The sequence below is a fragment of the Streptomyces cylindrosporus genome (assembly GCF_022698165.1).
Taxonomy (GTDB): domain Bacteria; phylum Actinomycetota; class Actinomycetes; order Streptomycetales; family Streptomycetaceae; genus Streptomyces; species Streptomyces cylindrosporus.
Map to the genome: position 1 here is coordinate 1 of NZ_JALDAY010000014.1, position 54,655 is coordinate 54,655.

Here is a 54,655-nt window from a genome sequence, read left to right on the forward strand (position 1 = left end):
TTGATTTTTGGCACGCTGTTGAGTTCTCAAGGAACGGACGCTTCCTTTGTACTCACCCTCTCGGGCTTTCCTCCGGGCTTCCCTTCGGTGTTTCCGACTCTATCAGATCCTTTCGGGCCTGATTCCCTGTCGGCGGGGCCTTTCGACATTCACTACGTTAGCCGATTCCCCCGGCAACTCATAATCGAGTTCCGCGAGTTCGAATTCGGGCATGCGGACATGCTGAATTCGCCCCCGCTGAGGGGTGATCGTTGGTAGTGGTTTGGCCGCTTCCGGCTGCTGGCGATTGCCGTACCCGGTTCAAGCGGCTCGGGCTACATTACGCACCTTCCAAGGACGCGTCAACTTCGGCGACGCCTCGGAACATGGGCCCGATAAGGGCTCACCGTGGGGTCGTCGGCGGCCCAGAAGCGCCAGGGGTGGACGCCCCCTTCGCCGGCCACCCCGGTACGCGGACCGTTGCGTACCTGGTCGGAGCTGATCGGGGTGCCCGTCAGGATGCGCAAGGGGGTGTCCCCCGGCGCGCACGCGTCCGTGCCGTCGAGGTCGCGGGCCACGCCCAGGGCCGTGGCCAGGCGTGCCGGGCCTTTGGCCAGTTCCTTGTCATTTCGGGCCGAGAGTCGACGTTTACGGGCGAGCTCGACGCCCTCGACGATCTCCCCGGCCCTCAGCAGGACTGCGCTCGCCCGGCCTTCGGGACCGCACACCAGGTTCATGCAGAACCACATGCCGTAGGTGAAGTAGACGTAGACGTACCCAGGCGGACCGAACATCACTCCATTGCGGGCCGTGGGGCCGCGATAGGCGTGGGAGCCGGGGTCGTTCTGGCCGTCGTACGCCTCGACCTCCGTGAGGCGCACCGCGATCGGACCGTCCGGTGTCGTGCGCACGAGGACGCGGCCCAGGAGATCGGGGGCGACTTCCAGGACGGGGCGGTCGAAGAACTCCCTGGGGAGTGGCGTACGGTCCACAGGCGCGATCATGGCGCCCGAGCCTAGTCCAGGCCGGTGTGGGCCAAGGGGTGGTCAAGCTTCGGTCTGCTTGCCAGGGTGAGGGCGCGGAACCGGTCGTACCCGGATCGCGTTTGTAGGGATCAAGGGTCCAGTCGTACAGCTCGTCGTATAGGGAGAGACATGGCGTTCAAGAAGCTGCTCGCGAGCCTGGGGGCCGGCGGGGCTTCGGTCGAGACCGTGCTGACCGAGGTCAACGTCGTGCCGGGTGGCGTCGTCCAGGGTGAGGTGCGGATCCAGGGCGGGTCCGTGAACCAGGACATCGAGGGCCTGTCCGTGGGGCTGCAGGCCAAGGTCGAGGTGGAGAGCGGCGACGAGGAGTACAAGCAGAACATCGAGTTCACCAAGGTGCGGCTCGGTGGCGCCTTCGAGCTGCAGGCGGGTGCCGTGCACGCCGTGCCGTTCGGGCTCGAGATTCCGTGGGAGACGCCGATCACGATGATCGACGGGCAGGCGCTGCGCGGGATGAACATCGGGGTGACGACGGAGCTGGCGATCGCGCGTGCCATCGACTCCGGTGACCTGGACCCGATCAACGTGCACCCGCTGCCGGCGCAGAAGGCGATCCTGGACGCCTTCATCCAGCTGGGCTTCCGCTTCAAGAACGCGGACATGGAGCGCGGTCACATCCGCAACACGCGGCAGCGGCTGCCGTTCTACCAGGAGATCGAGTTCTACCCGCCGTCGCAGTACCGGGGGCTGAACCAGGTCGAGCTGAGCTTCGTCGCCGACGAGCACGCCATGGATGTGGTGCTTGAGATGGACAAGAAGCCTGGGCTGTTCAGCGAGGGCAGTGACACGTTCCGGTCCTTCCAGGTGGGGTTGCACGACTTCCACGGGACCGACTGGGCGGCGTACCTCAACCAGTGGCTGTCCGAGGTCGGCAGCAAGCGCAACTGGTTCTAGGCTCGGGAGGCACTGGTTCCAGTAATCGTTCAGGAGGTACCGAGGTGACCGAGCTCAAGCGGCGGCCGCTCCCCCATGACTTCCACCCGCCCGTGCCGTCGTTCACGGTGACGAGCGAGGACGTCCAGGAGGGCGCCACGCTCAAGGAGGCCCAGGTCTACGCGGCCGGCAACACCTCGCCGCAGCTGCGCTGGGAGGGTTTCCCGGCCGAGACCAAGAGCTTCGCCGTGACCTGCTACGACCCCGACGCGCCCACGGGCAGCGGGTTCTGGCACTGGGTCGTGTTCGACATCCCGGCCTCGGTGACCGAGTTGCCGGCGGGTGCGGGCAGCGGGAAGTTCGAGGGGCTGCCCGAGGGTGCGGTGCAGGCTCGTAACGACTATGGGAGCAAGGACTTCGGCGGTGCCGCGCCGCCGCCCGGGGACGGGCCGCACCGGTACGTGTTCACGGTGTACGCCGTGGACCAGGAGAAGCTCGGTCCGGATTCGGATGCCTCTCCCGCCTATGTCGGCTTCAACCTGCGGTTCCACGCGATCGCGCGCGCCCAGCTCATCGGCGAGTACGAGAACCCGGCGGAGGGCTGAATAAGCCGAGCGTTCATTGAACGTTTGCCCGCCTCTGGTCATGGAAGTGATCAGAGGCGGGCAGTTTTTATTGCGTTGTCCATCTCGGCGTGCCCGGCCAGAGTTGATCCAAGCCCGCCAGGGGGTGGGCCGGTGAGCATGGGAGGTGGGCTGGATGCGGGACACGCTGGTGCTGAACGCGAGCTTCGAGCCGCTGTCTACGGTGACGTTGAATCGAGCCGTCGTTCTGGTGCTCCAGGACAAGGCCGTCGTCGAGCAGGCCCACCCCGAACTGCGTATGCGCGGAGCCGCGGTCGACATACCGGCGCCGCGGGTGATCAGACTGTGCAGGTATGTGCGGGTGCCGTTCCGAAGACAAGCCCCCTGGTCGAGGCGGGGTGTGCTGATCCGGGACCGGCACCGGTGCGCGTACTGCGGACGCAGGGCGACGACCGTGGACCATGTGGTGCCGCGGGCGCAGGGTGGTCAGGACTCGTGGCTGAACACGGTGGCCTCGTGCGCGGAGGACAACCACCGCAAGGCGGACCGGACTCCGGAGCAGGCGGGGATGCCGCTGCTGAGGCAGCCGTTCGAGCCGACGCCGCAGGACGCGATGCTGCTGGCCCTGGGGACCGAGGACTTCGAGGCACTGCCTGACTGGCTGGTGGTGGACGCCGCCTAGAGGGTACGTGCGACTGGGGCCCGCCTCCTGCGAGGCGGGCCCCAGTGTCGTACAGGAGAAGTCCGGGTCAGTCGATCGACGGCTTCTCTCGGCGTTCCGGGGTCTTGTCCGTGCCTCCGCCGCCCGAACCGCTCGCCATGGGGCCGAAGTTGCCCATGGCGCCGGAGAGGCCCTTGAGGGCGTCGCCGATCTCGCTGGGGACGATCCAGAGCTTGTTGGCGTCGCCCTCGGCGATCTTCGGGAGCATCTGGAGGTACTGGTAGGAGAGGAGCTTCTGGTCCGGGTCGCCGGCGTGGATGGCCTCGAAGACCGTGCGGACGGCCTGGGCTTCGCCCTCCGCGCGCAGGGCCGCGGCCTTCGCCTCACCTTCGGCGCGCAGGATCTGGGACTGCTTCTCGCCCTCAGCGGTGAGGATGGCGGCCTGGCGCGTACCTTCGGCGGTGAGGATCGCGGCGCGCTTGTCACGGTCGGCGCGCATCTGCTTCTCCATCGAGTCCTGGATGGAGGTGGGCGGTTCGATCGCCTTGAGCTCGACGCGGTTGACGCGGATGCCCCACTTGCCGGTGGCCTCGTCGAGGACGCCGCGCAGCGCCGCGTTGATCTCCTCGCGGGAGGTCAGGGTGCGTTCGAGGTCCATGCCGCCGATGATGTTGCGGAGCGTGGTGACGGTGAGCTGCTCGATGGCCTGGATGTAGCTGGCCACTTCGTACGTCGCCGCGCGGGCGTCGGTCACCTGGTAGTAGATGACCGTGTCGATGTTGACCACCAGGTTGTCCTGGGTGATCACCGGCTGCGGCGGGAACGGTACGACCTGTTCACGCAGGTCGATGCGGTTGCGGATGGTGTCGATGAACGGGACGACGATGTTGAGGCCCGCGTTCAGCGTCCGCGTGTAGCGGCCGAAGCGCTCGACGATCGCGGCGCTGGCCTGTGGAATGACTTGGATTGTCCTGATCAGGGCGATGAAGACCAACACCACCAGAATGATCAGGACGATGATGACCGGTTCCATCGTCGTTCCCCGTACCCTTCTCCGCCTCGGCGCTCTCGGAAGATCTTATGTTGTTGAAGATCTTGCTGGTCGAGTCTGACAGACCGTCGTACAACTCGTGGGCTGTTCGGTTCAGTTGAGTCGTACGAGGTCAGATGACGATCGCGGTGGCCCCCTCGATCTCCACGACGTCCACTTCCTGACCTACTTCGTAGGCACGTCCGGTGTCGAGGGCGCGGGCGGACCAGACCTCTCCGGCCAGCTTGATCCGGCCACCGGAGGCGTCCACGCGCTCCAGTACGACGGCCTGCTTTCCCTTCAACGCGTCCACGCCGGTGGCGAGTCGGGGGCGTTGGGCGCCGTGCCTGACCGCGATGGGCCGGACGACGGCGATGAGGGCGACCGAGACGACGACGAAGGCGAGTACCTGGCCCACGGCGCCGAAGCCGAGGCCGGCGAAGCCCGCTGCGGCGACGGCGCCCACCGCGAGCATGCCGAACTCCGGCATCGCCGTCACCACGAGCGGGATTCCGAGCGCGGCCGCGCCGACGAGCCACCACACCCATGCGTCGATGTCGTTCACATGGTCATGGTATGACCGCCGGTCACGTCACCGACAGGGCGCAAAGCCCGTAACCGGCTTCTTTGCAAGGGGAGTCAAGGGGAGTCAGGACAGCGGGAGGCCCTGGGCGGTCCAGCGCTCGCCGACCTGCTCGACGACGAGGGGGAGGCCGAAGCAGAGGGAGAGGTTGCGGGAGGTGAGTTCGAGCTCCAGCGGGCCGGCGGCGAGGACCCTGCCCTGGCGGATCATGAGGACGTGGGTGAAGCCCGGGGCGATCTCCTCGACGTGGTGGGTGACCATGAGCATCGAGGGGGCGATCGGGTCGCGGGCGAGCCGGCCGAGGCGGCGGACCAGGTCCTCGCGGCCGCCGAGGTCGAGGCCGGCGGCGGGCTCGTCGAGCAGGAGCAGCTCGGGGTCGGTCATCAGGGCGCGGGCGATGAGGGTGCGCTTGCGCTCGCCCTCGGAGAGGGTGCCGAACTTCCGGTCGAGGTAGTCGCTCATGCCGAGGCGGTCGAGGAAGGCCCGGGCGCGCTGCTCGTCGATCTCGTCGTACTCCTCCTGCCAGCCGGCGGTCATGCCGTACGCGGCGGTCAGGACGGTCTGCAGGACGGTCTGGCGCTTGGGGAGCTTGTCTGCCATGGCGATGCCGGCCACGCCGATGCGCGGGCGCAGTTCGAAGACGTCGGTGCCGGGCTTGCCGAGGGTCTCGCCGAGGATGGTCGCGGTGCCCTTGCTGGGGTAGAGGTAGCTCGACGCGACGTTGAGGAGCGTGGTCTTGCCGGCACCGTTGGGGCCGAGGATGACCCAGCGCTCGCCCTCCTTGACCGACCAGGAGACCTCCTCCACCAGAGCCCGGCCCTCGCGGACCACGGATACGTCCTCAAGCTCCAGAACATCGCTCATGAGCGCGTTGTCTCCCCTTGCAGTGTGACCGGTCTCGGCGTCTCGGCAGTCGTGCGCGCGCTTTCGGGCGCAGCCCTCGATGAAATCTACGCCACCGGTCGGCCGGTCCATTCCATCGGTCCGGTCCTTAGGGTGGGGGCATGCTTTCGGAACCACGTTCAGGGCGCCTCGCGGCTTGGGGAAACGCCCTTTTGGCCGGACTTGTGTCACCGGACGACGCCGTGCTGGCGATCGTCGGGGACGATGCCCTGCACCGGATGGAGGGGCTGCCCGGCGAGTCGGGGCCGGTCGGGCTGACGTTCGCGCTGGGCCGGCTGCGGGCGCTCGGGGTGACCGGGCTGCGCGTCGCGCTGCCGGCGCCGGGCCATCCGCTGGGGCTGAGCGGACCGCCGGAGTTCAACGCGCGGGCGATGGAGGCCGAGGAGGCGGTGGTCTGTTACGGCGCCGCGCTCGGGTTGGTGCCCGAGGTGTACGAGGCCGGGCCCGACGGTGATGTGCATGTCGAGGTCGTGTGGCACTGCCTGCCGGTGCGGGAGGCGCCGCCGGCCGATGTGCCCTCGCTGGGTGAGGCCGAGCGGGAGCTGGCGGAGGCGCTGCGGGAGGCGACCGAGGTGTTGTCGCGGCTGGACGTGGCCGGGTCGGGGCCGGTGGCGGAGGCGGCGATCGACGCCTACCGGGCGCGGGCCGAGCGGGGGCGCGAGGTGCTGGCGCCGGGGTATCCGCCGCGGGCGGTGCGGGTCCTTGAGCTGGCGCAGCGGGTGGGGCTGCTGGTGTCCCTCGCTTCCGGGAACGGGCACGGGGGTGCGGTGAGTGCAGGGGAGATGGCGGCGCGGGGGGCTGCGCTGCGGCCGGTGGAGCGGACGGCTCGGCGGGCGCTGGTGGCGGCGTACAACGCGTATGTGGAGGAGCGGGAGCGGGGGTGACCGCGCGGACGCGGTGAGTTCCGCGTACGCGAGAAGGGCCCCGCCGGTCGCCGTTGACCGGTGGGGCCCTTCTCGTGTCTGCCGACGTCAGTCGTTCATGCCCTTGTTGCCGAAGGCCGGGTTCAGCAGGGCGATCAGGTTGGCGGTGTTGCCGACCACGTTGACGGGGACGTGGACCGGGACCTGGACGAGGTTGCCCGAGCCGACGCCCGGCGACTTCACGGCCGCGCCGTCGGCACTCGAGTCCGCGACAGCGGCACCGGCAGCGGCACCCGTGGCCATACCGGCGACGGTGAGGGCCACGGCGGCCTTCTTGGCGATGTTCATGAGAAGCGTTCCTCCTGCGATTGCGTGACGACCCGGCCGCGGGTCGTGCGCTGCTCAACGCGGGAGGGTGGGGCGATGGCACGGAGAACTGACGCCTACTGCCCGTTCGGATCATTCGAACGACTAGCAGACCGGCCTCCCGGGAGCGCCCGGGAGGCCGGAGGTCACTGTCCGCCGTGCGGCGGACCTCAGCGGTTGAGGCCGAGGTTGCCGAAGGCGGGGTTGAGCACGCCGATGACGTTCACGCTGTTGCCCACGGCGTTCACCGGGACGTGCACCGGGGCCTGGACGAGGTTGCCCGAGACCACGCCCGGGGAGCCCACGGCCTGGCCGTCGGCGTGCGAGCCGCCGGTGGTGGCGGAGGCCATCCCCGCTCCGGCGGCGATCAGACCGCCGGCCACCATCGTCACGGCCGCTGCCTTCTTCAGGTTCTTCACTTCTGACCCCTCCTAGCGATTGCCGCGGCAGTCGCCGCGGCACGCACTGGAGAACGGCGGAGATCCACGGAGGATGCGCCGTCCGGGGGACATTCCCACGACGGTATGAATCTCAGTCCGGAGCGGAACCTTCCGTATTGCCGTCGCCGCACCGGCGCGCACGGCGTGTTTCAGCCGGTCACGCCGTGTCGTACGGCCCAGAGCGCGGCCTGGGTGCGGTCCGCGAGGTCGAGCTTCATCAGGATGTTCGAGACGTGGGTCTTGACGGTCTTCTCGGACAGCACGAGGGCGCGGGCGATCTCGCGGTTGGAGCGGCCGTCCGCTATCAGTCCGAGCACCTCGCGCTCCCGCTCGGTGAGTGAACCGCCTCTGCCCTGGCCCGAGTTGGCCTCCTCCTGGGACAGCAGGGCACCCGCCACCTCGGGTTGGAGCAGGATGTGGCCGGCGTGCACCGAGCGGATGGCCCCGGCGAGGGCGTCCGGGTCCACGTCCTTGTAGACGTACCCGGCGGCGCCCGCGCGCAGGGCCGGGACCACCGTGCGCTGTTCGGTGAAGCTGGTGACGATCAGCACGCGCGCGGGGTTGGCGAGTTCGCGGAGCTTGCGGAGGGCGTCCACGCCGTCCATGCCCGGCATCTTGACGTCCATGAGGACGACGTCGGGCCTCAACTCCTCGGCGCGGGCCACTCCTTCGGCGCCGTCGGCGGCCTCGCCCACGACCTCGATGTCGTCCTGCACTTCGAGGAACGTGCGCAGTCCGCGGCGGACCACCTGGTGGTCGTCGACCAACAGCACCTTGATTGCGTCAGCCACCGGGGACCTCCATCTCGATCGTGGTGCCCTTGCCGGGCGCCGATTCCACGGTCAGCACACCGCCGACCCCGCTCGCGCGGTCGCGCATCGACACCAGGCCGAGGTGGCGCCCCGCCCGCCGTGTCGTGTGCGGGTCGAAGCCGCCGCCGTCGTCCGTGACCCGCAGGACGGCGGCCGTGCCGCGCCGGGTCAGGGTCACGTCCACGTGCTCCGCGCCGGAGTGCCGCAGAGCGTTGTGCAGTGCCTCCTGGGCGACCCGCAGGAGGGCCTCCTCATGGGCTGCCGGTAGGGCGCGCACGCCGTGGCTCTCGAAGGTCACGCGCGCGGTGTGGGCGCGGTCGAGGACCTGGATCTGGGTGCGCAGGGTGGCGACGAGACCGTCCTCGTCGAGGGCGGCGGGGCGCAACTCGACCACGGCGGCGCGCAGTTCGTCGACGGCCTCGGCGGCGAGCGCGGCCACCTGCTGCATCTCCCCCTTGGCGCGGGACGGGTCGCGGTCGACGAGGGCCGCGGCGGCCTGGGCGGTAAGACGCAGCGAGAAGAGCTTCTGGCTCACGGCGTCGTGCAGTTCGTGCGCGAGCCGGGAGCGCTCCTCGGCGATGGTCAGTTCGCGGCTGCGCTCGTACAGGCGGGCGTTGGTGAGGGCGATCGCGGCGTGCTGGGCGAGGATGGCGAGCAGCTCCTCGTCCTCCTCGGTGAAGCCGCAACCGCCTTGAGGCTTGGGGCAGTTCTTGTTCGCGAGGAAGAGCGCCCCGATGACCTCGTCGCCGTCCCTGATCGGCAGGCCCAGGAAGTCGGACATGTCGGGGTGAGCGGACGGCCAGCCCTCGAAGCGGGGGTCCTCGCGCACGTCGGCCAGCCGCTCGACCTTGGCCTCCTGGAGCATCGCGGCGAGGATGCCGTGCTGGCGCGGGAGCGGGCCGATGGCCTTCCACTGCGCGTCGCTGACGCCGTCGACGACGAACTGGGCGAAGCCGCCGTGGTCGTCGGGGACGCCGAGCGCGGCGTACTGCGCGCCGAGCAGCTCGCGGGCCGAGGCGACGATCGTCTTGAGGACGTCGCGCACCTCCAGATGCCTGCTCATGGCCAGCAGCGCGGCACTGACCGCTGCGAGGCCGGACCGGGGGCCTTGACTCATGACCTCAAGGTACCGGCGGGGTGTGACACCGCGGATGGGACCTCCGGCCGCAGGCGGGGGACGGTGGGCGTAGGACGGACGGCCTAGGCCGCGGGCCCGGTACCGGCGGCGTAGGCCGAAGGGCCCCGGCGCTTTGCGGCCCGCGTCCGAGGCGCGGTGGGCGGCCCGGTTCCTACGTTGGGATCACCGCCGGTCGAGGGCGGGCGAGACGAGGGGACGTGGGTCATGCCGGTAGCGATCATCACGGGTGCGTCGAAGGGGCTGGGGCGGGCGCTCGCCGAGGCCCTGGCCGCGCGCGGCTGGGATCTGGTGCTCGACGCGAGGACGGCGGCGGTCCTCCGGGAGACGGCGGCGGGGCTCGACGCGTACGGCACGCGCGTGACGGCGCTGCCCGGGGACGTCACGGACGCCGCCCACCGGTCCGAGCTGGTGGCGGCGGCCGCCGGGCTCGGCGGTGTCGACCTGCTGGTGAACAACGCGAGCGCGCTGGGCGCCGAGCCGCTCGTACGGCTGGACGGGCTGCCCCTGGAGGGGCTGCGGACGGCGCTGGAGGTGAACGTGGTGGCCGCGCTGGGCCTGGTCCAGGAGGCGCTGCCGCTGCTGCGGGCGGCGGAGCGGGGCGCGGTGATCGCGGTCAGCTCGGACGCGGCCGCCGAGGCCTACGAGACCTGGGGCGGGTACGGCGCGTCCAAGGCGGCCCTGGACCATCTCGCGGCGGTGCTCGGCGAGGAGGAGCCCGGGCTGCGGGTGTGGGCGGTCGACCCCGGGGACATGGCGACGGACCTGTACGCGGCGGCCGTACCGGACGACGAGGAACCGCGGCCGGCGCCGGCCGGTGTGGTGCCCGGGTTCCTGCGGCTGCTGGACGAGCGGCCGGCAAGCGGGCGGTACTCGGCGCCGTCGCTGCTGGTGGAGGGGCGATAACGCTGGCGGTGAGCGTGCCGGAGGAGCTCTCGGCGCGGGTCCCGGTCGAGCAGCGCGGTCCCGGGCTCGACCGGGACGCCGTACGGCTGCTGGTGTCGCGTGGGACGGAGGTGTCGCACCACGCTTTCGCGGAGCTGCCGCGGCTGCTGCGGGCCGGGGATCTGCTCGTCGTCAACACCTCACCGACGCTGGCCGCCGCGGTGGACGGTCACCTCGGGCACGCGCGCGTGGTGGTGCACTTCTCCACGCGCGGGGACGACGGCCGGTGGGCGGTGGAGCTGCGGGAGCCGGACGGGAAGGGGACCACGCGCGCGCGTACGGGCGGGCCCGCGGAAGGTGAGGTGCGGCTGCCCGGGGGTGTGCGGCTCGTGCTGGAGGAGCCGGTGAGCGCGTGCGGGGAGCGGTTGTGGTGGGCGCGGGCCGCGGGGGCGGGGGTGCTCGGGATGCTGCGGGAGCACGGGCGGCCCATTCGGTACTCCTATACGGAGCGGGACCAGCCGCTGTCCGTCTATCAGACGGTGTTCGCGCTGCCGTCCGCCGACGGGACGGGCAGCGCGGAGATGCCGAGTGCCGCCCGGCCCTTCACCGCGCGGCTGGTGGCGGAGCTGGTGAGCCGGGGCGTGCAGTTCGCGCCGATCACCCTGCACACGGGCGTGGCCTCGCAGGAGGCGCACGAGCCGCCGTATCCGGAGCGGTTCTCGGTGCCGGAGGCGTCGGCCCGGCTGATCAATGCCGTGAAGGCCGGGGACGGGCGGGTGGTGGCCGTGGGGACGACCGCGGTGCGGGCCGTGGAGTCGGCGGTGGGGCCGGACGGCGTCGTACGCGCGCGTGCCGGGTGGACGGACCTCGTGGTGACCCCGGAGCGCGGGGTGCGGGTCGTGGACGGGCTGCTGACCGGGCTGCACGAGCCGGAGGCCTCGCATCTGCTGATGCTGGAGGCGATCGCCGGGCGGGCCGCGATCGACCGCGGCTACGACGAGGCGCTGCGCGGGCTCTACCTGTGGCACGAGTTCGGGGACCTCCATCTCCTCCTCCCGGAGGAGGACCCTCACACAGAGCATTGCTCCAGCAACTGCCGGTGAGACTGTTACCCGCTCGATGTGAGCCCGCGCATAGGGCGCACGTCACGTACGAAGGTCGGTAGGAGATACGGACTGACCTCATGAGCGGGATAGACGGTCCACTCTGTCCGGTTTTGCCCCTCGCGGATCAACTACCCGGCATCGTACGTCACACCTTTGCCTCCGCATTTTGCGGCCGCTAAGAATGGCTGCCGTCGCTCAGCGCCGCGGGTCTCCCCCGCGGCGTTCGTGCGGGACGGACCCGTGTCCCCCGCCGGACGTCGAGCGACCTCCGCGCTATTCGAAGAGGTCCGTCTGCCATGCCCAAGAACTCCAGCACTCGTGGTCACAGTCGTACGCTGACCCGCCACCACAAGATCGCGATCGCCGGTGTCGCCACCCTCGGTGCCGCCGCCCTCGCATTCTCCGCGGTGCCCAGCAACGCGGAGACCACCACGAGCGAGGCGGCCTCGCCGGCGCACGTGGCCTACAGCTCCGAGCAGATCAAGGACGTCAAGGCCAGCGTCACCGACCAGCTCGCCGCCGACAGCCTGAAGACCGAGGCCGCCAAGGCCCGCGCGCAGGCGAAGGCCGCCGCCGAGGCCGCCGCGAAGAAGAAGGCGGCCGCCGCGGCCGCCGCCAAGAAGGCCGCCGCCCAGAAGAAGGCCGAGGCCGCGCGCAAGGCCAAGGCGGCCGCGAGCCGGTCCGCCAAGCGTGCCGCGCTGAAGAAGGCCGCCGCGACCAAGACCTACGCCAACAACCTCGACGGCTGGATCAAGCACAGCCTCGACATCATGAAGGCGAAGGGCATCCCGGGCAGCTACAGCGGCCTGTACCGCAACATCATGCGGGAGTCCTCGGGCAACCCGAACGCGATCAACGGCTGGGACATCAACGCGATCAACGGCGTCCCGTCGAAGGGCCTGCTGCAGGTCATCCCGCCGACCTTCAACGCGTACCACGTCTCCGGCACGTCCTGGAACATCTACGACCCGGTCGCCAACATCACGGCCGCCGCCAACTACGCGGCCGACAAGTACGGCTCGATCGACAACGTCAACAGCGCGTACTGAGGTCGGCGCGGACCTCTCCGTACGTGAACGCCGATGGGCGGCACCCCCTGACGGGTGCCGCCCATCGGCGTCGTACGCGCGTGCTTACTTGCGCATGACCTCCGGCTCGTGACGGCGCAGGAAGCGGGCCACGAAGAAGGCGCAGATCACGCCGAGGGCGACCAGGGCGAGCATGTCCATGGTCCAGGCGCCGACGGTGTGCTCCCACAGCGGGTCGTTGGCCTTGCCCTTGCCCGGCGGGCTGATGCGGTTGAAGTCCAGCGTGGCGCCCGCGGCGGCGACCGCCCAGCGCGAGGGCATCAGATACGAGACCTGGTTGACGCCGATCGCGCCGTTCAGCGCGAACAGGCAGCCGGTGAAGACGACCTGGACGATCGCGAACATGACCAGCAGCGGCATGGTCTTCTCGGAGGTCTTCACCAGCGCGGAGATGATCAGGCCGAACATCATCGAGGTGAAGCCCAGCGCCATGATCGGAATGCACAGCTCCAGGAGCGTGAGATGGCCGAGGACCAGGCCCTCCTTCGGGATCCCCCGGCTGGCGAAGCCGATCATGCCGACCATCAGGCCCTGCAGCACCGTGATGAAGCCGAGCACGAAGACCTTCGACATCAGGTACGCGGAGCGGGACAGGCCGGTCGCGCGCTCCCGCTCGTAGATCACCCGTTCCTTGATCAGCTCACGCACGGAGTTCGCGGCGCCGGCGAAGCAGGCGCCGACCGCGAGGATCAGCAGGACCGTCTGGGCGGTGCTGTTCGGGACGGGCTGGTGGGTCTGCGGGTTGATCTCCGTGTTGACCAGCAGGTCCTTGCCCGACTCGATGAGCAGGCTGACCGAACCGAGGACCAGCGGCAGGATCACCGTCAGGGCCAGGAAGCCCTTGTCGGAGGCGATGACGGCGACGTACCGGCGCACCAGGGTGCCGAGCTGGCTCATCCAGCCCTGCGGTTTCGGCGGCTTCATCGCCTGCATCGGAGGCATCTGTACGGACTGCGGCGCAACCGCGTCGATGTCCGCGGCGTACATCTGGTAGTGCTGTGAGCCCTTCCAGCGTCCGGCCCAGTCGTAGTCGCGGTAGTTCTCGAAGGCGGAGAAGACGTCGGCCCAGGTGTCGTAGCCGAAGAAGTTCAGCGCCTCCTCCGGCGGGCCGAAGTAGGCGACCGCGCCGCCCGGCGCCATCACCAGCAGCTTGTCGCACAGCGCGAGTTCGGCCACCGAGTGGGTGACGACGAGGACCGTGCGGCCGTCGTCGGCGAGGCCGCGCAGCAGCTGCATGACGTCGCGGTCCATGCCCGGGTCGAGGCCGGAGGTGGGCTCGTCCAGGAAGATCAGGGAGGGCTTGGTGAGCAGCTCCAGGGCCACGGACACGCGCTTGCGCTGGCCGCCGGAGAGGGAGGTGACCTTCTTCTCCTTGTGCACGTCGAGCTTCAGCTCGCGCAGCACCTCGTCTATGCGGTTCTCGCGCTCCTGCGCCGTGGTGTCGGCGGGGAAGCGGAGCTTGGCCGCGTACTTGAGGGCCTTCTTGACGGTCAGTTCCTTGTGCAGGATGTCGTCCTGCGGGACCAGACCGATGCGCTGGCGCAGCTCGGCGAACTGCTTGTAGAGGTTCCGGTTGTCGTAGAGGACGTCGCCCTGGTTGGCGGGCCGGTAGCCGGTCAGCGCCTTGAGCAGGGTCGACTTGCCGGAGCCGGACGGTCCGATGACCGCGATCAGCGACTTCTCCGGTACGCCGAAGGAGACGTCCTTGAGGATCTGCTTGCCGCCGTCGACGGTCACCGTCAGATGGCGGGCGGAGAAGGAGACCTCACCGGTGTCGACGAACTCTTCCAGCCGGTCGCCGACGATACGGAACGTGGAGTGACCGACGCCGACGATGTCGGCGGGGCCGAGCAGCTGCGATCCGCCCTTGGGGATCGGCTGGCCGTTGACGTACGTGCCGTTGTGCGAGCCCAGGTCGCGGATCTCCATGCGGCCGTCGGGCGTCGAGTGGAACTCGGCGTGGTGCCGGGAGACCTGCAGGTCGGAGACGACCAGCTCGTTCTCCAGGGCACGGCCGATGCGCATCACGCGGCCGATGGAGAACTGGTGGAACGTGGTCGGGCTGCGGTCGCCGTAGACCGGCGGCGCCCCCGCGCCACCACCGGGGCCGTGCTGCTGCGGGATCGGCGCGGCGGCCTGCTGGGGCTGCGGCTGCTGCCAGCCGGCCTGCGGGGCCGCGTGCTGCTGAGGTGCCTGCTGCGGCGGTGCCTGCTGCGCCCAGCCGGGGGCCGCGCCCTGGGCGGCGTACGGCTGTTGCTGCGGCTGGGCCTGCGGCGTCGACACGGCCGCGGCGGTGCCGGAGACGGTCACGCGCGGGCCGTCGCTCGCGTTGCCGAGGTGGACCGCCGAGCCGGGGCCGATCTCCATCTGATGGATCCGCTGGCCCTGCGCGAAGGTGCCGTTGGTGGAGCCGTGGTCCTCGATGACCCAACTGCGGCCGACCCAGCTGATCGTGGCGTGCCGCCAGGAGACCCTGGCGTCGTCGAGCACGATGTCGCCCTGCGGATCGCGTCCGAGGGTGTACGTCCTGGACGGATCGAGCGTCCAGGTGCGTCCATTCAATTCCAGTACGAGTTCCGGCACTCCAAGCCCCACTGAGTAGTCCCCCGAGTTACCCCCATCACAGGGAGTCTAGGGATGTCGAACATCGTCGGGAACTATTTCAGGCTCGCCCCCCTGACCGAAAGTCGGACCTTTTGAAGACCACGCAAGGACGCGTCGTCCGGTTCCGTTGACGGGGTTGAAACCGACCCGGAGAGTGGGTAATCCACGCGAGGGGGACATGCGCGGCCAAGGTGCCGCGCCGCGGATCGGGGGGTCTGCCATGAGCGCGTCGTCGGGTGTCGGGTCCGTGAGCAGGGGCTCGAGGGTGCCGTGGGGAGATGTCCTGCTGTCCGCGATCGCCTCCGTGAGCTGGGCGTTGATCGGGATGGCGGGCACGGCCGCACTCGCGCTGCATCTGCTGGAGGCGGACTCGGCGGGCTCGTTGGGCCCGATGACCGCGGCTGCGGTGGCCCTTGCGGCGGGTGGTTCGGTCACACCGTCCGGGGATGTGTCGGCATTCGGCCTGAAAGGCGCGGAGGCGCACACGGCCGTCACGATCACGCCACTGGGCGTCAGCCTGGTGGGAGCGTTGTTGCTCTCCTGGTTCTTCCTACGATCCCTGCGGGCGGCCGGAGTTGTGATCGCGCCGGCCGAACTCCTCGCCCGCGCGGGCGCGGTGGTCGCCCTGTTCGTGGCGACGCTGGGTGGGCTGGCCTGGGCCGGGCACGACGTCATCACGATCGACGGCGCGTCACTGGGCCTGGACAAGCTCCCCGGCGGCGGAGGAGGCGGTGGCGGGGTCAGCATCCCGGGTCTCGGCGACCTCGGGGACATCGGTGGCCTGCTTCCGGACAACATCGGCAACCTCATCGACGCGAAGGCGGCGGTCGGCTTCACGGTCGACACCGCGCCGACGCTCCTCGGCGGCCTCGGCTGGTCGGCCGGCATCCTGCTGATCGCCCTGCTGGCGTCACGCCGTACGCCACTGCCGCACGGCTGGGAAGCGGTCCACCGTGTCGTCCGACCGGCGGCCTCCGCCCTGGTCACGGTCCTTCTGGTGGCGGTCGCGGCGGGGCTCGCGGCGGCGGCGTACGCGGCGATCGGGGACGACCATCCCAAGCGGATCTTCGGAGCGGCGCTGCTCGGTGCCCCCAACGGCACGTGGCTGGGCATCCCGATCGGCCTCTTCGTCCCATACGACGGCAAGGCGACGGGCGCCCTCACCCAGCTCCTCCCCGCCCCTCTGGACGACCTCCTCACAGCCAAGACGAACCAGTCGGTGACGATCGGCCGCCTGGCCGACCTGGACGGCAGGGTGTGGCTGCTGGCGGTGGCGACGGCACTGATGATGCTGCTGGCGGGGGTGCTGACGGCTGTGCGGACGCCGGTGGGGGGCGGTGGGGGCTGGGGGCTCGGGGGTGCGGCAGGTGGTGGCGGTGCGGTGGCCGGGGGTACATCGGGCGGGGGGACGGGTGCCGGGAGCGGGATGCTTGCGGGGCGGGGGGAACGCGGGGGCTCGGTGGGCTGGGGGCCGGGGCCGGGAGCGGGGGGTTCTGCGGACGGCGGGTCTTGGGGAGGCGGTGCGGGGGCTGCGGGTGGCGGGGCCTGGGGAAGTGGTGGGGCGGGGGCTGTGGGTTCCCGGGGCGGCGGAGTGTGGGAAAGCGGTGGCGGTGCGGCTGCGGGGTCTGCGGGCGGCGTGCCGGGGGTGGGGGCGCTTGGGTTCGCGGGGCGTTGTGCCTTGCGGTTGGGGGTTGTTACGGCGTTGACCTTGCCCTTGCTGGCCTGGCTGACGGAGGTGTCGGTGGATGCCTCGTTGTCGGTGTTCGGGTTCGACGCGTTCGGGGCCGGGATTCAGCTGCACGGCAACCTCGGGATGGCGTTGCTTCTCGGTGCGCTGTGGGGTGCGGGGGCGGGGGGCGTCGGGGCGTTGCTGGCTTGGGCGACCGGGGCGGCGGGGCGTCGGGCGGCGCCGCTGGCACTGGGGGGCGGGGCGGCCGGGGCGGCTGGGGTGCCGACGGGTGTGGGGGCCGGGCAGCCTCAGTACGTGCGGGAGTCGGGGGTGCCTGGGGGTGGTCCGGGGGTTCGTGCGGGTGGCGCGGGGGCGCAGGGGGGTTCGGGTTCGGCGTCGGGGCCGTACGCGCCGAACACCTCGTACCGGCCGCCCAACCCTGCCACCAACCCCTACCTCCAACTGCCGGACGGAGTACGGGAGCCGGAGGATGCGAGGCCGGCGGACGGGGGCTGGGCGGGTGGGGGTGCGGCGCCTGGCGGGGGCCGGGTGGGTGGGGTGACGCCGCCGGGCGCGGGGCGTGCGGGCGAGGGAGTGCCACCGCACCGACGCGAGCGGCTGTTCGGCGGGCCCGGGACTGCTGGGACCGGGCAGCCCGGCGGGACTCAGCAGCCCGGCGGGGCTCAGCAGCCCGGCGGGACCGGGGAGCCTGGACGAACCGGGCCGCCCTATGGAACCGGGCAGCCCTATGGAACTGGGCAGGCCTATGGAACCGGGCAGGCCGATGCCGCCGCGCGCTCCGACCCGGCTGGGCGGTCCGGTGCAACCGGTCGGCCCGATGCGGCAGGTCGGACCGATGCGGCCCAGCAGCGCGATCCTGCAGGGCAGCGCGAGGCGACCGGACGGTTCGGTAGGTGGGCGCGGTCGCGGGACGACAAGGACCGGCAGTCCGGCGACACGTCGGCGCCCGACGCCGGGAACACCGACATGTACGGCGCCCCGACCCAGGCCCGGCCCTACGACGGCCCCCCACCCCGGTCGCCGCGCCAGCCACCCCGCCCCCGCCGCGGATACCGCCCCCGCAACGAGGCACCACCCCCACCGAAGCCTCCCCCGCCCCCGAAGAGGCCGGAGGACGACCAGCAGTAGGTATCGCCGTGCCATGGATGGGGCGGGCCCGGACGCCGCGCCCCGCAGACCGCCGACGGTCACCGGCCCCCGATGCCGTAGTGGTCGGCGCGTAAAGTGTTCGCCACCGTGTCGACATCCACTGTTCCCTGTCCGCTAGGCGGACCGCGGCGGCGGTCGGCACTGCGTGCCGGATACGGTGGGTGCACCATGAGCGCTTCGCAGACCCCCGACGTTCCCGTTGACGTTCCCACCCTCCTCGTCAAGATCTTCGGCAAGGACAGGCCGGGCATCACGGCGGGCCTCTTCGACACCCTCGCCGCCTACTCGGTCGACGTGGTCGACATCGAGCAGGTCGTCACCCGTGGCCGGATCGTGCTGTGCGCGCTCGTGACCCAGCCGCCCGCCGGTCTGGAGGGCGACCTGCGGGCGACGGTCCACAGCTGGGCGGAGTCGATGAAGATGCAGGCGGAGATCATCTCCGGCCGCGGCGACAACCGGCCACGCGGACTCGGGCGCTCGCTGGTCACCGTCCTCGGCCACCCCCTCACCTCGGAGGCCACCGCCCAGATCGCCGCGCGGATCACCAAGGCCGGCGGCAACATCGACCGCATCTTCCGCCTCGCCAAGTACCCGGTGACGGCGGTCGAGTTCGCGGTGTCCGGCGTCGAGACCGAGCCCCTGCGCACCGCCCTGGTGACCGACGCCGCGGCACTCGGTGTCGACGTCGCCGTCGTCGCCGCGGGGCTGCACCGCCGGGCCCAGCGACTCGTCGTCATGGACGTCGACTCGACGCTCATCCAGGACGAGGTCATCGAGCTCTTCGCCGCACACGCCGGCTGCGAGGACAAGGTCGCCGAGGTGACCGCCGCCGCGATGCGCGGGGAACTGGACTTCGAGCAGTCGCTGCACGCGCGCGTGGCGCTGCTGGAGGGGCTGGACGCCTCGGTGGTGGAGAAGGTGCGCAGCGAGGTGCGGCTGACGCCGGGTGCCCGGACCCTGATCCGGACGCTGAAGCGGCTCGGGTACCAAGTCGGCGTGGTCTCCGGCGGATTCACCCAGGTCACCGACGATCTGAAGGAGCGGCTCGGGCTGGACTTCGCCCAGGCCAACACCCTGGAGATCGTCAACGGCAGGCTGACCGGCAAGGTCACCGGCGAGATCGTCGACCGCGCGGGCAAGGCACGGCTGCTGCGCAGGTTCGCCGCCGAGGCGGGCGTACCGCTCGCCCAGACCGTGGCGATCGGCGACGGCGCCAACGACCTGGACATGCTGAACGCGGCCGGCCTCGGCGTCGCCTTCAACGCCAAGCCGGTCGTCCGGCAGGCCGCGCACACCGCCGTGAACGTGCCCTTCCTCGACACCGTCCTGTACCTGCTCGGCGTCACCCGCGAAGAGGTCGAGGCGGCGGACACGCACGACGAGCGGTGAGCCGACAGCCGGCCGTGGGCGGAAGGTGAAGGGCCCGGCACCGCGCGGTGCCGGGCCCTGCCATGTCCGTGGTGCTCAGTCCTCCGGCGCCCAGTAGTCGCGCAGCGTGGCCACGCCCGGCTCCAGGCTCTTCCAGGAGCCGTCGAAGGAGAGGACGGCGAAGGCGGCGGCCGGGAAGCCGCGGCGGTTCATCCGCTCGCGGGCGTCGCCCTCGGCGGCGCCGGCCAGGATGTCGGCGAGTCCCTGAACGCCCGGGTTGTGGCCGATCAGGATGACGTTCTGCGCGTCGTCGGGCGTCTCGTTCAGCAGAGCGATCAGCTCGCCGGGCGAGGCCTCGTAGATCCGCTCCTCGTAGACGGTTTTCGGCCGCTGCGGGAACTCGTGGACGGCGAGCTTCCAGGTCTCGCGGGTCCGGATCGCGGTGGAGCACAGGGCCAGGTCGAAGGGGATGGCGGTGTCGGCCAGCTTGCGTCCGGCGACTGCGGCGTCCATTCGGCCCCGCTCGGCGAGGGGGCGCTCATGGTCGGTCACCTGTGGCCAGTCGGCTTTCGCATGGCGGAAGAGGACGATCCTGCGGGGTTCTGCGACGCTCATGGGTCCCAGCTTCGCATGAAACAGGCCATGGGGCGCAGGGAGTTGACCGGCGGCTCAGCCGGTGCTCAGCGGGCCAGGAGCTGCTGGGCGCGCTCGAAGAGGTGGGTGATCGCGGGGTCGCTCGCCGCGTGCCCGTCCGTGGGGTTCAGCATCAGTGCCAGGAGCACGATGAAGGCGAGCGCCGGCAGGGCGAGGGCCCACCAGGGGAGCCGTATGTCGACGCCGCCCGTGGTCGCCGGGCGGGGCCGGGGGTACGTAGGGGCCGACATGGGTGCCTCCGCTGGTCTTCGAGTGTTCCGTGGTCCGCGCCTCGCGGTCACGATTCGAAGTTACGGAATCCTCGGCCCCCAACCCATCCGGAGGTCCACCCAGTTGACCCTGACACTCACCCCCTAGGGGATGGTGGGGCTAGCCCCACCATCGACCGGGAACCGGGGTGGTCCGGGCGTCAGGGCGTCAGCGCGTCAGGGCGAGGCGATCGTCGCGATGACGGCGATGATCACGAAGATGGCGAAGAAAGAGCCGAAGACGAGCAGCATCTTCTTCTGCCCGTTCTTGGGGTTCGGGTCGAGCACTGGCATACGGCAAGTCTCGCACCCCTCGCGCGGGGCGGTTGCCCCGGGGTCAGCGGGCCGCCTCGTCCTCCACCGTGCGGTCACGCCCGGCCACCACGCCGACGACCATCTGCGGCACCATCAGCGCGGCCATGAGCGCGATCGGCAGGCCCCAGCCGCCGCTGTGCTGGTAGAGCACGCCCACCAGGAGCGGCCCGGGGATGGAGATCAGATAGCCGGTGCTCTGCGCGAAGGCGGACAGCTGGGCCACGCCCGCGCCGCTGCGGGCCCGCATGCCGACCATGGTGAGGGCGAGCGGGAAGGCGCAGTTGGAGACGCCGAGCAGCAGCGCCCAGGCCCAGGCGCCGCCGGCCGGCGCGAAGTACAGGCCGGCGTACCCGGCGAGACCGCAGGCGCCGAGCGCGAGCACGATCGGCCCCTGGTGGGGCAGCCTGGCGGCGACGCGCGGGATGACGAAGGCGAGCGGCACGCCCATCACCATCGTGACGGCGAGCAGCAGTCCGGCCGTGCTCGCGGCCACGCCCGCGTCCCGGAAGATCTGCGCCATCCAGCCCATGGTGATGTAGGCGGCGGTGGCCTGGAGCCCGAAGAAGACGGCGAGCGCCCAGGCGGTGCGGCTGCGGGTGATCCGCAGGGTCGGTGCCTGCACGCGCGCGTGGGCGTCGGCAGAGCCACCGGCGCCCTCCACGCGTGCGTGCGCGTCGGCGGAAGCCCCGGTGCCCTCCACGCGCGCGTGCTCCTGCTTCCCGGCCCCGCCCGGACGTCGTACGAACGCAATCCACGGCAGTACGGCCGCCGCCGCGAGCCCCGCCCACACCGCGAGCCCGGTCTGCCAGCTGCCGCCGAGCGCGTCGGTCATGGGCACCGTGACCGCCGCCGCGGCCGCGGTGCCCAGGGCCAGCGCCATGGAGTAGAGGCCGGTCATGGAGCCGACCCGGTCGGGGAACCAGCGCTTGACGATGACGGGCATCAGGACGTTGCTGACGGCGATGCCCATGAGGGCGAGTGCGCTGCCGGCCAGGAATCCGGCCGTACCGCCCGCGTACGGCCGTATGAGAAGGCCGGCGGTGATGGCCACCATGCCCGCGCAGACCACGGCGCCCGGGCCGAAGCGGCGGGCGAGGCGCGGGGCCGTGACGCCGAAGACGGCGAAGCAGAGCGGTGGCACGGAGGTGAGCAGTCCGGCGACGCTGCCGCTCATGCCGAGTCCGTCGCGGACCTCTTCGAGGAGCGCGCCGAGGCTGGTGATGGCGGGACGGAGGTTGAGGGCCGACAGCACGATGCCGACGACCAGCAGGCGCGTCGTCCACGCGCGCGTGGTGGGTCGCTGGGGCTCGTCCGCGGCCGAACTGCGTACGGCCGGGGACGTCGTCGTCCTGGTTTCCTGGCTTGCCATGCGACCATCATAGAATCATGGGATGATTGGTTGTCCATCCCCTGGTCGGCCGCACCCGGCCACCTCGTGCGAAGGTGTGCCATGCCCCTGAGTCATCCCCGTCGTTCGGCGCTCTCCGAGCAGGTCATCGCCGCGCTGCGCAACCAGATCACCTCGGGCGAGTGGCCGGTCGGCTCACGCATCCCCACGGAGCCGGAGCTCGTCGAGCAGCTCGGTGTCGCGCGCAACACGGTCCGCGAGGCCGTCCGCGCGCTCGCGCACAACGGTCTGCTGGACATCCGCCAGGGCTCGGGCACCTATGTCGTGGCGACCAGCGAGCTGGCGGGCGTGATGCACCGCCGCTTCGCCGACGCGGACCCCAGGCACGTCGCCGAGCTGCGTTCCACCCTGGAGTCCGCCGCGGCCAGGCTGGCCGCCGAGCGGCGCACGGAGAAGGACCTCAAGCAGCTCGACGCGCTGCTGGTGCGGCGCGAGGAGGCGTGGGAATCGGGCGACGCGGAGGCGTTCGTGACGGCGGACTCCACCTTCCACCTGGCGGTGGTGGCCGCGTCCCACAACGACGTGATGAGCGAGATGTACGCCGACCTCGGCGAGGTGCTGCGGGACTGGCTGCGCGAGGACGTCGGCCGGGAGCTGACCCCGGAGACGTACATGGACCACGCCCGGCTGGTGGACGCGATCCGCGCGGGCGACGCGGAGTCGGCGGGCCGGGAGGCGGCGAGCTATCCGTTCCTGTGCCGCCCGGGGCGGTTCACCGCCGCTGGTGGCTGACCCACGCCGAGCGCACGTCCTCCCAGCAGCGCCCGGTCAGCCGTACGGTCATCGCCGGCCCGGTGTCGACCGGGGTGCCGTCGGTGTCGATGTCCCACCACTTGTCGCACTCCACGTGCAGGCTGACGCCGTCGGTCCCCGGATAGGGGTTGTGGCAGTACGCGGTCACATGGGATCCGGTGATCCTGGTGCGGCACTCGGCGCCGAAGGGCTGCGCCGCGACGGGTCTCTTCACGCGCGCGTGCGGCACCGCCTCGTACGGCAGGGACATCACGAGAGCGACGGCGACGGTCACTGAGGCCAGGCTGCGGGACAGGCGCACAAGGGGACCTCCTCGGCCGTGCTGGGGAGGGGAGCGTGTGGTGAACGCGTAATCCAGGGTGCGCAGTTGTGGGCCGTCGGCGCCTGGTCGGTTAGCCCGAACGGGGGACGCCCCGCTCCTTTGCGGAACGGGGCGTCGACGACGTACCGGAGATCAGGCGCCGATGGCGTGCAGGCCGCCGTCCACGTGGACGATCTCGCCGGTGGTCTTCGGGAACCAGTCGCTCAGCAGGGCGACGACGCCCTTGCCGGCGGGCTCCGGGTCCTTGAGGTCCCACTCCAGCGGGGAGCGCTCGTCCCACACGGCGGCCAGGTCGCTGAAGCCCGGGATGGACTTGGCGGCCATGGAGCCCAGCGGGCCCGCGGAGACGAGGTTGCAGCGGATGTTCTGCTTGCCCAGGTCACGCGCCATGTAGCGGCTGGTGGCCTCCAGGGCGGCCTTGGCGGGGCCCATCCAGTCGTACTGCGGCCAGGCGAACTGCGCATCGAAGGTGAGGCCGACGACCGAGCCGCCGTTCTGCATCAGCGGCAGGCAGGCCATGGTCAGCGACTTCAGGGAGTACGCCGAGACGTGCATGGCGGTGGCGACCGACTCGAACGGCGTGTTGAGGAAGTTGCCGCCGAGCGCGTCCTGCGGCGCGAAGCCGATGGAGTGCACGAGACCGTCCAGGCCGCCGAGCTCCTCGCCGACGACGTCGGCCAGCCGGCCCAGGTGCTCGTCGTTGGTGACGTCGAGCTCGATGACCTTGGTCGGCTTCGGGAGCTTCTTGGCGATGCGCTCGGTCAGCGTGGGCCGCGGGAACGCGGTGAGGATGATCTCGGCACCCTGCTCCTGGGCCAGCCGGGCGGTGTGGAAGGCGATGGAGGACTCCGTCAGCACGCCCGTGATCAGGATGCGCTTGCCCTCGAGAATTCCGCTCATGGTGATCAGTGACCCATTCCCAGTCCGCCGTCAACGGGGATGACGGCTCCAGTGATGTACGAGGCGTCGTCCGAGGCGAGGAACCGCACCGTCGCGGCGACCTCCTCGGGCTGCGCGTAACGGCCGAGCGGCACCTGAGACACGATGTTCGCGCGCTGCTCGTCGGTGAGCACCTTGGTCATGTCGGTGTCCACGAAGCCGGGCGCGACGACGTTGAAGGTGATGTTGCGCGAGCCCAGCTCACGGGCGAGGGAGCGCGCGAAGCCGACCAGCGCGGCCTTGGAGGCGGCGTAGTTGGCCTGGCCGGGACCGCCGTACAGACCGACGACCGACGAGATGAGCACGACGCGGCCCTTCTTGGCGCGCAGCATGCCGCGGTTGGCGCGCTTGACCACGCGGAAGGTGCCGGTGAGGTTGGTGTCGAGGACGGACGTGAAGTCCTCCTCGGACATGCGCATCAGGAGCTGGTCCTTGGTGATGCCGGCGTTGGCGATCAGAACCTCGACCGGGCCGTGCTGGGCCTCGATCTCCTTGTAGGCCTGCTCCACCTGCTCGGGGTCGGTGATGTCGCACTTGACGGCCAGGAAGCCGGCCGGCGGCTCACCCGAGCGGTACGTGATCGCGACCTTGTCGCCGGCGTCGGCGAAAGCGCGGGCGATGGCGAGGCCGATGCCCCGGTTGCCTCCGGTGACGAGAACCGAGCGGCTCAACGGATCACCCTTTCGATAGGTGTCTGACACGCCCGCCCGAACAGCTGGATGACAGGCGGCTTCCCCGAAAACCTATCGGGCCGCTCGCGCTCAGGGACATTCGGGCACCGACAGTGGCTTACGGGACTCACTGTCGGGTCCCTACAGAAAGTTCCCGGCACCGGCCCGAAACCTGTGGCCCGCGGGCCCGCCCGCGCGAAATGATCGGGGTACCGCCGGTCCGACCACAGGTCACGACAACAAGGAGAGACCTCGGTGCCTCATACCATCGACGAAGCCTTCACGGCTCTACCTCTGCGCGCCCTCGCCGACGCGGCACTCGCACGCGCGCGTGCCCTGGGCGCCGAGCACGCGGACTTCCGGTTCGAGCGGGTGCGCAGCGCGTCCTGGCGGCTGCGGGACGCCAAGCTCGCCGGGTCGTCGGACACCACCGACCTCGGGTACGCGGTGCGGGTCGTGCACGGCGGGACGTGGGGCTTCGCGTCCGGCGTGGACCTGAGCCTGGACGCCGCGGCCAAGGTCGCCTCCCAGGCGGTGGCGATGGCGAAGCTGTCCGCCCAGGTGATCAGGGCGGCCGGCTCCGACGAGCGCGTGGAGCTCGCCGACGAGCCCGTGCACGCGGACCGGACCTGGATCTCCTCGTACGAGATCGATCCCTTCTCGGTGCCCGACGAGGAGAAGACCGCGCTGCTGGCGGACTGGAGCGCGCGGCTGCTCGCGGCGAACGGCGTCAACCATGTCGACGCCTCGCTCCTGACCGTGCACGAGAACAAGTTCTACGCCGACACGGCGGGCACGGTCACCACGCAGCAGCGCGTGCGGCTGCACCCGCAGCTGACGGCCGTGTCGGTCGACGAGTCGAGCGGCGAGTTCGACTCGATGCGGACCATCGCGCCGCCGGTCGGGCGCGGCTGGGAGTACCTCACCGGCACGGGCTGGGACTGGGACTCCGAGCTCGAACAGATCCCGGAGCTGCTGGCGGAGAAGATGCGCGCCCCGAGCGTCGAGGCGGGCCTGTACGACCTGGTCGTCGACCCGTCCAACCTCTGGCTGACCATCCACGAGTCCATCGGCCACGCCACCGAGCTGGACCGCGCCCTCGGCTACGAGGCCGCCTACGCCGGCACCTCCTTCGCCACCTTCGACCAGCTCGGCAAGTTGAAGTACGGCTCCGAGCTGATGAACGTCACCGGCGACCGCACCGCCGAACACGGCCTCGCGACCATCGGTTACGACGACGAGGGCGTCGCCGGCCAGTCCTGGGACCTGGTGAAGGACGGCACGCTCGTCGGCTACCAGCTGGACCGCCGCATCGCGAAGCTGACCGGCTTCGAACGGTCGAACGGCTGCGCCTTCGCCGACTCCCCCGGGCACGTGCCGGTACAGCGCATGGCGAACGTGTCCCTGCGGCCGGACCCGGCGGGAATGTCGACCGAGGACCTGATCGGCAGCGTGGACCGCGGGATCTATGTGGTCGGGGACCGGTCGTGGTCGATCGACATGCAGCGGTACAACTTCCAGTTCACGGGCCAGCGGTTCTTCAGGATCGAGAACGGGCGGGTCACCGGGCAGCTTCGGGACGTGGCCTATCAGGCGACGACGACCGACTTCTGGGGGTCCATGGCGGCCGTCGGCGGCCCGCAGACCTATGTGCTCGGGGGCGCCTTCAACTGCGGCAAGGCCCAGCCGGGGCAGGTCGCGGCCGTGTCGCACGGTTGTCCGTCGGCCCTCTTCAAGGGCGTCAACATCCTCAACACCACGCAGGAGGCCGGTCGATGAGCGCCCGCAGCAACAAGCCGCACGAGATCGTCGAGCGGGCGCTGGAGCTGTCCACCGCCGACGGCTGTGTCGTCATCGCCGACGAGCACTCGACCGCCAACCTGCGGTGGGCGGGCAACGCGCTCACCACCAACGGCGTGACCAGGGGTCGTACCCTCACGGTCGTCGCGACCGTCGACGGCAAGGAGGGCACGGCCTCCGGTGTCGTCTCCCGCTCCGCCGTGACCGCGGACGAGCTGGAGTCCCTGGTGCGGGCCGCCGAGGCCGCCGCGCGCGGTGCCGGGCCCGCCGAGGACGCGCAGCCGCTGGTGACGGACGTACCGGCGTCTCCCGACTTCACGGACGCGCCCGCGGAGACCACCTCGGCCGTGTTCGCCGACTTCGCGCCCGCGCTCGGCGAGGCCTTCGCACGCGCGCGTGCGGGCGGACGGGAACTGTACGGCTTCGCCAACCATGAGCTCGTGTCGAGTTATGTGGGTACGTCGACGGGGGTGCGCCTGCGTCACGACCAGCCCAACGGCACGCTGGAGCTGAACGCCAAGTCGCCCGACCGTACGCGCTCGGCGTGGGCGGGGCGGTCGACGCGGGACTTCAAGGACGTCGCCCCGGCCGCGCTGGACGCCGAGCTCGCCGTACGCCTGGGATGGGCGGAGCGGCGGATCGAGCTGCCGGCCGGGCGGTACGAGACGCTGCTGCCGCCGACCGCGGTCGCGGACCTGCTGATCTACCAGCTGTGGTCGGCGTCGGGCCGGGACGCGGTCGAGGGGCGCACGGTGTTCTCCAAGCCGGGCGGCGGCACGCGCGTGGGCGACCGGCTCGCCGAGCTGCCGCTGACCCTGCGCAGCGACCCGAACGAGCCGGGCCTGGAGTCGGCGCCCTTCGTCATCGCGCACTCCTCCGGCGGCGACCAGTCGGTGTTCGACAACGGCCTGCCGCTCACGGCGACGGAGTGGCTGCGCGAGGGCGAGCTGAAGCACCTCATCACCAGCCGGCACAGCGCGGGGCTGACCGGGCTTCCGGTGGCCCCGGCCATCGACAACCTGATCCTGACCGGCGGGGACGACCGCTCGCTGGACGAGATGGTCGCGAACACGGAGCGCGGGCTGCTGCTGACCTGCCTCTGGTACATCCGCGAGGTCGACCCGGCCACGCTGCTGCTCACCGGCCTGACCAGGGACGGCGTCTACCTCGTCGAGAACGGCGAGGTGACCGGCGAGGTCAACAACTTCCGGTTCAACGAGTCGCCGGTCGACCTGCTGGGGCGGGCGACGGAGGCCGGGCGCACGGAGAAGACGCTGCCCAGGGAGTGGAGCGACTACTTCACCAGGGCCGCGATGCCGGCGCTGCGGGTGCCGGATTTCAATATGAGTTCTGTCAGTCAGGGCGTATAACCTCGTAGCCGGTAGTCACCCGACTGCCCGAGGCACTTTCTAGGAGATACGAGAACCGTGACGGACATCGTCGACGAGCTGAAGTGGCGCGGGCTGATCGCCCTCTCCACTGACGAGGACGCATTGCGCAAGGCGTTCGCGGACGGTCCCGTCACGTTCTATTGCGGCTTCGACCCGACCGCGCCCAGCCTGCACCTCGGCAACCTCGTGCAGATCCTGACGATGCGCCGGATCCAGCAGGCGGGCAACCGTCCGCTGGGTCTGGTCGGCGGCGCCACGGGCCTGATCGGCGACCCGAAGCCGAACGCGGAGCGCACGCTGAACGCGCCGGAGGTCGTCGCCCAGTGGGTCGAGCGGCTGCGCGCGCAGATCGCCCCGCTGCTGGACTTCGAGGGCCCGAACGCGGCGGTCATGGTGAACAACCTGGACTGGACGCAGGGCATGTCGGCCATCGAGTTCCTGCGGGACGTCGGCAAGCACTTCCGGGTGAACAAGATGATCGCCAAGGAGGCGGTCGCCCGGCGCCTGGAGTCCCAGGAGGGCATCAGCTACACCGAGTTCAGCTACCAGATCCTGCAGGGCATGGACTTCCTGGAGCTGTACCGGCGGTACGGCTGCACGCTGCAGACCGGCGGCAGCGACCAGTGGGGCAACCTCACCTCGGGCACCGACCTGATCCACAAGGTCGAGCCCGACGCGGTGGTGCACGCGCTGGGCACGCCGCTGATCACCAAGGCCGACGGCACGAAGTTCGGCAAGACCGAGTCCGGCACGGTGTGGCTGGACCCGGAGATGACCACGCCGTACGCCTTCTACCAGTTCTGGCTGAACGCGGACGACCGGGACGTCTCCAAGTTCCTGCGCATCTTCAGCTTCAGGTCGCGTGAGGAGATCGAGGAGCTGGAGCGGCAGACCGAGGAGCGTCCGCAGGCCCGGGCCGCCCAGCGGGCGCTGGCGGAGGAGCTGACGACGCTGGTGCACGGCGCCGACCAGACGGCCGCGGTGATCGCCGCGTCCAAGGCCCTGTTCGGGCAGGGCGAGCTGGCGGAGCTGGACGAGAGGACGCTGGCCGCGTCGCTCTCCGAGCTGCCGCACATCCAGGTCGCCGAGCTCGGCCAGGTCGTGGACCTGTTCGCCGAGGTGGGTCTCGTGGCCAGCAAGTCGGCCGCGCGCCGGACCGTGAAGGAGGGCGGGGCCTACGTGAACAACGTGAAGGTCGCGGCCGAGGACGCGGTCCCCGCGAAGGAGGACCTGCTGCACGGGCGGTGGCTGGTGCTGCGGCGCGGCAAGAAGAACCTGGCGGCCGTCGAGGTCACGTCCGCCTAGGGACGACGGCACAAGGGTGGGCCTCCGTGCGGGAGGCCCACCCTTGCCGTACCCAGGTCACTCAGGTCGTCTGTTTCCGCTTGCCGAGCGTCGCCATGTACAGCATGTCGACCACGAAGACGATGACGACCGCGGCGACGAGCTGGAAGGCGTGGCGGCTCCAGTCGATGCCGCGGGTCGCGTCCACGCCGAACGCCCGCGCGATGGCATTGCCGGCGATGGCGCCGAGGATGCCGCAGATGGTGGTCAGCCAGAGGGGACTGTGCTGCTTGCCCGGGATGATCGCCTTGGCGATCAGGCCCAGCACGAATCCGACGATGATCGCCCACAACCAGCCCATGGCTGCCTCCTTGTACGGCTCGACGTGAGCATTACGCCCAGTGTTGGCGCGTACGCCGTACGGCGCATGTCGGGTGCCGCCGTACGTGTTACGGCTGAGACCGTACGCCCAGGCGGGAGGCGACCCGGTCTCGTAGGCGACGCAGGCGCGGCGTAACGTTGGATGGGTCCGGACCTCGTTCCCCGACCGGGTACGGACCGTGCACGGGGCGGGCCGGGGTCGATGCGGGCGGATGGTGGAATGTGATGCGGAAGCAGCACGGTGGCGGCAACGGCCAGGTGTTCCGGATCACCGGAGCGCGCACGGGCCTCGACGAGGACGTGCGCGGGCGGCAGCGGCGCTACGTCATCTCGATGTCGATCCGTACGGTGTCGGTGATCCTCGCGGCGTCGCTGTGGAACGTCGAACGGCACGTCGCGATCGTGGCGTTGGTGCTCGGACTGGTGCTGCCGTACATCGCCGTGGTGATCGCGAACGCGGGGCGGGAGAACGCGCCGTCGCTTCCGTCGACCTTCGTGACGGTCCCGATGCGTCCGATGATCGCGCCGCCGCGGACGAACGACGGTTTCGCGGAACCGGTCCCGGAAGATGTCGCGCGAGAGGCGGCGCAAGGCGCACGAAGCGAGCCGCACGACCAGGTGTGACCGGCGCGGACGGGCGACAAACGGAATTCGCGCTACGCACCAAGCTCAAGAAAAGCTCAGAACTGATCATGCCGTTCCAGTGCCATGGGGCGTGCTACCCGTGACATACTTCCTAAGCGCTCCGCATCCCCCGTCGGAGCGACAGACCGACGCCGGGCAGCTCCCCCCGTGGCTGCTCGGCGTCGCCTTTTGTGGGGCTTGTAGGGTCGGGAGCGTGAATTTCGATCTCTCCGGCTCCGATCCCGTCACCCCGATCTGTTCGGCCAAGGGCTGTCGTGCCGGTGCCGTGTGGGTGCTGGCTTGGAACAATCCCAAACTGCACACGCCGGAGCGGCGCAAGACGTGGCTGGCCTGCGAGGAGCACCGGGAGCACCTGTCGCAGTTCCTGGGCGTACGGGGCTTCCTCAAGGACGTCGTGAGGTTCGAGGACTGGGAAGCGCCCGAGGGCTCCTAGCCTCCGATGGCCGACATCGGGCGGTCCGGCTGTACGAAGGTCGGGTCGTCCAGGCCCGCACCGGCCTTCTTGCCCCACATCGCCAGGCGCCAGATGCGGGCGATCTCCTCGTCGGGGGCGCTGGAGCGGAGGGCGGCTCGCAGGTCCGTCTCCTCCTGGGCGAACAGGCACGTCCGTATCTGGCCGTCCGCGGTGAGCCGGGTGCGGTCGCAGGCCGCGCAGAACGGGCGGGTCACCGAGGCGATGACGCCCACCCGCTGGGGGCCGCCGTCCACCAGCCAGCGCTCCGCGGGCGCCGAGCCGCGCTCCCCCGCGCCCTCGGGGGTGAGTTCGAAGCGGGTGCGCAGGGAGGCGAGGATGTCGCCCGCGGTCACCATGCCGTCGCGTTTCCAGCCGTGCTGGGCGTCCAGGGGCATCTGCTCGATGAAGCGCAGTTCGTACTCGTGCTCCAGGGCCCAGGACAGGAGGTCCGGGGCCTCGTCGTCGTTCAGGCCCGGCATCAGGACCGAGTTGACCTTGACGGGCGTGAGGCCCGCGTCGCGGGCTGCCTGGAGGCCGTCGAGGACGTCCTGGTGGCGGTCGCGGCGGGTGAGGGTCTTGAAGACGTCCGGGCGGAGGGTGTCCAGCGAGACGTTCACCCGGTCCAGGCCCGCGGCCTTGAGCGCCTTCGCGGTGCGCTTGAGGCCGATGCCGTTGGTGGTGAGGGACATCTGGGGGCGGGGGGCGAGGGCCGCGACGCGCTCGACGATGCCGACCAGGCCCGGGCGCAGCAGCGGCTCGCCGCCGGTGAAGCGGACCTCCTCGATGCCCAGGGAGGTGACGGCGATGTCGATCAGGCGGACGATCTCGTCGTCCGTGAGCAGGTCCGGCTTGGCCAGCCACTGCAGGCCCTCCTCGGGCATGCAGTACGTGCACCGGAGGTTGCAGCGGTCGGTCAGCGAGACCCTCAGGTCGGTGGCCACCCGGCCGTATGTGTCGATGAGCACGTGGGCCCCCTCCCTCGTAGCGAATCAGCGTGGATCGGTCGTCTTCCGTCACTTGCGAGCCTACGTGACCCGACTGACATCGACAGCGGCCCGATCCCACGAGGTACGGCGCGGCCGCGTCGTAGGGATCTACGACGCGGCCGCTCAGGGGGTGTGCCAGGGGGGCGTCAGTGGGCGCCGGTGCCGGTCAGGGACCGAACCTCGAGCTCCGCGTACTTGCCCTTGTCGGGCTCTTCCTTGGACAGGTAGGTGCCGAGGACTCCGAGCAGGAAGCCGACCGGGATCGAGATGATGCCCGGGTTCTCCAGCGGGAACCAGTGGAAGTCGACGTCCGGGAACATCGACGTCTCCTTGCCGGAGACGACCGGCGAGAAGAGCACCAGGCCGACCGCGGTGACGAGGCCGCCGTAGATCGACCACAGGGCCCCGCCGGTGGTGAACCGCTTCCAGAAGAGGCTGTAGAGGATCGTCGGCAGGTTGGCGGAGGCGGCGACCGCGAAGGCGAGGGCGACCAGGCCGGCGACGTTCAGGTCGCGGGCGAGGGCGCCGAGCACGATGGAGACCGCGCCGATGCCGACGGTGGCCCAGCGGGCCGCGCCGAGTTCCTGCTTCTCGGTGGCCTGGCCGCGCTTGATGACGTTCGCGTAGATGTCGTGCGCGAAGGACGAGGACGAGGCGAGGGTGAGGCCCGCGACGACCGCGAGGATCGTGGCGAAGGCGACCGCCGAGATGGTGGCGAGCAGGATCGCGCCCCAGTTGGAGTCCACGCCGCCCAGATGGAGGGCGAGGAGTGGCGCGGCCGTGTTGCCCGCCTTGTTGGAGGCGATGATCTCGTCCGGCTTGATCAGCGCGGCCGCGCCGAAGCCGAGGGCGAGGGTCATCAGGTAGAAGGCGCCGATCAGGCCGATGGCCCAGATGACCGACTTACGGGCGGCCTTGGCGGTCGGCACCGTGTAGAAGCGGATCAGGATGTGCGGCAGGCCCGCGGTGCCCAGGACCAGGGCGATGCCGAGGGAGATGAAGTCCAGCTTGGTGGTGCCGGTGGCGCCGTACTTCAGGCCGGGTTCCAGGAAGGCCGCGCCCTTGCCGCTGTTGTCGGCGGCGGAGCCGAGCAGGTCGGAGACGTTGAAGTCGAACTTCAGCAGGACCAGGAAGGTCAGCAGCAGGGCGCCGGCGATCAGCAGGACCGCCTTGACCATCTGGACCCAGGTGGTGCCCTTCATGCCGCCGATGGTGACGTAGACGATCATCAGTACGCCGACCAGGGCGACGATGCCGATCTTGCCGCCGTCGGAGGTGATGCCGAGCAGCAGGGAGACCAGGACGCCCGCGCCGGCCATCTGCGCGAGCAGGTAGAAGATCGACACGACGATGGTGGAGGTGCCGGCCGCCGTACGGACCGGGCGCTGGCGCATGCGGTACGCCAGGACGTCGCCCATGGTGTAGCGGCCGGAGTTGCGCAGCGGTTCGGCGACCAGGAGCAGGGCGACCAGCCAGGCCACCAGGAAGCCGATGGAGTAGAGGAAGCCGTCGTAGCCGAAGAGGGCGATGGCGCCCGCGATGCCGAGGAAGGACGCGGCGGACATGTAGTCGCCGGAGACGGCGAGGCCGTTCTGGAAGCCGGTGAACTGGCGGCCGCCCGCGTAGAAGTCGGCGGCGTCCTTGGTCTGGCGGCCCGCCCAGACGGTGATGACCAGGGTCGCGGCGACGAACACCGCGAACAGGGTGATGATCAGGGTCCGGTGCTCGCTGGCCTCGCCGGCCGCCAGGGTGATCGCGGGGCTCATTCGCCGCCCTCCATCCGGGACTTGATGGCCTCGGCCTTGGGGTCGAGCTGCGCGGCGGCGTGCCGCGAGTACCACCAGGCGATGAGGAAGGTGGTCAGGAACTGGGCGAGGCCCAGCACCAGGGCCACGTTGACGTTGCCGAACAGCTTGGTGCCCATGAAGTCGTCCGCGTAGTTGGACAGCAGGACGTACAGCAGGTACCAGGCGATGAAGCCGACCGTGAGCGGGAAGGCGAAGGAGCGGTAGGAGCGGCGCAGTTCACCGAACTCCGCGCTCTCCTGCACCGCTTCGAACTCCTCGGTGGACGGGAGTTGGACTGGGGATTTCGAGGGTGGCGGTGTCTCGGTGGCCACGGAGTCTCCTCGCGTTGCGGATGCGGTTGTGACGGGGATCGGGGGCGAGTGTCCTCGTGCTCCCTGTCCAAGGTCACGGCGCCACGCGAGGACGGGTTCAACGGCCTTGACCCTTTTCCGAACTCGCCATGGGGAACTCATTGCTGACCAGCGACTTCGGGGGATAGCTTCGGGCCTGCACCACCAGTCATGTACCTGCCCGAGCACCACCTGTGTCTCGGGCGGTTCTCGTTTCCGGATGATGTGGAGACCCCATGGCTCATCTGCGTTCCAGACGCCGGCTCGCCCTCGCCGTGCCGGTCGTGCTCTCCCTGACGGCCTCGCTCGGCTTCCTGCCGGCGGCGGCGCAGGCCGCTCCGCGCGCGGAGTCCGCCACCAGCGCGGCCGACGCGGACACCTTCGCGTATCTCGTCAACACGAAGACGGACCACCACACGATCGAGTCGGTCAAGCAGGCGATCAAGGCGGCCGGTGGTTCCGTCGTGGTGTCGTACGACCAGATCGGCGTGATCGTCGTCCATTCCTCGGACCCCGGATTCGCCGCGCAGATACGGAAGGTGCGCGGAGTGCAGTCGGCGGGTGCCTCGCGGACCGCGCCGGTGACGGCCGCGGGGACGACCGACGAGGGCGGGGTGCAGTACCTCTCGAAGGCTCAGGCCGCGCAGCTCTCGAAGAGTTCGGCGGCCGGCGAGGAGCCGCTGGAGGCCGACCAGTGGGACCTGAGGGCGATCGGCGCCGACAAGGCCGCGCGGATCGACCCGGGCAGCAAGAAGGTGACCGTCGCCGTGATCGACACCGGCGTCGACGACACCCACCCGGACATCGCGCCCAACTTCTCCGCCTCCCAGTCCGCGAACTGCGTGAGCGGCAAGGCGGACACCACGTACGGCTCGTGGCGGCCCGTGAACGACGGCGAGCACTACCACGGCACGCATGTGGCGGGCGAGATCGCCGCCGCCCGCAACGGCATCGGCGTCGCCGGTGTGGCACCCGGCGTGAAGGTCGCGAGCATCACCGTGGCGCAGCCGGACGAGAGCGTGCTGTTCTTCCCCGAGAGCGTGGTGTGCGCCTTCGTGTTCGCCGCCGACCACGGGGTCGAGGTGACCAACAACAGCTACTACGTTGATCCGTGGCTGTACAACTGCATGGACGATCCCGATCAACGCGCCATCGTTGATTCGGTCAACAGGGCCCAGCTGTACGCCCAGCGCAAGGGCACGCTCAATGTCGCCGCGGCCGGCAACTCCAACGACGACCTCGACTCCGACGCCCTGGTCGACGACTCCAGCCCGGACGACTCGACGCCGGTGACGCGGACGGTCGACCCGCACGAGTGCTTCGACGTGCCGACCCAGCTGCCGGGTGTCGTCACGGTCAGCGCGGTCGGCGTGACGGGCGCCAAGTCGTACTACTCCAGCTACGGCAAGGGCGTGATCGACGTCGCGGCGCCGGGCGGCGACAAGTACAAGATCCCGGACACGCCGTCGAAGAACGGCCGCATCCTGTCCACCCTGCCGAACAACGAGTACGGCTTCCTGCAGGGCACCTCGATGGCCTCGCCGCACGTGGCGGCCGTCGCCGCGCTGCTGAAGTCCACGCACCCGTGGGCGACTCCGGCCCAGCTGCAGGGGCTGCTGAAGGCGGAGGCGGACAACCCGGGCTGCCCGACCGACCCGTACGACGGGGACGGCGACGGCGTCGTGGACGCCACCTGCGTGGGCGGCAAGCGGGTCAACGGCTTCTACGGCTTCGGCATCGTCAACGCGCTGCGCGCGGTGAAGTAGGGAGACACAGACACATGACCGCGCCTCACCAGCGCCACCGTCGCGTCCTCGCCCTCCCGCTCGGGATGGCGATGGCGACGGCCCTCGCGTTCCTGCCCAACGTCACGGCCTCGGCCGCGGAGTCCGCTTCCGCGACCACGACCGCGACCACGGCCTCCGAGGACGCGACCTCGCTCAGCTATGTCGTCAACGTCCGCCCCGGGAACGGGCCTTCGGCGCGCGTCAAGAAGGCGATCGCCGAGGCCGGCGGCACGATCCTGACGTCGTACGACCAGATCGGCGTGATCGTCGTCCACTCGGCCAACCCCGACTTCGGCCTGATCATCCGCAAGGTGCCGGGCGTGCAGTCGGCCGGCAACACGCGCAACGCGCCGCTGCCCGCGCAGTCCACGACCGACGTGGGCACGCCGAAGGCACTCACCGCGGAAGAGCTGACGGACGTACAGGCCGCCGACGGGCAGGACCCGTTGGAGCCCCTCCAGTGGGACCTGGCGGCCATCAAGGCCGACAAGGCGCACGAGGTGGCGCTGGGCAGCCCGAAGGTCACCGTCGGCGTGATCGACACCGGTGTCGACGACACGCACCCCGACATCGCCCCGAACTTCGACCGCAAGGCGTCGGTCAACTGTGTGTCGGGCAAGCCGGACACGACGGACGGCGCCTGGCGGCCGACCGCGGCGGAGAGCCCGCACGGCACGCACGTGGCGGGCGAGATAGCCGCGGCGAAGAACGGCGTCGGCATGACCGGCGTGGCGCCCGGGGTGAAGGTGGCCGGCATCAAGGTGGCCACGACCGCCGGGTACTTCTACACGGAGGCCGTGGTGTGCGGCTTCGTGTGGGCGGCCGAGCACGGCGTCGACGTGACGAACAACAGCTATTACACCGACCCGTGGTACTTCAACTGCACCGACGACCCGAACCAGAAGGCGCTCGTGGACGCCGTCACCCGGGCCTCGCGGTACGCGGAGAACAAGGGCACGGTCAACGTCGCGGCGGCCGGGAACGAGAACTACGACCTGAACGCCGACGAGATCACCGACCCGGTCTCGCCGAACGACGGCACGCCCTCGGACCGGGTGATCGACCCGTCCGAGTGCTTCGACATACCGACCCAGCTGCCGGGTGTGGTGACGGTCGCGGCGACCGGGGCGAAGGGCCTCAAGTCGTCGTTCTCCAACTACGGCCTGGGCGTCATCGACGTGGCCGCGCCGGGCGGCGACGCGACCGCCTACCAGACACCGGCCCCGCCGGCCACCAGCGGTCTGATCCTGGGCACGCTGCCCGGTGGCAAGTGGGGCTACATGGCCGGTACGTCGATGGCCTCGCCGCATGTCGCGGCGGTGGCCGCATTGATCAAGTCAACCCATCCGCACGCCTCCGCGGCCCTGGTCAAGGCGCTGCTGTACGCGGAGGCCGACGCCACGCCGTGCACGGACCCGTACGACATCAACGGGGACGGCAAGGTCGACGCGGTGTGCGAGGGGTCGAAGAACCGCAACGGCTTCTACGGCTGGGGCACTGTGGACGCGCTGGACGCGGTGACGAAGTAGGGCTGATCCCGACTGATCTCGACCGATTCCGATCCTGGTTCGGTCCATATATTGATTCAGTCAATACTGCATAGTGAAGTAATGACTGGAATCAAGTTCATCGTGCGGGAGGGCGCTCTCGAAGGGCGCCTTCCCGTACGGGAGCTGGCGCGGGCCTGTGTCGCGGCCTGCGCGCAGGCCGCAGCCGAGCTCGGGGCGCGGCGGGCCGGGCTCGCCGAAGTGCCCGGCGTACGGGTCGACGACGGGGCGGTCGCGACGGCGTTCCACAGCGAGCGCCACCTGCGGATCGACGGGCGGGCACCGGTCTCCTTCGCGCCGATGTCACGGTTCTGGCGGACGGCGGACGGCTGGATCCGGACCCACGCCAACTATCCGCATCACCGCGCGCGGCTGCTGCACGCGCTGGGGGTGCCGGAGGACGTGGGTGCTGTCGAGGCCGCCCTGGCCGAGCGGTCCGCGCTCGAGGTCGAGGAGGCCGTGTACGCGGCCGGCGGGCTGGCCGTGGCGCTCCGGACGCCCGAGGAGTGGGCCGCGCACGAGCAGGCCGTCGCGGTGGCGGCCCGGCCGCTCGTCGAGCGTGACCGGCTCGACTCCGCACCCGCGCGCGTGCTCGCGCCCGTCAACGGGACTCCCCTGCTGCCCGCCGCCGGGCTGCGCGTCCTGGACCTGACGCGGGTCCTCGCGGGCCCGGTCGCCACCCGCACGCTCGCGCTCCTCGGTGCCGACGTGCTGCGCGTGGACTCCCCGCACCTGCCCGAACTCCCCGACCAGCACGCCGACACGGGCTTCGGGAAGCGGTCGGCGGTGCTGGACCTGGCGCGGGACCAGCGCGCCTTCGAGGAGCTGCTGGCCGGGGCGGACGTGGTCGTCACCGGGTACCGGCCGGGCGCGCTGGACCGGTTCGGGCTGTCCCCGCGGGCGCTGGCCGAGCGGCGGCCGGGGCTCGTCGTGGCGCAGTTGTCGGCGTGGGGCGCGTACGGGCCGTGGGGCGGGCGACGGGGTTTCGACAGTCTGGTGCAGGCCGCCACCGGGATCGCGGTGATCGAGGGTTCCGCGGCACGGCCCGGGGCGCTGCCCGCGCAGGCCCTCGACCACGGGACGGGGTATCTGCTGGCGGCGGCCGTGCTGCGGGCGCTGACCGAGCAGTCGTACGAGGGCGGCAGCCGGTTCGTGCGGCTGACGCTGGCCCGTACGGCCCAGTGGCTCATGGACGGCATGACGAAGGGCGGGGGCGGGGAGCTCTCGTACGACGGGCCGGAGCACTGGCTCGGCGAGACGGACAGCGCGCTGGGGCGGCTGCGGTACGCGCTGCCACCGGTTTCCTTCGAGGGCGGGCCGGCCGACTGGGCGCGCCCGCCGGTGCCCTGGGGGTCGCGGCCGGCCCGGTGGGTGTGAGTCACGGGGTGCCCAAAAACGTACCTACGGCCGGATTGCCGTACCGCCAGTTGTTTTACTGCAGTTGCCCGGTTCTGCGACGGCTGGTGAAGATCTTGAGGTGACCTTGATAAGACCCACGGCCGGGGTGGCCGACGCGAGCGGGCCCGTACGGCGTCCCGGTGTGGGCCGGGCCGTCGCCGTCCTCGTCCTGGTGGCACTGGGCGCGCTGATACCGCTGCTCGGGCCGTCCGCCGCGCTGCACGGCACCGGGGAGGCCGCGGCCCCCGGCGTCGGCGGCATCGCGCTGCTGCGGGCGGTGCTGTTCGGCGCGCTGTGCGTCCCGGTGGGCGAGTTCTTCGTGAACCGTCTGGCCCGTTCGCTGCCCGCCGCCCCCGGGGCCGCCGAGGGCGCGCCCCGCAGCTGGGCGCCGTACACGGCCGTCGCCGGTCTCGTCGCCGCGCTGGGGCTGGCCTCGGTGGTGTCGACGGGCAACCTGGTGCCGCACAGCCTCGCCCAGATCGACGTCGGCGGTCTCTACGCCTCGCGGGACGGCAAGCTCGCGCTGGTCGAGGTCAACGCCTTCCTGCTGGCCGCGGTGTGCGCCCGTTCACGCCGCCCCGCCACCCAACTGTGGCCGGTGGCCGCGGTGATCGTCGCGGAGGCCTTGCGCGCGCACCCCACGACCGAGCACAACCCGCTCCTCGGGTCCGGGCTGACGCTGGTGCACCTGACCTGCGCGACGCTGTGGGCGGGCGGTCTGCTGCACGCGCTGCGCACGCTGCGGCGCCGCAACGGCGACACCGCGGGCGCGGCCCTGCTGGGGCTCTACGCGCGCGTGGCCGCCGTACTCCTCGCCCTCATCACCGCGACCGGGGTGTGGAGTTCGCTGCGGCGCATGCCGTCGGGGACGATCCTGGACCAGCTGACGACGACGGCGTACGGGCGCACCCTGCTCGCCAAGGTGTTCCTCGTGGCCGCCGTCGCCGTGCTCGCCCTGTGGGCGCGGGTCCGGCTGCGCCGTGCCGACGATCCGCTGACCGCCTGCTCCCCCGCGCGTGCCGAGGTCGTCGTCCTGGGTGTGGTGGTCGTGGTGTCGGGGTTGTTGACGGCCTTGCCGGTGCCGATCCGTTGGTCGTGACACCGATCAAGTGTTGACGGGCAGACTCAACTGTTGGTGCAGACTCAACCGTTGGTGACGAGCACCTTCAGCGCGACCCGCTCGTCCATGGCCTTGTAGCCGTCGGGCACGCCCTCGACGTCGACCGTCATGTCGAAGACCGGCGAAGGGTCGATCGTGCCGTCGAGCACGTCGGGCAGCAGGTCCGGGATGTACGCGCGGACCGGTGCGACGCCGCCGCGCAGCGCGATGTTGCGGTCGAACATGACGCCGAGGTCGAGGCCGGTGCCGCTGCCGTGCGGGACGCCGACGAAGCCGATCGCGCCGCCGTCGCGGGTGATGTTGACGGCCGTACGCATTGACTGCTCGGTGCCGACGGCCTCGACGACGGCGTGTGCGCCCTGTCCGCGGGTGAGTTCGCGGACGGCCTCGACGGCCGCGTCGCCGCGCTCGGCGACGACGTCGGTGGCGCCGAAGCGGCGGGCGATGTCCGTGCGGACCTGGTGCCGGCCGAGGGCGATGATCCGCTCCGCGCCGAGGCGCCTGGCGGCGAGGACCGCGCACAGGCCGACGGCTCCGTCGCCGACGACGGCGACCGTGGCGCCCGGACGGGCGCCCGCTCCGAGGGCCGCGTGGTGGCCGGTGCCGAGCACGTCGGAGAGGGTCAGCAGGGCGGTCAGCAGGTGGTCGTCGGAGGCGGCGTCCTTGGGCAGCTGGACGAGCGTGCCGTCGGCGAAGGGGACGCGCACGGCCTCGCCCTGGCCGCCGTCGTGGCCGACGGAGCCCCAGAAGCCGCCGTGCTCGCAGGACGTCGTGAGGCCCTCTCGGCAGTAGTCGCAGACGCCGTCGGACCACATGAAGGGGGCGACCACGAGGTCGCCGCGCCTGACCGTGCTCACCTCGGAGCCGGTCTCCTCGACGAAGCCGAGGAACTCGTGGCCGATCCGCTGGCCGGGCTGCCGGGCCGCCTCGCCGCGGTAGGCCCACAGGTCGCTGCCGCAGATGCAGGCGCGCAGCACTCGCACCACGGCGTCGGTGGGCAGCTGCACCACGGGCTCGGGCACGTCCTGCACGCGCATGTCGTACGGGGCGTGGATGGTGGTGGCACGCATGTCGAGGGTCCTTCTCGTGCGGGGCGGAGAGCGCGCCCTGGGGGTGGTCGGGCGCACTTCACCGTACGCCGTGAGCTGCGCGGGGCGCGCATCGAGGGGGCGGGGGTGGAGGGCGCGACATGGATGGCAGGGCGGGAATGGCGACGGGGCGATCAGGCGCCCCTGCGGCGGGATGCCGACCGTGGGTCCCGGCCGGTCGGTGGCCGGCGTTTGGCCGCGAGACGGCGGTCCCGGCAGCCGGAGGCTGGACGTGGGGCGGGGCACCCCGGCGGCTGGCGGCTGTCGTCTGGCCATGAGACGGCGCACCCGGCGGCCGGCGTCTGGCAGCGGTCCCGGCGGCCCACGGTCACGCGTCCGGCACCGCACCCCGGCTGGACGCCCGCCGCCGCCTCGCGGCAGCCCAGCGGCTACACGCCGACCGCCCCCAGCAGCGTTCCGGCCGCGTACGTGACGCCCATCGCCAGGGCGCCGCCCACGACGTTGCGGAGTACCGCGCGGGTGGGGTCCGCCGCGCCCAGGCGGGCGCTGGTCCAGCCGGTGAGGACCAGGGCGGCCAGCACCGACACCACCGTGACCCACAGGCGCCAGCCCGCGGGCGGCAGGACGATCGCGAGCAGCGGCAGCAGCGCACCGACCGTGAACGCCAGGAAGCTCGCCCACGCGGCGTGCCAGGGGTTCGTCAGCGAGTCGGGGTCGATGCCGAGCTCCACGCGCGCGTGCGCCCTGAGCGCGTCCCGTTCGGTCAGCTGCTCGGCCGCCTCCCGGGCCACCTCGCGGGACATGCCCCGCTCCTCCAGCAGCTGGGTGAGCTCCTCCAGCTCGGCCTCCGGCTGCTCGCGCAACTCCCGCCGCTCCAGGGCGAGGGCGGCCATCTCCGAGTCGCGCTGGGTGGAGACGGACACGTACTCGCCGGCGGCCATGGACATCGACCCGGCGAGCAGTCCCGCGAGGCCGGCGGTGAGCAGGGCCGAACGGCTGTCCGTCGCGCCGGCCACGCCGACGACGAGGCCGGCGGTGGAGACGATGCCGTCGTTCGCGCCGAGCACGCCGGCCCGCAGCCAGTTCAGCCGCTCCGCCAGGGCCCCGCCGTGGGCCTCACCGCTGTGCGTTGGTTCCGTCACACGGGGAGGATGCCACCCCGGGCGGGGTCACAGGGGCATCGACGCTCCCCGGCCGCCGTCACCACACCCGCACCCTCGCCCCCCGAGCGAAAAGCGGACTCGTCGCGTCCGCCGGAGGCTCGGGCAGTGGTTCCGCGACTTCCGCCACCGTCGGTCCCACCTTTGCCGCGATCGGGTCCAGGAGGTCGAGGTCGAAGCCGTAGACGCGGGCCGCGTTGCCGCCCAGCATCGCCGTGAGTTCCTCGCGCGGCACGCCCGCGTAGGCGAAGCGCAGGCCCTCGCGGGTGTACGGGTAGGTGCCCTCGTCGTGCGGGTAGTCGCTGCCCCACATGATCTTGTCGACGCCGATGCGGTCGCGCAGCGGCACCTCGTGGGGGCGCATGAAGCTCGCGCCGACGAAGCAGTTGTCCTGCCACACCTCGGACGGCGGCTTGCCCATGCGCGCGGCGAGGCCCGCGCCGAACTTGGACTCGGCGGTGCCCGCCTTCGTCGCGGCGGCGACCAGGCGGCCGTGGTAGTAGTCCAGCATGTCCAGCACCCCGGGGATCCAGCCCGAGCCCTGCTCGGTCAGGACCAGCTTCAGGCCGGGGTGGCGGCGGAAGGCGCCGCCGAACACCAGGTGCCACAGCGCGCGGTGGGAGAACCAGGTCGTCTCGACCATGAAGACCGCGCGGGCCGCCGGTTCGTCGCCGAGCGGCGGGGACGCCGAGCCCGCGTGGTGGTTGACGGGGACGCCCAGTTCCTCGCAGACGGCCCAGATGGGGTCGTACGACTGCGAGTGGAGTTCCGGCAGGCCCGAGCCCGGCGGGGTGCCGGGGAGCATCAGGCCGCCCCTGAGGCCCGCCGAGGCCGCCCGGCGGATCTCCTTGACGGCCTCCTCGACGTCGTTGAGGAGGATCTGGAAGACGCCCGCGCGCCGGCCCGGTGCGGCGGCGCAGAAGTCCGCGAGCCAGCGGTTGTGGGCGCGCAGTCCGGCCCAGCGCCGTTCGAACTCCTCGGGCGCCGGGGCGGGCGCCATCAGTGAGCCGGAGGGGAAGAACGGCGGGATGGTGTTCGGGAACACCACCTCCGCGACGATGCCGTCCTGTTCCAGCTCCGCCAGGCGGCGCTCGGAGTTCCAGTTCTTGTCGGCCGTGTCGGCGAGCAGGTCCTCGTACGGGTTGACGTACGTGGCCGCCCAGTCGTCGAACTCGTCGTGGTAGCGCTTCTCCAGGTACGGCTTGTAGTCGAGGAGGTCGGCTCCCGCGTGGCAGTCGGCCGAGATGACCGTGTACCGCTCGTCGCTCACGGTGTCACCCCCAGGGTCGGGAAGTCATGGTCCGTCAGCCAGTGCCGGCCCACCTCGCGCGAGCGCGCCCAGGACGCCTCCACGGCCTCCTGGTCGTCGTCCTGGCCGAGGTCGGCCGGGGTGGGGCCGATGCGGCGGGCCAGCGGGGTCAGCCTCTCGACGTCGAAGCCGAAGACCTCGGCGGCCGCCAGGCCCAGCATGCGGCGCGTCTCCGCCACAGGGATGTCGTGGAAGGTGCGGCGCAGCCACGCGCGCGTGTCGGGCCAGGTGCCCTCGGGGTGCGGGAAGTCGCTGCCCCAGAGGATGTTGTCGACGCCGATCTCGTAGCGCTGGGCGAGTTCGCGGCGCTTGGTGTTGGTCGCGCAGACGAAGACCTGGCGGTCGAGGTACTCGCTGGGCGGACGCCTCAGCTCCGCGAAGGGCGACAGCTTCTTGCCGCCGTGCGCGCCCAGGTAGAGGCGGTCCATGAACCACAGCAGGTTCGGCAGCCACCAGCAGCCCGACTCCGCGACCCCGAACCTGAGTCCGGGATGGCGTTCGAAGACGCCGGACCAGAGGAGGAACCACAGCGGCCGGGCCGGCCACCAGGTCACCTCGCTGACGAAGATGCCCAGATGGTCACCGTACTCGTGGCGCGGCGCCGATCCGGAGTGGGTGAGCACGGGCATCCCGCAGTCGGCCGCGGCAGCCCACACCGGGTCGTAACGGCGGTCGTGGTACGGCTCTTTGTCGCCCCACAGCGCGGGGATCATCAGCGCGCGCAGCCCGGACTCCCTGGCCCGGCGGATCTCGGCGACGACCTTCGGCACCTCGGCCGTGATCGGCAGCAGGGCGACTCCGCAGTGCCGTTGCGGGTTCTGCGACACGAAGTCGGCGAGCCAGCGGTTGTGCGCCTGCGCGCCCGCCATGCCGAGCTCGGGGTCGTGGTCGCCGGACAGGCCCAGGCCCACGCCGAAGGGCGCGGCCGTCCGGCTGTCCACGGCGTCGGCGTCCGGGAAGACCACCTCGGCCGCGACCCCGTCGCCGTCGAGTTCCTTGAGCCGCTGCGCCGTCTCCCAACCTCCGCGCAGCCCTTCCTCGTTGTCGTGGAACCACTTGGTGGCGAAGGCCTCGTTGCGGATGCCGAGCCGGGTCATGTCCTCGCGACGCCGCTCGCGTCCGGCGAGGAACTCGTCGAAGTCCCGGTGGAAACGCGCGTCCAGATAGGGCCGGTACTCCTCGGTGGGCAGTCCGGCGTGGCAGTCGGAGGAGATGATCAGGTACGGCTCCCGGTCGGTCACATCGACCCCCAAGTCGGTCCAGGATGCGGTCAGTCGAGGATGAAGCTCTCCAGGTACGACGGGTTCGCGCGGTCCAGCATCGACTGTGCCCGTGCGCGGATCTGGGCGTCGCTGCGCTCGCTCGGGGGCAGCAGCCAGAAGCGGTCGGCGCGGATGCCCTCCACCACCAGCTCCGCGACCTCCTCGACGGGCGTGAAGTCGACCTCCTTGCCGGCGGCGCGCATCGCGCTCTCCCACTGGTCGAGGGTGCGGTACGGGGTCCTGCGCGGGCGTTCCTTGGCGTACCGCTCGGGCCGGTTGCGGTGCGACTCCCACAGGCCGGTGCGCAGCATGTGCGGGCCCGGGAAGAGCACCGACGCGCCCACGCGCGCGTGCTCCGCCCTCAGGTGGGCGTACAGGGACTCGGTCATGGTGACGACGGCCGCCTTGGTGACGGCGTACACGGAGGCGGTGGGCAGCGGGGCGATACCACCGTCGGCGGAGGACGTATTGACCACATGACCGGGTTGACCCGACTTGATCATGTGTGGAAGGAACGCCTGTATGCCGTGGAAGACGCCCCACACATTGACGGAGAAGGCCCACTTCCAGTCGTTCGGTTCGTGCTCCCACATCCGGCCCTCGGCGCCCGAGCCGACCCCGGCGTTGTTGCACAGCACATGGACGGCGCCGTACGTCTCGTACGCCGACTCGGCGAGTTCGAGGACCTGCCGGCGCTCCCCGACGTCGACCACGCGCGCGTGCACGTCGGCGCCCTCGGCCCGCAGACCGGCGGCCGCCTTGTCGAGCGCGGCCTCCTCGACGTCCGCGAGGACCACCTTCAGCCCCTCGGCCGCGAACCGCCGCGCCATGGCCAGCCCGACCCCGCTCGCCGCCCCGGTGACGACGGCGACCTGCCCTGCCTGAAGCTCCATCAGGCGCTTCCTTCCGGGGGGCCGTCGTGGACGTGCAGCGGGTCGTCGTAGCGCTGGTGGATGTACGGCAACAGGGCCTCCGCGCTGACCCGTTCGACGACCTTGCCCCGCTGGTCGCTGGTCTTCTCGCCGATGGTGATGTCCACCAGGCGCAGGACCGGGAGGTCGGCCACCGGGTCGTACATGGACTCGCGCAGGACGACGTCCCCGGTGACGCGCTCCAGCCTGCGCACCTTCTCGTTGCGCACGCAGTGCACGAGGACCGGGTCGGCGTCGAAGCCCGAACCGGCCACCGCGGGAAGGAACTTGAAGTAGAAGTCGGTCTTCCGGGCGGGCTCCGGCGGCGGCAGCTCCCCGCTCACCGCGCCGCGCACCTCGACGAAGGCGATGCCGTGCCGGGCCAGCGAGGCCCGGACCAGGAGCCCGTCCCGCTCCACCGTGACCTCGCCCAGCTTCTTCGGCTCCCCGAAGACCTCACGGCCGCCCGTGAGGGCTCGCTCATGGGTCATCGGCATGACGAGCGGATACCAGCCGTCGATGTCGTCGTGCCGGGCGGCGACCGCGAACGAGCCCGCGCCCAGCGGGTATCCGGGCAGGTCGACCTTGCTGATGTTGACCCGGGCGAGCGGCCGGTCGGCCGGTTTCAGCGGGGGTGGCAGGACCGCGGCGAGCGCGTCCGGGTCGGTCTCCCAGACGGCCACCACCCCGGTGGACCAGATGTCGGGAAGCCGTGCGCTCGCCGTGCGGGCGGCGCCGATCTCCGCCTCGGTGCGTGGGCCGTACCGTACGCGTGCCATCCGTCGTCCCGCCCCTCACAGACCGTCAACCGTCGGGCGGGGAGCACGCTTGCACCAGGTGCGCGAAAGGTCCATAGCCGCGAGCCCGGACATTCCGTGCGCGCGGCCCCTGTTGGCCGGGACTGTCAGTCCCGGCCCTTATCCTCAGGAACCATGCTCGAAGACCGTACGACCGCAGCGTCCTCCCCCATCGCGTGGCCGGCCGCGTATCCCCAGGGGTACGCGGTCGTCGACGTGGAGACCACGGGCCTGGCCCGGGACGACCGGATAATCTCCGCGGCCGTCTACCGCCTGGACGCGCGCGGCGAGGTCGAGGACCACTGGTACACGATGGTCAACCCGGAGCGGGACCCGGGGCCGGTGTGGATCCACGGTCTGACGAGCGAGATGCTGGAGGGCGCGCCCCTCTTCACGGACATCGCCGAGGAGTTCGCGACCCGGCTGGAGGGCCGGGTGCTGGTCGCGCACAACGCGGTCTTCGACTGGCAGATGATCGCGCGGGAGTACGCGCGTGCGCAGCGCGAGGCGCCGGTGCGGCAGCGGCTGTGCACGATCGCGCTCTCCAAGGAGCTGGGCCTGCCGCTGCCGAACCACAAGCTGGAGTCGCTGGCCGCCCACTTCGGCGTCGTACAGCAGCGGGCGCACCATGCGCTGGACGACGCGCGCGTGCTGGCGGAGGCGTTCCGGCCGAGCCTCGTGGCGGCGGCGGCGAGGGACGTACGGCTGCCGCTGCTGGAGTGCCGGCCGTTGACGGAGTGGACCGACCGGCCGGTGCCGCGCCAGTCCGGGGGCTACGGGAGCTATCGGCCGACCAGTTGGCGCCCGGCCCGCAAGCGGCCCGCCTGCCCGTACCCCAACCCCGGGCGTTACGAGGACGGCAGGCCGCTCAAGCAGGGCATGCGGGTCGCCTTCTCCGGCGACACCTCCGTCGAGCGGGACCTGCTGGAGGACCGCGCGGTGGAGGCGGGGCTGCATGTCGCCACCAGCATCTCCCGGCTGACCAGTCTGCTCGTCACCAACGACCCGGACTCGGGCACCTCGAAGGTGGTCAAGGCCCGGCAGTTCGGGACGCCGGTGGTGGACGAGGCGGCGTTCGGACAGCTGCTGAGGGATGTCGCGCCGGCGGACGAGTGACCCGTACGGACGGGTGATTGCCACGCGACTCGCCCACCGCCCGCTCGCCCGCGCGGCGCCGACGGCTCACCCTGTGGCGCATGGCGAGATGCGAAGTTTGCGGCAATGACTACGGAATGACCTTCGAGGTGCACGCGCAGGGCGCGATTCATGTCTTCGACTGCTTCTCCTGTGCGATCCATCGCATGGCACCCATCTGCGAGCACTGCCGGGTGCAGATCATCGGGCAGGGCGTCGAGGCCGAGGGCCAGTGGTACTGCGGTGCCCACTGCGCCCGCGCGGCCGGGAAGGCCGGCATCGTCGACAAGGTCTGAGCACCCCCCGGACCGCCTCCGGGCCACCCCTGGCGAGAGCACCCCGCGACCCGAGTTGTACCGTCGTGGGGTGTACCGCTTCCTGTTGACCCGGCAGTGGGTGATCCTCACGCTGGTCGCCCTGCTCCTCATCCCCACGATGATCAGGCTGGGCATCTGGCAGATGCACCGCTACGAGGAGCGCAGCGCCCGCAACCAGCTGGTCTCCGACGCGCTGCACGCCAAGCCGGTGCCCGTGGAGGAGCTGACCTCGGCGGGCCACACGGTGACCACCCACGACCGGTACCGCACGGTGACGGCGAAGGGCCACTTCGACACCGAGGACGAGGTCGTCGTCCGCCGCCGCACCAACTCCGACGACGAGGTCGGCTACCACGTGCTGACCCCGTTCGTGCTGACGGACGGCAAGGTGGTGCTGGTCAACCGCGGCTGGATCCCGTCCGACGGCCCGAGCCAGACGACGTTCCCGAAGGTGCCCGCGCCGCCGAGCGGCCAGGTCACCATCCAGGGCCGGCTGATGCCGGACGAGACGACCGCGGCGAGCGGCATCAAGGACCTCAAGGGCCTGCCGGACCGGCAGATCATGCTGATCAACAGCGAGGAGCAGGCCCGGCGGCTGCACGCCGAGGTGCTCGGCGGCTACCTCCAGCAGACGGCGCCCGAGCCCAAGGGCGACACCCCGGAGCAGATCTCCGACCCGGGCAAGGAGGACGCGCCGCTCAACTACGCGTACATGATCCAGTGGTGGCTGTTCGCGGCGGGCGTGCCGTACGGCTGGTGGGTTCTCGTACGGCGGGAGCGCCGGGACCGGGCGGAGAAGGCGGCCGAGGAGCAGGCGGCCGAGACCGGGGAACCCGCGGCGGTCTGAACCCCCGCCCACCGCGGCCGTCCCGCCTCACTCGCCCGGCCCACCACCGGATTGCCCCGTGGGCCCCCCGGGAACCCGCAATCTCGTGCACCCCCGTATCGAGGACTACGCCCTCATCGGCGACGAGCAGACGGCGGCCCTGGTCGGCAGGGACGGGTCCGTCGACTGGCTGTGTCTGCCCCGGTTCGACTCGGCGGCCTGCTTCGCGCGGCTGCTCGGCGACGAGGAGAACGGCCACTGGCGGATCGCCCCCAAGGACGCCGACGGCCCCTGCACCCGCCGCGCCTACCGCCCCGGCACCCTGGTCCTGGACACCGACTGGGAGACCGACGAGGGCGCCGTGCGGGTCACCGACCTGATGCCGCAGCGCGAGCGCGCCCCCGACCTCGTACGCATCGTCGAGGGTCTCCGCGGCCGCGTCACGGTGCGCAGCACCCTGCGGATCCGCTTCGACTACGGCTCGATCGTGCCCTGGGTGCGCAAGTCCGGCGGGCACCGGGTGGCCGTGGCCGGACCCGACTCGGTCTGGCTGCGCAGCGAACCCAAGGTGCACACCTGGGGCAAGGACTTCGGCACGCACTCGGAGTTCACGGTCGAGGAGGGCGAGAAGGTCGCGTTCGTCCTCACCTGGCACCCCTCGCACGAGCCGCGCCCGAAGCTCCTGGACCCCTACAAGGCGCTGCGCGCCAGCGTCCGCGACTGGGAGAAGTGGTCGCGGCGCTGCCGCTACGACGGCCCCTACCGCGACGCCGTCGTCCGCTCCCTGATCACCCTCAAGGCCCTCACCTACCGGCCCACCGGCGGCATCGTCGCCGCCCCCACCACCTCGCTGCCCGAGGAGCTGGGCGGCGTCCGCAACTGGGACTACCGCTACTGCTGGCTGCGCGACTCCACCCTCACCCTGAACGCGGGCCTCTCGGCGGGCTACCGGGAGGAGGCCGAGGCCTGGCGCGACTGGCTGCTGCGCGCGGTCGCGGGCGACCCGGCCGACCTGCAGATCATGTACGGCCTCGCGGGCGAGCGGCGGCTGCCCGAGGTGGAGCTGCCCTGGCTGAAGGGGTTCGCCGAGTCGGCGCCCGTACGGATCGGCAACGGGGCCGTGGACCAGCTGCAGCTGGACGTGTACGGCGAGGTGATGGACTCGCTGTCCCTGGCCCGCAGTTCGGGCCTGTCCACGAAGCCGCACATGTGGGCGATCCAGTGCTCGCTGGTCGAGTGGCTGCGGTCGCAGTGGCGGCAGCCGGACGAGGGGCTGTGGGAGGTGCGCGGCGGGCGGCGGCACTTCGTGCACTCGAAGGTGATGGTGTGGGTGGCCGCCGACCGGGCCGTGCGCGCGCTGGAGAAGGACCCGAAGCTGCCCGGCGACCTCGACGGCTGGCGGGAGCTGCGGGACGAGGTGCACCGCGAGGTGTGCGAGAAGGGCTTCGACGCCGGGCGGAACACCTTCGTGCAGTCCTACGGCTCGGCCGAGCTGGACGCCGCGCTGCTGCTGATCCCGCGCGTCGGCTTCCTGCCGCCGGACGATCCGCGGGTCGTGGGCACGGTCGACGCGATCCGCGCGGAGCTGGACCACGGCGGCTTCCTGCGCCGCTACAGCACCGACGGCACCACGGTCGACGGGCTGCCCGGCGAGGAGGGCACCTTCCTGGTGTGCTCGTTCTGGCTCGCGGATGCCCTGCACATGACGGGCCGGCGCAAGGAGGCCCGGGAGCTGTTCGAGCGGCTGCTGGGGGTCGCCAACGACGTGGGGCTGCTCGCCGAGGAGTACGACCCCGTGCAGGGGCGCCAGCTCGGCAACTTCCCACAGGCGTTCAGTCACATCGGGCTGGTGAACACCGCCCTCGCCCTGTTCGGGGACGAGGGGGCAGGATAGGGGCCATGGATCTTGGACTGAAGGACCGGGTGTACGTCGTCACCGGGGCCACCCGCGGCCTCGGCAACGCCGCGGCGCGTGAGCTGGTCGCCGACGGGGCGAAGGTGGTCGTCACCGGCCGGGACGAGAAGCGGACCGCCGACGCGGCGGCGGAGCTGGGGCCGAACGCGGCGGGGGTGGCCGTCGACAACGCGGACGCGGACGCGCCCGCGCGGCTGATCGCCGCCGCGCGTGAGCGGTTCGGCGGCTTCGACGGGATTCTCGTGAGCGTGGGCGGGCCCGCGCCGGGGTTCGTCGCCGACAACACCGACGAGCAGTGGCAGGCCGCGTTCGACTCGGTGTTCCTGGGAGCCGTTCGCCTCGCGCGTGCGGCCGCCGCCGAGCTGGAGGCCGGGGGTGTCATCGGGTTCGTGCTGTCGGCTTCGGTGCACGAGCCGATTCCGGGGCTGACGATCTCGAACGGGCTGCGGCCGGGGCTGGCGGGTTTCGCCAAGTCGCTGGCGGACGAGCTGGGGCCGCGCGGAATCCGGGTCGTGGGTCTGCTTCCCTCGCGCATCGACACGGACCGCGTGCGTGAGCTGGACGGGATGTCCGCCGACCCGGAGGCGACGCGTGCCGCGCACGAGTCCCGTATCCCGCTCAGGCGTTACGGGACTCCGGAGGAGTTCGGACGTACGGCCGCGTTCCTCATGTCTCCGGCCGCCTCCTACCTGACCGGGATCATGCTTCCCGTCGACGGCGGAATGCGGCACGGATTCTGAGTCTCAACTGACCCTTTCCGCACGGTGTTTGACGGCCTTCATGCGGACCTCCGCGGGGAGTGCGGCAAGGCCCGCCGAATTCCTCGCGTGCGTCAGCGCCTGGGACGTCAGGTGCTGGAGGGCCGTCCCCGGGTCCACGTGCGGTTCCAGCAGGAGCTGCACGCGGGTCTCGGGGGCCGTGCGGCGGCCGGTCAGGCGGACGTCGGCCTGTGCCACACCGTCCAGGTCGCTCGCCTCGCCGGCCAGTACGCCCTCCAGGGCCCGGCCGCGCAGCAGCGCGCCCTCGCCGTCGCCGGTGTCGACCAGCACCTCGGCCAGCCGGCGTCGGCGCAGGTTCGCCGTCAGCCACCACAGGGCGACGAGGACCAGGACCGCCAGTGCGGCGATGACCGCCGGCCACCACCAGCCGTGGTCCTGCCAGCGCGTGCGCTCGGCGTCGCTGAGCAGGACGTCGTGGCGGCCGTCGTGGATCCACCAGGACGGCGGGTTCGCGCCCAGTCCGACGGCGAGGACGGCGCCGCCCAGGAGGAGGAGTACGAGTCCCACGACGCCGATCAGTAGCCGGTTGGCGATCCTCAGCATCGCCGTCACCCCTTCCGTCCGGGACGCCGTACATGGACCGTCAGAGCCGGCTCCCGGGACAGTCCCAGGCCCCTGATGGCGTCGGTGAGGGTGGTGTCCAGGTCGGCGCGTACGTCGTCCAGTTCGCGGAAGTGCGAGGCGGCGTACACGTCGGCGCGGGAGCGGCGCATCCGGACCCGCACCGACTGGACACCGGCGACCTCCATGGCGCGGTCCCGCAGTACCAGCGCGGCGGCCTCCCGGTACAGGCCGGCCCGTACGTCGATCTGCGTGCGGCGCATCGGCAGGACGGAGCGCAGTCCGGGGGTCGCGGCGAGCACGATCAGCCAGACGCCGAGGGCGGCTGCGACGCCCGCGCCGACGAGCACCCAGGTGTCGTCCAGGGGGCGTTCGGCGAGCTGTCGGGCCAGTTCACGGCGCCAGCTCATCGCGGGCCGGTTCGCCCGTACGGCCGCGATGTCGTAGAGGAAGACGCCCGCGACGGCGAGCACCAGGATCGCCACGATGCCCGCGGGGACGCGGCGCGCGGACCAGAAGCGGCCCTGGTCGCCGTCCTGCCCGGACGGCGGGGGCCCGTAGGCCGGTTCGTACGTCGGTTCCGGTGCGGGTGGTTCCTGCGCGGGTGCCTGTTCGATCACCGGCAGCCGTTGTGTGGTGCCCTCGGAGCCCTGGGACTCGCTCATCGCGTCCTCCCGTGTGCCACGCCGTGCGCCGGGATCAGATGAAGCCGTTCCACGTGGACGGCGACCTCCGGCACCTCCATGCCCACCAACGCGCGTACCCGCAAAGCGACATGTCGACGCACGTCGGCGCAGCGGGCGCCGATGTCGCAGGGGTAGTCGAGTTCGAGATGGAGGCGGACGTGCACGGTGTCGTGGTGGACGACCACGGTTGCCTGCGGGCGTGCGGTGTCCGGGGACTGGTCGGTGAGCCGCTCGCGGGCCGCCTGGCCGGCGATCTTCGCGACGACCCGGTCGGCGATCCTGGTGGCGCCGCGCTCGCCGGGCGCGACGCCGGCCAGGGGTCTGCGCAGCTCACCGACCCCCTCGCTCACCGATGTCACCGCCGGCGGTCGTCACGCGTACGGAAGAAGTCGCCGAAGTCCAGGTCCCCCTCCAGGAACCGGCCGACGACGAAACCGATGGCGCCCAGGGCGGCCACCAGCAGGAAGGCCCCGAAGCCGCCGAAGTACCCGGCGAAGCCCAGGGCCATTCCGGCGATCATGCCGACCACGGCCATGCTCATCGTGCGCTCCCCTCACGGTTGTCCGCTCGCCGGCCGGTCACTGGATCCGGGGCTCCGGCTCCTCGTCCTCTTCCTCCGGCAGCTTCACGTCGCTCACGGCGATGTTGACCTCGACGACCTCGAGGCCGGTCATGCGTTCCACTGCCGCGATCACGTTCTCGCGCACGGCCCGGGCCACGTCGGCGATCGAGACGCCGTAGTCGACGACGACCTCCAGGTCGAGCGCCGTCTGCACCTCGCCGACCTCGGCCTTCACGCCGCGCGTCACGGACTTCGAGCCGCCGGGCACCCGGTCGCGCACGGCCCCGAAGGTGCGGCTGAGGCCGCTGCCCAGGGCGTGCACGCCGACCACGTCCCGTGCGGCCAGCCCGGCGATCTTCTCCACGACCCCGTCGGCGATGGTCGTGCGTCCCCTGGTGCCGGGGTCGCCGCCGCCGCGCCGGGTCACCTGTGCCTTTCGGGTGCCAGGGGTGTCGGGTACCTCCTTCTCGCCGCCGGGGGCCCTCGTGCGGTTCTGTTCCGTCATGTCGGTCATCGCCGTACGTCCCTTCCGGTTCGTCGTCCTTGAACCACCGTAAGTGGGGTTGCCCGCCCGCGCGCCGGGGATGCGGCAGGCTGGAGGAATGACGGCGGAGCAATGGACTCGTGCGGCGGTGCGGCATCGGCTGGGGCTCGGCAGACTGCTGCCGCTGGGCGGCGCGCACGACGGCGCGTGGATCACGGAGGAGGCGGCCGGGGCGGTGCTCCGGCGCGCCTGCGAGGAGCTGCGCGGGCTGCGCCTCGACGCGCTCCACATCTCCCTGGCCGACCCGGAGGACGCGCGCGAGCCCGTCGTACCGCCGCCGCCGAGCGCTCTGCCGCCGGGGCCGTTGCGGGTGACGGCGGAGTTCGCGGCCACGGCGGCCGAACCGCTGCCGGCGACGGCGGCCCTGCTGCGCACGACCCTGGCGGCCGCGGCGGAAGGGGTCGGCCTGGCGGTGACGGAGGTGGACCTGCGCGCGACGGCTCTGCTGGACGAGGAGCCGGAGCCGGTTCCGGTGGAGCCGCCCGACCCGCCGCGCGCCGCGGAGCCCGGCGACGAGGACGAGCGCCGGGCGGCGTCCGCGGCCCTGATGGTCCCGGGGGTGGCCCATCTGACCCGCGGCCTCGGCCGTGCGGTGCAGATCGAGGTACGGCGGGAGGAGGGCACGCTGCCGCACCGCCACGCGCGCGTGGAGCTGGCGGTGGAGGCGGGCCACCGGGCCGTGGAAGTGGCCCGGCGGGTCCGTGCGGTGGTCGCGGAGGCGCTACCGGGTCAGCCGACGGTGGCGGTACTGGTGACGTCGGTCGGCTGAACCGTCACTCGCCGAGACCGGCGAGGTCCCGCAGCCGCCGGGCCTGCGCGGCACGCTCGGCGGCGCGCTGGTCGTCGTACGAACGCCCCTGCGCGCCACGGATGAGGGCCTTGGTCTCGATCACCGCGTCCCGCGGCGCCGCCAGGATCGCCGCGGTCAGGTCCTTCACGGCCGCGTCGAGCTGGTCGGCCGGGACGGCGAGGTTGGCGAGGCCGGTGTTCACCGCCTCCTCGGCCTGGACGAAACGGCCGGTGATGCAGATCTCCAGCGCGCGGGCGTAGCCGAGCAGCCCGACGAGCGGGTGCGTGCCCGTGAGGTCCGGGACCAGGCCGAGGCTGGTCTCGCGCATGGCGAACTGCACGTCGTCGGCGACGACGCGCAGGTCACAGGAGAGCGCCAGCTGGAAGCCGGCGCCGATGGCATGCCCCTGGACGGCGGCGATGGACACGAGGTCGCTCCGGCGCCACCAGGTGAAGCCTTCCTGGAACCCGGCGATGCTCGCGTCGAGTTCACCATCGCTGCTGCGAGCGAGGTCGATGAACGTCGGCTCGCCCTCGATTCCCTCGGGCGTGAACATCTGCCGGTCGAGCCCGGCCGAGAAGGACTGTCCCTCGGCCCGCAGCACGACGACGCGGACGGACCCCGGCAGGACCCGCCCGGCCTCGGCGAGCG

General features: G+C 71.4%; 58 protein-coding genes (1 of these 58 cut by a window edge). 26 read left to right on the top strand and 32 right to left on the bottom strand.

From position 1 onward, the window contains the following. Positions 1-258 (top strand): hypothetical protein (locus MQP27_RS38815; protein ID WP_242774228.1); only part of this gene is annotated, 258 nt, incomplete at its 5' end. Positions 259-341: 83 nt separating this feature from the next. On the opposite strand, the gene MQP27_RS38820 is transcribed toward MQP27_RS38815, so the two are convergent. Continuing rightward, complete coding sequence (locus tag MQP27_RS38820; RefSeq protein ID WP_242774231.1) at positions 342-983, bottom strand: DNA-3-methyladenine glycosylase; 642 nt, start codon at positions 981-983, stop codon at positions 342-344. Positions 984-1,133: 150 nt separating this feature from the next. Between MQP27_RS38820 and MQP27_RS38825 the strand changes: the two genes are divergently transcribed. The 3 genes from MQP27_RS38825 (at position 1,134) to MQP27_RS38835 (ending at position 3,161) form a co-directional block, all read left to right on the top strand. Further along, complete coding sequence (locus tag MQP27_RS38825; RefSeq protein WP_242774234.1) at positions 1,134-1,916, top strand: sporulation protein; 783 nt, start codon at positions 1,134-1,136, stop codon at positions 1,914-1,916. 44 nt (positions 1,917-1,960) lie between these two features. Then, on the top strand, positions 1,961-2,500 hold the full coding sequence (locus MQP27_RS38830) for a YbhB/YbcL family Raf kinase inhibitor-like protein (RefSeq protein WP_242774236.1): 540 nt from the start codon (positions 1,961-1,963) through the stop codon (positions 2,498-2,500). 154 nt (positions 2,501-2,654) lie between these two features. Next, complete coding sequence (locus tag MQP27_RS38835; RefSeq protein WP_242774238.1) at positions 2,655-3,161, top strand: HNH endonuclease; 507 nt, start codon at positions 2,655-2,657, stop codon at positions 3,159-3,161. Positions 3,162-3,228: 67 nt separating this feature from the next. Here MQP27_RS38835 and MQP27_RS38840 read toward each other — a convergent pair whose 3' ends face one another. From MQP27_RS38840 to MQP27_RS38850, 3 genes are all read right to left on the bottom strand, one after another. Beyond that, positions 3,229-4,173, bottom strand: a complete 945-nt coding sequence (locus tag MQP27_RS38840) for an SPFH domain-containing protein (protein WP_242774240.1) — start codon at positions 4,171-4,173, stop codon at positions 3,229-3,231. Between the two features lie 130 nt (positions 4,174-4,303). Beyond that, the gene (locus tag MQP27_RS38845; RefSeq protein ID WP_242774243.1) at positions 4,304-4,735 is read right to left on the bottom strand and encodes an NfeD family protein; all 432 of its coding nucleotides are present in this window, start codon (positions 4,733-4,735) and stop codon (positions 4,304-4,306) included. Positions 4,736-4,819: 84 nt separating this feature from the next. Then, the gene (locus MQP27_RS38850; RefSeq protein WP_242774245.1) at positions 4,820-5,617 is read right to left on the bottom strand and encodes an ABC transporter ATP-binding protein; all 798 of its coding nucleotides are present in this window, start codon (positions 5,615-5,617) and stop codon (positions 4,820-4,822) included. A gap of 140 nt (positions 5,618-5,757) precedes the next feature. On the opposite strand from MQP27_RS38850, the gene MQP27_RS38855 reads away from it, so the two are divergent. Further along, complete coding sequence (locus MQP27_RS38855; protein ID WP_242774248.1) at positions 5,758-6,540, top strand: Rv1486c family protein; 783 nt, start codon at positions 5,758-5,760, stop codon at positions 6,538-6,540. A gap of 87 nt (positions 6,541-6,627) precedes the next feature. Here MQP27_RS38855 and MQP27_RS38860 read toward each other — a convergent pair whose 3' ends face one another. The 4 genes from MQP27_RS38860 to MQP27_RS38875 all read right to left on the bottom strand — a co-directional run bounded on the left by MQP27_RS38860 (position 6,628) and on the right by MQP27_RS38875 (position 9,254). Next, the gene (locus tag MQP27_RS38860; RefSeq protein ID WP_242774250.1) at positions 6,628-6,867 is read right to left on the bottom strand and encodes a chaplin; all 240 of its coding nucleotides are present in this window, start codon (positions 6,865-6,867) and stop codon (positions 6,628-6,630) included. A gap of 188 nt (positions 6,868-7,055) precedes the next feature. Next, positions 7,056-7,304, bottom strand: coding sequence for a chaplin ChpE (gene chpE, locus MQP27_RS38865; protein WP_242774251.1), 249 nt, complete (start codon positions 7,302-7,304; stop codon positions 7,056-7,058). 170 nt (positions 7,305-7,474) lie between these two features. Beyond that, the gene (locus tag MQP27_RS38870; protein ID WP_242774252.1) at positions 7,475-8,116 is read right to left on the bottom strand and encodes a response regulator; all 642 of its coding nucleotides are present in this window, start codon (positions 8,114-8,116) and stop codon (positions 7,475-7,477) included. Next, positions 8,109-9,254, bottom strand: coding sequence for a GAF domain-containing sensor histidine kinase (locus tag MQP27_RS38875; RefSeq protein WP_242774253.1), 1,146 nt, complete (start codon positions 9,252-9,254; stop codon positions 8,109-8,111). Before MQP27_RS38875 ends, MQP27_RS38870 begins: the two co-directional genes overlap by 8 nt. Before the next feature lie 225 nt (positions 9,255-9,479). On the opposite strand from MQP27_RS38875, the gene MQP27_RS38880 reads away from it, so the two are divergent. The 3 genes from MQP27_RS38880 to MQP27_RS38890 all read left to right on the top strand — a co-directional run bounded on the left by MQP27_RS38880 (position 9,480) and on the right by MQP27_RS38890 (position 12,312). Further along, a complete protein-coding gene (locus MQP27_RS38880) occupies positions 9,480-10,178 on the top strand; it encodes an SDR family NAD(P)-dependent oxidoreductase (RefSeq protein WP_242774254.1) in 699 nt (232 codons plus the stop codon). Beyond that, on the top strand, positions 10,175-11,260 hold the full coding sequence (locus tag MQP27_RS38885) for an S-adenosylmethionine:tRNA ribosyltransferase-isomerase (RefSeq protein ID WP_242774874.1): 1,086 nt from the start codon (positions 10,175-10,177) through the stop codon (positions 11,258-11,260). The genes MQP27_RS38880 and MQP27_RS38885 overlap by 4 nt, the downstream gene beginning before the upstream one ends. A 299-nt stretch (positions 11,261-11,559) precedes the next feature. Then, positions 11,560-12,312 carry a transglycosylase SLT domain-containing protein gene (locus tag MQP27_RS38890; RefSeq protein ID WP_242774255.1) on the top strand — a complete coding sequence of 251 codons (753 nt, stop codon included), beginning with the start codon at positions 11,560-11,562 and terminating at the stop codon, positions 12,310-12,312. 84 nt (positions 12,313-12,396) lie between these two features. On the opposite strand, the gene MQP27_RS38895 is transcribed toward MQP27_RS38890, so the two are convergent. Further along, complete coding sequence (locus MQP27_RS38895; protein ID WP_242774257.1) at positions 12,397-14,934, bottom strand: ABC transporter ATP-binding protein/permease; 2,538 nt, start codon at positions 14,932-14,934, stop codon at positions 12,397-12,399. A gap of 286 nt (positions 14,935-15,220) precedes the next feature. Between MQP27_RS38895 and MQP27_RS38900 the strand changes: the two genes are divergently transcribed. Together MQP27_RS38900 and serB are read left to right on the top strand one after the other, a co-directional pair. Then, positions 15,221-17,773: a streptophobe family protein gene (locus MQP27_RS38900; RefSeq protein WP_443735767.1), complete on the top strand. Its 2,553-nt coding sequence runs from the start codon at positions 15,221-15,223 to the stop codon at positions 17,771-17,773. Positions 17,774-17,962: 189 nt separating this feature from the next. Beyond that, positions 17,963-19,183: a phosphoserine phosphatase SerB gene (serB, locus tag MQP27_RS38905; RefSeq protein ID WP_242774262.1), complete on the top strand. Its 1,221-nt coding sequence runs from the start codon at positions 17,963-17,965 to the stop codon at positions 19,181-19,183. A gap of 75 nt (positions 19,184-19,258) precedes the next feature. Here the strand turns inward: serB and MQP27_RS38910 are convergent, their stop codons facing one another. The 4 genes from MQP27_RS38910 to MQP27_RS38920 all read right to left on the bottom strand — a co-directional run bounded on the left by MQP27_RS38910 (position 19,259) and on the right by MQP27_RS38920 (position 21,748). After that, a complete protein-coding gene (locus MQP27_RS38910) occupies positions 19,259-19,777 on the bottom strand; it encodes a SixA phosphatase family protein (RefSeq protein ID WP_242774263.1) in 519 nt (172 codons plus the stop codon). Positions 19,778-19,842: 65 nt separating this feature from the next. Further along, complete coding sequence (locus MQP27_RS38915; RefSeq protein WP_242774265.1) at positions 19,843-20,046, bottom strand: hypothetical protein; 204 nt, start codon at positions 20,044-20,046, stop codon at positions 19,843-19,845. Positions 20,047-20,241: 195 nt separating this feature from the next. Continuing rightward, on the bottom strand, positions 20,242-20,358 hold the full coding sequence (locus MQP27_RS51230; RefSeq protein ID WP_278197078.1) for an SGM_5486 family transporter-associated protein: 117 nt from the start codon (positions 20,356-20,358) through the stop codon (positions 20,242-20,244). Between the two features lie 43 nt (positions 20,359-20,401). After that, on the bottom strand, positions 20,402-21,748 hold the full coding sequence (locus MQP27_RS38920; protein WP_242774267.1) for a CynX/NimT family MFS transporter: 1,347 nt from the start codon (positions 21,746-21,748) through the stop codon (positions 20,402-20,404). Between the two features lie 81 nt (positions 21,749-21,829). Between MQP27_RS38920 and MQP27_RS38925 the strand changes: the two genes are divergently transcribed. After that, on the top strand, positions 21,830-22,519 hold the full coding sequence (locus tag MQP27_RS38925) for a FadR/GntR family transcriptional regulator (protein WP_242774269.1): 690 nt from the start codon (positions 21,830-21,832) through the stop codon (positions 22,517-22,519). Here the strand turns inward: MQP27_RS38925 and MQP27_RS38930 are convergent. The 3 genes from MQP27_RS38930 to fabG form a co-directional block, all read right to left on the bottom strand. Then, a complete protein-coding gene (locus MQP27_RS38930) occupies positions 22,500-22,841 on the bottom strand; it encodes a hypothetical protein (RefSeq protein WP_242774272.1) in 342 nt (113 codons plus the stop codon). The two genes, MQP27_RS38925 and MQP27_RS38930, sit on opposite strands and share 20 nt — an antisense overlap. 153 nt (positions 22,842-22,994) lie before the next feature. Next, the gene (gene fabI, locus MQP27_RS38935) at positions 22,995-23,762 is read right to left on the bottom strand and encodes an enoyl-ACP reductase FabI (RefSeq protein ID WP_242774275.1); all 768 of its coding nucleotides are present in this window, start codon (positions 23,760-23,762) and stop codon (positions 22,995-22,997) included. Between the two features lie 5 nt (positions 23,763-23,767). Beyond that, positions 23,768-24,472 carry a 3-oxoacyl-[acyl-carrier-protein] reductase gene (gene fabG / locus MQP27_RS38940; RefSeq protein WP_242774277.1) on the bottom strand — a complete coding sequence of 235 codons (705 nt, stop codon included), beginning with the start codon at positions 24,470-24,472 and terminating at the stop codon, positions 23,768-23,770. Positions 24,473-24,727: 255 nt separating this feature from the next. Here fabG and MQP27_RS38945 point away from each other — a divergent pair, with 255 nt between their 5' ends. The 3 genes from MQP27_RS38945 to tyrS are packed head-to-tail and all read left to right on the top strand — an operon-like array spanning position 24,728 to position 28,968. Beyond that, complete coding sequence (locus MQP27_RS38945; protein ID WP_242774280.1) at positions 24,728-26,251, top strand: TldD/PmbA family protein; 1,524 nt, start codon at positions 24,728-24,730, stop codon at positions 26,249-26,251. Continuing rightward, positions 26,248-27,642 carry a metallopeptidase TldD-related protein gene (locus MQP27_RS38950; protein ID WP_242774283.1) on the top strand — a complete coding sequence of 465 codons (1,395 nt, stop codon included), beginning with the start codon at positions 26,248-26,250 and terminating at the stop codon, positions 27,640-27,642. The genes MQP27_RS38945 and MQP27_RS38950 overlap by 4 nt, the downstream gene beginning before the upstream one ends. A 57-nt stretch (positions 27,643-27,699) precedes the next feature. Further along, positions 27,700-28,968 (top strand): tyrosine--tRNA ligase, encoded by a 1,269-nt coding sequence (gene tyrS, locus MQP27_RS38955; RefSeq protein ID WP_242774286.1) that lies wholly within the window; start codon positions 27,700-27,702, stop codon positions 28,966-28,968. Between the two features lie 61 nt (positions 28,969-29,029). Here tyrS and MQP27_RS38960 read toward each other — a convergent pair whose 3' ends face one another. Beyond that, the gene (locus tag MQP27_RS38960) at positions 29,030-29,308 is read right to left on the bottom strand and encodes a GlsB/YeaQ/YmgE family stress response membrane protein (RefSeq protein WP_242774288.1); all 279 of its coding nucleotides are present in this window, start codon (positions 29,306-29,308) and stop codon (positions 29,030-29,032) included. A gap of 245 nt (positions 29,309-29,553) precedes the next feature. Here MQP27_RS38960 and MQP27_RS38965 point away from each other — a divergent pair, with 245 nt between their 5' ends. Continuing rightward, on the top strand, positions 29,554-29,952 hold the full coding sequence (locus tag MQP27_RS38965) for a DUF3099 domain-containing protein (RefSeq protein WP_242774292.1): 399 nt from the start codon (positions 29,554-29,556) through the stop codon (positions 29,950-29,952). Between the two features lie 214 nt (positions 29,953-30,166). Then, entirely contained in the window at positions 30,167-30,406 is a 240-nt protein-coding gene (locus MQP27_RS38970; RefSeq protein ID WP_242774295.1) for a hypothetical protein, read from the top strand. Here MQP27_RS38970 and moaA read toward each other — a convergent pair. The 3 genes from moaA to MQP27_RS38985 form a co-directional block, all read right to left on the bottom strand. Further along, positions 30,403-31,392 (bottom strand): GTP 3',8-cyclase MoaA, encoded by a 990-nt coding sequence (gene moaA / locus MQP27_RS38975; RefSeq protein ID WP_242774297.1) that lies wholly within the window; start codon positions 31,390-31,392, stop codon positions 30,403-30,405. The genes MQP27_RS38970 and moaA overlap by 4 nt on opposite strands. Positions 31,393-31,559: 167 nt before the next feature. After that, positions 31,560-33,179: a monocarboxylic acid transporter gene (locus MQP27_RS38980; RefSeq protein ID WP_242774299.1), complete on the bottom strand. Its 1,620-nt coding sequence runs from the start codon at positions 33,177-33,179 to the stop codon at positions 31,560-31,562. Next, positions 33,176-33,532, bottom strand: coding sequence for a DUF485 domain-containing protein (locus MQP27_RS38985; RefSeq protein WP_242774302.1), 357 nt, complete (start codon positions 33,530-33,532; stop codon positions 33,176-33,178). The genes MQP27_RS38980 and MQP27_RS38985 overlap by 4 nt, the downstream gene beginning before the upstream one ends. A gap of 254 nt (positions 33,533-33,786) precedes the next feature. Here MQP27_RS38985 and MQP27_RS38990 point away from each other — a divergent pair, with 254 nt between their 5' ends. The 4 genes from MQP27_RS38990 to MQP27_RS39005 all read left to right on the top strand — a co-directional run bounded on the left by MQP27_RS38990 (position 33,787) and on the right by MQP27_RS39005 (position 39,381). Further along, positions 33,787-35,316 (top strand): S8 family peptidase, encoded by a 1,530-nt coding sequence (locus tag MQP27_RS38990; RefSeq protein ID WP_242774304.1) that lies wholly within the window; start codon positions 33,787-33,789, stop codon positions 35,314-35,316. A 14-nt stretch (positions 35,317-35,330) separates the two neighbouring features. Continuing rightward, on the top strand, positions 35,331-36,866 hold the full coding sequence (locus MQP27_RS38995; RefSeq protein WP_242774306.1) for a S8 family peptidase: 1,536 nt from the start codon (positions 35,331-35,333) through the stop codon (positions 36,864-36,866). An 81-nt stretch (positions 36,867-36,947) separates the two neighbouring features. After that, a complete protein-coding gene (locus tag MQP27_RS39000) occupies positions 36,948-38,261 on the top strand; it encodes a CoA transferase (RefSeq protein ID WP_242774307.1) in 1,314 nt (437 codons plus the stop codon). Positions 38,262-38,361: 100 nt separating this feature from the next. Further along, positions 38,362-39,381, top strand: coding sequence for a CopD family protein (locus MQP27_RS39005; RefSeq protein ID WP_242774308.1), 1,020 nt, complete (start codon positions 38,362-38,364; stop codon positions 39,379-39,381). Positions 39,382-39,425: 44 nt separating this feature from the next. Here MQP27_RS39005 and MQP27_RS39010 read toward each other — a convergent pair whose 3' ends face one another. From MQP27_RS39010 to MQP27_RS39035, 6 genes are all read right to left on the bottom strand, one after another. Then, positions 39,426-40,472: a zinc-dependent alcohol dehydrogenase family protein gene (locus MQP27_RS39010; RefSeq protein WP_242774309.1), complete on the bottom strand. Its 1,047-nt coding sequence runs from the start codon at positions 40,470-40,472 to the stop codon at positions 39,426-39,428. 407 nt (positions 40,473-40,879) lie between these two features. After that, the gene (locus tag MQP27_RS39015) at positions 40,880-41,593 is read right to left on the bottom strand and encodes a VIT1/CCC1 transporter family protein (RefSeq protein WP_242774310.1); all 714 of its coding nucleotides are present in this window, start codon (positions 41,591-41,593) and stop codon (positions 40,880-40,882) included. A gap of 58 nt (positions 41,594-41,651) precedes the next feature. Further along, the gene (locus tag MQP27_RS39020; RefSeq protein WP_242774312.1) at positions 41,652-42,881 is read right to left on the bottom strand and encodes an amidohydrolase family protein; all 1,230 of its coding nucleotides are present in this window, start codon (positions 42,879-42,881) and stop codon (positions 41,652-41,654) included. Beyond that, on the bottom strand, positions 42,878-44,161 hold the full coding sequence (locus MQP27_RS39025) for an amidohydrolase family protein (protein ID WP_242774876.1): 1,284 nt from the start codon (positions 44,159-44,161) through the stop codon (positions 42,878-42,880). The genes MQP27_RS39020 and MQP27_RS39025 overlap by 4 nt, the downstream gene beginning before the upstream one ends. A 29-nt stretch (positions 44,162-44,190) precedes the next feature. Then, positions 44,191-45,075 carry an SDR family NAD(P)-dependent oxidoreductase gene (locus tag MQP27_RS39030; RefSeq protein ID WP_242774315.1) on the bottom strand — a complete coding sequence of 295 codons (885 nt, stop codon included), beginning with the start codon at positions 45,073-45,075 and terminating at the stop codon, positions 44,191-44,193. Beyond that, on the bottom strand, positions 45,075-45,872 hold the full coding sequence (locus MQP27_RS39035; RefSeq protein WP_242774317.1) for an acetoacetate decarboxylase family protein: 798 nt from the start codon (positions 45,870-45,872) through the stop codon (positions 45,075-45,077). The genes MQP27_RS39030 and MQP27_RS39035 overlap by 1 nt, the downstream gene beginning before the upstream one ends. Before the next feature lie 153 nt (positions 45,873-46,025). Between MQP27_RS39035 and MQP27_RS39040 the strand changes: the two genes are divergently transcribed. The 5 genes from MQP27_RS39040 to MQP27_RS39060 all read left to right on the top strand — a co-directional run bounded on the left by MQP27_RS39040 (position 46,026) and on the right by MQP27_RS39060 (position 50,822). Next, the gene (locus MQP27_RS39040) at positions 46,026-47,006 is read left to right on the top strand and encodes a DEDDh family exonuclease (RefSeq protein WP_242774319.1); all 981 of its coding nucleotides are present in this window, start codon (positions 46,026-46,028) and stop codon (positions 47,004-47,006) included. Positions 47,007-47,086: 80 nt separating this feature from the next. Further along, positions 47,087-47,320, top strand: a complete 234-nt coding sequence (locus MQP27_RS39045) for a metallothionein (protein ID WP_242774322.1) — start codon at positions 47,087-47,089, stop codon at positions 47,318-47,320. Positions 47,321-47,390: 70 nt separating this feature from the next. Beyond that, entirely contained in the window at positions 47,391-48,188 is a 798-nt protein-coding gene (locus MQP27_RS39050; RefSeq protein WP_242774325.1) for an SURF1 family cytochrome oxidase biogenesis protein, read from the top strand. An 85-nt stretch (positions 48,189-48,273) separates the two neighbouring features. Next, the gene (locus MQP27_RS39055; RefSeq protein WP_242774878.1) at positions 48,274-50,061 is read left to right on the top strand and encodes a glycoside hydrolase family 15 protein; all 1,788 of its coding nucleotides are present in this window, start codon (positions 48,274-48,276) and stop codon (positions 50,059-50,061) included. A gap of 5 nt (positions 50,062-50,066) precedes the next feature. Further along, positions 50,067-50,822 carry an SDR family oxidoreductase gene (locus MQP27_RS39060; protein ID WP_242774328.1) on the top strand — a complete coding sequence of 252 codons (756 nt, stop codon included), beginning with the start codon at positions 50,067-50,069 and terminating at the stop codon, positions 50,820-50,822. A 3-nt stretch (positions 50,823-50,825) separates the two neighbouring features. Here the strand turns inward: MQP27_RS39060 and amaP are convergent, their stop codons facing one another. From amaP to MQP27_RS39085, 5 genes are read right to left on the bottom strand one after another with little or no spacing between them, the layout of a single operon-like run. Further along, on the bottom strand, positions 50,826-51,404 hold the full coding sequence (gene amaP, locus MQP27_RS39065; protein ID WP_242774332.1) for an alkaline shock response membrane anchor protein AmaP: 579 nt from the start codon (positions 51,402-51,404) through the stop codon (positions 50,826-50,828). 5 nt (positions 51,405-51,409) lie between these two features. Continuing rightward, positions 51,410-52,087: a DUF6286 domain-containing protein gene (locus MQP27_RS39070; RefSeq protein ID WP_242774335.1), complete on the bottom strand. Its 678-nt coding sequence runs from the start codon at positions 52,085-52,087 to the stop codon at positions 51,410-51,412. Then, the gene (locus MQP27_RS39075) at positions 52,084-52,467 is read right to left on the bottom strand and encodes an Asp23/Gls24 family envelope stress response protein (protein WP_242774338.1); all 384 of its coding nucleotides are present in this window, start codon (positions 52,465-52,467) and stop codon (positions 52,084-52,086) included. Before MQP27_RS39075 ends, MQP27_RS39070 begins: the two co-directional genes overlap by 4 nt. Next, on the bottom strand, positions 52,464-52,649 hold the full coding sequence (locus MQP27_RS39080; protein ID WP_242774341.1) for a hypothetical protein: 186 nt from the start codon (positions 52,647-52,649) through the stop codon (positions 52,464-52,466). Before MQP27_RS39080 ends, MQP27_RS39075 begins: the two co-directional genes overlap by 4 nt. A gap of 37 nt (positions 52,650-52,686) precedes the next feature. Continuing rightward, positions 52,687-53,184 (bottom strand): Asp23/Gls24 family envelope stress response protein, encoded by a 498-nt coding sequence (locus MQP27_RS39085; RefSeq protein ID WP_242774344.1) that lies wholly within the window; start codon positions 53,182-53,184, stop codon positions 52,687-52,689. Between the two features lie 88 nt (positions 53,185-53,272). Between MQP27_RS39085 and MQP27_RS39090 the strand changes: the two genes are divergently transcribed. Beyond that, complete coding sequence (locus MQP27_RS39090) at positions 53,273-53,983, top strand: nucleopolyhedrovirus P10 family protein (RefSeq protein ID WP_242774346.1); 711 nt, start codon at positions 53,273-53,275, stop codon at positions 53,981-53,983. Positions 53,984-53,987: 4 nt separating this feature from the next. Here the strand turns inward: MQP27_RS39090 and MQP27_RS39095 are convergent, their stop codons facing one another. Further along, positions 53,988-54,655, bottom strand: partial view of an enoyl-CoA hydratase/isomerase family protein gene (locus MQP27_RS39095; protein WP_242774348.1) — the 3' portion only. The gene runs 136 nt beyond the window's last position; the window shows 668 of its 804 coding nt (coding positions 137-804); its start codon lies beyond the right edge, outside the window; its stop codon occupies positions 53,988-53,990.

Excerpts from the sequence above, each read along its gene's own strand:
- MQP27_RS38910 (WP_242774263.1), bottom strand. The coding sequence starts at position 19,777 with ATGAGCGTCGCAGAACCCCGCAGGATCGTCCTCTTCCGCCATGCGAAA.
- MQP27_RS38875 (WP_242774253.1), bottom strand. The coding sequence starts at position 9,254 with ATGAGTCAAGGCCCCCGGTCCGGCCTCGCAGCGGTCAGTGCCGCGCTG.
- MQP27_RS38850 (WP_242774245.1), bottom strand. The coding sequence starts at position 5,617 with ATGAGCGATGTTCTGGAGCTTGAGGACGTATCCGTGGTCCGCGAGGGC.
- MQP27_RS38855 (WP_242774248.1), top strand. The coding sequence starts at position 5,758 with ATGCTTTCGGAACCACGTTCAGGGCGCCTCGCGGCTTGGGGAAACGCC.
- MQP27_RS39090 (WP_242774346.1), top strand. The coding sequence starts at position 53,273 with ATGACGGCGGAGCAATGGACTCGTGCGGCGGTGCGGCATCGGCTGGGG.
- MQP27_RS38995 (WP_242774306.1), top strand. The coding sequence starts at position 35,331 with ATGACCGCGCCTCACCAGCGCCACCGTCGCGTCCTCGCCCTCCCGCTC.
- MQP27_RS39070 (WP_242774335.1), bottom strand. The coding sequence starts at position 52,087 with ATGAGCGAGTCCCAGGGCTCCGAGGGCACCACACAACGGCTGCCGGTG.
- MQP27_RS39040 (WP_242774319.1), top strand. The coding sequence starts at position 46,026 with ATGCTCGAAGACCGTACGACCGCAGCGTCCTCCCCCATCGCGTGGCCG.
- MQP27_RS39085 (WP_242774344.1), bottom strand. The coding sequence starts at position 53,184 with ATGACCGACATGACGGAACAGAACCGCACGAGGGCCCCCGGCGGCGAG.
- MQP27_RS38915 (WP_242774265.1), bottom strand. The coding sequence starts at position 20,046 with ATGTCGGCCCCTACGTACCCCCGGCCCCGCCCGGCGACCACGGGCGGC.
- MQP27_RS38890 (WP_242774255.1), top strand. The coding sequence starts at position 11,560 with ATGCCCAAGAACTCCAGCACTCGTGGTCACAGTCGTACGCTGACCCGC.
- MQP27_RS39000 (WP_242774307.1), top strand. The coding sequence starts at position 36,948 with ATGACTGGAATCAAGTTCATCGTGCGGGAGGGCGCTCTCGAAGGGCGC.
- MQP27_RS38965 (WP_242774292.1), top strand. The coding sequence starts at position 29,554 with ATGCGGAAGCAGCACGGTGGCGGCAACGGCCAGGTGTTCCGGATCACC.
- MQP27_RS38835 (WP_242774238.1), top strand. The coding sequence starts at position 2,655 with ATGCGGGACACGCTGGTGCTGAACGCGAGCTTCGAGCCGCTGTCTACG.
- MQP27_RS38880 (WP_242774254.1), top strand. The coding sequence starts at position 9,480 with ATGCCGGTAGCGATCATCACGGGTGCGTCGAAGGGGCTGGGGCGGGCG.
- MQP27_RS38950 (WP_242774283.1), top strand. The coding sequence starts at position 26,248 with ATGAGCGCCCGCAGCAACAAGCCGCACGAGATCGTCGAGCGGGCGCTG.
- MQP27_RS39080 (WP_242774341.1), bottom strand. The coding sequence starts at position 52,649 with ATGAGCATGGCCGTGGTCGGCATGATCGCCGGAATGGCCCTGGGCTTC.
- MQP27_RS39035 (WP_242774317.1), bottom strand. The coding sequence starts at position 45,872 with ATGGCACGCGTACGGTACGGCCCACGCACCGAGGCGGAGATCGGCGCC.
- serB (WP_242774262.1), top strand. The coding sequence starts at position 17,963 with ATGAGCGCTTCGCAGACCCCCGACGTTCCCGTTGACGTTCCCACCCTC.
- MQP27_RS38825 (WP_242774234.1), top strand. The coding sequence starts at position 1,134 with ATGGCGTTCAAGAAGCTGCTCGCGAGCCTGGGGGCCGGCGGGGCTTCG.
- MQP27_RS38925 (WP_242774269.1), top strand. The coding sequence starts at position 21,830 with ATGCCCCTGAGTCATCCCCGTCGTTCGGCGCTCTCCGAGCAGGTCATC.
- MQP27_RS38860 (WP_242774250.1), bottom strand. The coding sequence starts at position 6,867 with ATGAACATCGCCAAGAAGGCCGCCGTGGCCCTCACCGTCGCCGGTATG.
- MQP27_RS39060 (WP_242774328.1), top strand. The coding sequence starts at position 50,067 with ATGGATCTTGGACTGAAGGACCGGGTGTACGTCGTCACCGGGGCCACC.
- amaP (WP_242774332.1), bottom strand. The coding sequence starts at position 51,404 with ATGCTGAGGATCGCCAACCGGCTACTGATCGGCGTCGTGGGACTCGTA.
- MQP27_RS39030 (WP_242774315.1), bottom strand. The coding sequence starts at position 45,075 with ATGGAGCTTCAGGCAGGGCAGGTCGCCGTCGTCACCGGGGCGGCGAGC.
- MQP27_RS38920 (WP_242774267.1), bottom strand. The coding sequence starts at position 21,748 with ATGGCAAGCCAGGAAACCAGGACGACGACGTCCCCGGCCGTACGCAGT.
- fabI (WP_242774275.1), bottom strand. The coding sequence starts at position 23,762 with ATGAGCGGAATTCTCGAGGGCAAGCGCATCCTGATCACGGGCGTGCTG.
- MQP27_RS39010 (WP_242774309.1), bottom strand. The coding sequence starts at position 40,472 with ATGCGTGCCACCACCATCCACGCCCCGTACGACATGCGCGTGCAGGAC.
- MQP27_RS39045 (WP_242774322.1), top strand. The coding sequence starts at position 47,087 with ATGGCGAGATGCGAAGTTTGCGGCAATGACTACGGAATGACCTTCGAG.
- MQP27_RS51230 (WP_278197078.1), bottom strand. The coding sequence starts at position 20,358 with ATGCCAGTGCTCGACCCGAACCCCAAGAACGGGCAGAAGAAGATGCTG.
- MQP27_RS38960 (WP_242774288.1), bottom strand. The coding sequence starts at position 29,308 with ATGGGCTGGTTGTGGGCGATCATCGTCGGATTCGTGCTGGGCCTGATC.
- MQP27_RS38820 (WP_242774231.1), bottom strand. The coding sequence starts at position 983 with ATGATCGCGCCTGTGGACCGTACGCCACTCCCCAGGGAGTTCTTCGAC.
- MQP27_RS38990 (WP_242774304.1), top strand. The coding sequence starts at position 33,787 with ATGGCTCATCTGCGTTCCAGACGCCGGCTCGCCCTCGCCGTGCCGGTC.
- MQP27_RS38980 (WP_242774299.1), bottom strand. The coding sequence starts at position 33,179 with ATGAGCCCCGCGATCACCCTGGCGGCCGGCGAGGCCAGCGAGCACCGG.
- MQP27_RS38840 (WP_242774240.1), bottom strand. The coding sequence starts at position 4,173 with ATGGAACCGGTCATCATCGTCCTGATCATTCTGGTGGTGTTGGTCTTC.